At 63.3% G+C, this 44,580-nt stretch carries 48 protein-coding genes, 1 pseudogene and 2 riboswitches; of the genes and pseudogenes, 38 read left to right on the plus strand and 11 right to left on the minus strand.

Annotated features, from left to right (window positions below; all coding sequences use genetic code 11):
• From ACH2AT_RS04515 to ACH2AT_RS04525, 3 genes are all read left to right on the plus strand, one after another.
• The coding region (locus tag ACH2AT_RS04515) for a PhnE/PtxC family ABC transporter permease (protein ID WP_394964009.1) at window positions 1-251 on the plus strand (251 nt) is incomplete at its 5' end.
• Between the two features lie 2 nt (window positions 252-253).
• Window positions 254-1,774, plus strand: coding sequence for a bifunctional metallophosphatase/5'-nucleotidase (locus ACH2AT_RS04520; protein WP_394964010.1), 1,521 nt, complete (start codon window positions 254-256; stop codon window positions 1,772-1,774).
• Between the two features lie 72 nt (window positions 1,775-1,846).
• A complete protein-coding gene (locus ACH2AT_RS04525) occupies window positions 1,847-2,629 on the plus strand; it encodes an inositol monophosphatase family protein (RefSeq protein WP_394964011.1) in 783 nt (260 codons plus the stop codon).
• Between the two features lie 117 nt (window positions 2,630-2,746).
• Here ACH2AT_RS04525 and ACH2AT_RS04530 read toward each other — a convergent pair whose 3' ends face one another.
• Window positions 2,747-3,178, minus strand: a complete 432-nt coding sequence (locus ACH2AT_RS04530) for a sigma-70 family RNA polymerase sigma factor (RefSeq protein WP_177521205.1) — start codon at window positions 3,176-3,178, stop codon at window positions 2,747-2,749.
• A 335-nt stretch (window positions 3,179-3,513) separates the two neighbouring features.
• Here ACH2AT_RS04530 and ACH2AT_RS04535 point away from each other — a divergent pair, with 335 nt between their 5' ends.
• On the plus strand, window positions 3,514-4,239 hold the full coding sequence (locus tag ACH2AT_RS04535) for a Type 1 glutamine amidotransferase-like domain-containing protein (protein WP_394964012.1): 726 nt from the start codon (window positions 3,514-3,516) through the stop codon (window positions 4,237-4,239).
• Window positions 4,240-4,437: 198 nt separating this feature from the next.
• Window positions 4,438-4,881 carry a zinc ribbon domain-containing protein gene (locus ACH2AT_RS04540; protein WP_394964013.1) on the plus strand — a complete coding sequence of 148 codons (444 nt, stop codon included), beginning with the start codon at window positions 4,438-4,440 and terminating at the stop codon, window positions 4,879-4,881.
• A gap of 186 nt (window positions 4,882-5,067) precedes the next feature.
• Here the strand turns inward: ACH2AT_RS04540 and guaA (ACH2AT_RS04545) are convergent, their stop codons facing one another.
• Together guaA (ACH2AT_RS04545) and ACH2AT_RS04550 are read right to left on the minus strand one after the other, a co-directional pair.
• On the minus strand, window positions 5,068-6,021 hold the full coding sequence (guaA, locus tag ACH2AT_RS04545) for a glutamine-hydrolyzing GMP synthase (protein ID WP_394964052.1): 954 nt from the start codon (window positions 6,019-6,021) through the stop codon (window positions 5,068-5,070).
• A 152-nt stretch (window positions 6,022-6,173) separates the two neighbouring features.
• Window positions 6,174-7,259, minus strand: a complete 1,086-nt coding sequence (locus ACH2AT_RS04550) for an MFS transporter (RefSeq protein ID WP_394964014.1) — start codon at window positions 7,257-7,259, stop codon at window positions 6,174-6,176.
• Between the two features lie 524 nt (window positions 7,260-7,783).
• Here ACH2AT_RS04550 and ACH2AT_RS04555 point away from each other — a divergent pair.
• Window positions 7,784-8,266: pseudogene (locus tag ACH2AT_RS04555) on the plus strand (GrpB family protein); the annotation flags it as partial.
• Window positions 8,267-8,680 carry a cytidine deaminase family protein gene (locus ACH2AT_RS04560; protein ID WP_394964053.1) on the plus strand — a complete coding sequence of 138 codons (414 nt, stop codon included), beginning with the start codon at window positions 8,267-8,269 and terminating at the stop codon, window positions 8,678-8,680.
• Window positions 8,681-8,952: 272 nt separating this feature from the next.
• Here the strand turns inward: ACH2AT_RS04560 and ACH2AT_RS04565 are convergent, their stop codons facing one another.
• The 5 genes from ACH2AT_RS04565 to ACH2AT_RS04585 all read right to left on the minus strand — a co-directional run bounded on the left by ACH2AT_RS04565 (window position 8,953) and on the right by ACH2AT_RS04585 (window position 12,937).
• The gene (locus ACH2AT_RS04565) at window positions 8,953-9,249 is read right to left on the minus strand and encodes a DUF6442 family protein (RefSeq protein ID WP_394964015.1); all 297 of its coding nucleotides are present in this window, start codon (window positions 9,247-9,249) and stop codon (window positions 8,953-8,955) included.
• Between the two features lie 14 nt (window positions 9,250-9,263).
• Entirely contained in the window at window positions 9,264-9,683 is a 420-nt protein-coding gene (locus ACH2AT_RS04570) for a hypothetical protein (protein ID WP_394964016.1), read from the minus strand.
• Entirely contained in the window at window positions 9,670-9,900 is a 231-nt protein-coding gene (locus ACH2AT_RS04575) for a helix-turn-helix transcriptional regulator (protein ID WP_394964017.1), read from the minus strand. The genes ACH2AT_RS04570 and ACH2AT_RS04575 overlap by 14 nt, the downstream gene beginning before the upstream one ends.
• A 269-nt stretch (window positions 9,901-10,169) precedes the next feature.
• Window positions 10,170-11,711: a glutamine-hydrolyzing GMP synthase gene (gene guaA, locus ACH2AT_RS04580; RefSeq protein WP_394964018.1), complete on the minus strand. Its 1,542-nt coding sequence runs from the start codon at window positions 11,709-11,711 to the stop codon at window positions 10,170-10,172.
• 149 nt (window positions 11,712-11,860) lie between these two features.
• Entirely contained in the window at window positions 11,861-12,937 is a 1,077-nt protein-coding gene (locus ACH2AT_RS04585) for a mechanosensitive ion channel family protein (protein WP_394964019.1), read from the minus strand.
• Between the two features lie 164 nt (window positions 12,938-13,101).
• A riboswitch (FMN riboswitch) is annotated at window positions 13,102-13,221 on the plus strand.
• Between the two features lie 149 nt (window positions 13,222-13,370).
• On the opposite strand from ACH2AT_RS04585, the gene ACH2AT_RS04590 reads away from it, so the two are divergent.
• Together ACH2AT_RS04590 and metK are read left to right on the plus strand one after the other, a co-directional pair.
• Window positions 13,371-13,982: an ECF transporter S component gene (locus ACH2AT_RS04590; RefSeq protein WP_394964020.1), complete on the plus strand. Its 612-nt coding sequence runs from the start codon at window positions 13,371-13,373 to the stop codon at window positions 13,980-13,982.
• 46 nt (window positions 13,983-14,028) lie between these two features.
• Window positions 14,029-14,123, plus strand: a riboswitch (SAM riboswitch).
• A 91-nt stretch (window positions 14,124-14,214) separates the two neighbouring features.
• On the plus strand, window positions 14,215-15,360 hold the full coding sequence (gene metK / locus ACH2AT_RS04595) for a methionine adenosyltransferase (RefSeq protein WP_394964021.1): 1,146 nt from the start codon (window positions 14,215-14,217) through the stop codon (window positions 15,358-15,360).
• A gap of 95 nt (window positions 15,361-15,455) precedes the next feature.
• On the opposite strand, the gene rpmB is transcribed toward metK, so the two are convergent.
• Window positions 15,456-15,644 (minus strand): 50S ribosomal protein L28, encoded by a 189-nt coding sequence (rpmB, locus tag ACH2AT_RS04600; protein WP_177521756.1) that lies wholly within the window; start codon window positions 15,642-15,644, stop codon window positions 15,456-15,458.
• Window positions 15,645-15,860: 216 nt separating this feature from the next.
• Between rpmB and ACH2AT_RS04605 the strand changes: the two genes are divergently transcribed.
• From ACH2AT_RS04605 to ACH2AT_RS04735, 27 genes are all read left to right on the plus strand, one after another.
• The gene (locus tag ACH2AT_RS04605; RefSeq protein WP_394964022.1) at window positions 15,861-16,535 is read left to right on the plus strand and encodes a site-2 protease family protein; all 675 of its coding nucleotides are present in this window, start codon (window positions 15,861-15,863) and stop codon (window positions 16,533-16,535) included.
• Window positions 16,536-16,556: 21 nt separating this feature from the next.
• Complete coding sequence (locus tag ACH2AT_RS04610) at window positions 16,557-17,273, plus strand: segregation and condensation protein A (protein ID WP_394964023.1); 717 nt, start codon at window positions 16,557-16,559, stop codon at window positions 17,271-17,273.
• A 3-nt stretch (window positions 17,274-17,276) separates the two neighbouring features.
• A complete protein-coding gene (scpB, locus tag ACH2AT_RS04615) occupies window positions 17,277-17,867 on the plus strand; it encodes an SMC-Scp complex subunit ScpB (RefSeq protein ID WP_394964024.1) in 591 nt (196 codons plus the stop codon).
• Window positions 17,868-18,635: a DUF2953 domain-containing protein gene (locus ACH2AT_RS04620; protein ID WP_394964025.1), complete on the plus strand. Its 768-nt coding sequence runs from the start codon at window positions 17,868-17,870 to the stop codon at window positions 18,633-18,635.
• A 45-nt stretch (window positions 18,636-18,680) separates the two neighbouring features.
• Window positions 18,681-19,085: a GerW family sporulation protein gene (gene ytfJ, locus ACH2AT_RS04625; protein ID WP_394964026.1), complete on the plus strand. Its 405-nt coding sequence runs from the start codon at window positions 18,681-18,683 to the stop codon at window positions 19,083-19,085.
• Window positions 19,086-19,186: 101 nt separating this feature from the next.
• Window positions 19,187-20,032 (plus strand): pseudouridine synthase, encoded by an 846-nt coding sequence (locus ACH2AT_RS04630; protein WP_394964027.1) that lies wholly within the window; start codon window positions 19,187-19,189, stop codon window positions 20,030-20,032.
• 111 nt (window positions 20,033-20,143) lie between these two features.
• A complete protein-coding gene (locus ACH2AT_RS04635; protein ID WP_394964028.1) occupies window positions 20,144-20,314 on the plus strand; it encodes a hypothetical protein in 171 nt (56 codons plus the stop codon).
• Window positions 20,315-20,407: 93 nt separating this feature from the next.
• Entirely contained in the window at window positions 20,408-21,736 is a 1,329-nt protein-coding gene (locus ACH2AT_RS04640) for a carboxyl transferase domain-containing protein (protein ID WP_394964029.1), read from the plus strand.
• Window positions 21,737-21,784: 48 nt separating this feature from the next.
• Complete coding sequence (locus tag ACH2AT_RS04645) at window positions 21,785-22,150, plus strand: biotin/lipoyl-containing protein (RefSeq protein ID WP_394964030.1); 366 nt, start codon at window positions 21,785-21,787, stop codon at window positions 22,148-22,150.
• 19 nt (window positions 22,151-22,169) lie between these two features.
• Window positions 22,170-23,570 (plus strand): oxaloacetate decarboxylase subunit alpha, encoded by a 1,401-nt coding sequence (locus tag ACH2AT_RS04650; protein ID WP_394964031.1) that lies wholly within the window; start codon window positions 22,170-22,172, stop codon window positions 23,568-23,570.
• A 239-nt stretch (window positions 23,571-23,809) separates the two neighbouring features.
• On the plus strand, window positions 23,810-24,688 hold the full coding sequence (locus ACH2AT_RS04655; RefSeq protein WP_394964032.1) for a YicC/YloC family endoribonuclease: 879 nt from the start codon (window positions 23,810-23,812) through the stop codon (window positions 24,686-24,688).
• 15 nt (window positions 24,689-24,703) lie between these two features.
• Window positions 24,704-24,973, plus strand: coding sequence for an extracellular matrix/biofilm regulator RemA (remA, locus tag ACH2AT_RS04660; protein ID WP_394964033.1), 270 nt, complete (start codon window positions 24,704-24,706; stop codon window positions 24,971-24,973).
• On the plus strand, window positions 24,966-25,532 hold the full coding sequence (gene gmk / locus ACH2AT_RS04665; RefSeq protein WP_394964034.1) for a guanylate kinase: 567 nt from the start codon (window positions 24,966-24,968) through the stop codon (window positions 25,530-25,532). The genes remA and gmk overlap by 8 nt, the downstream gene beginning before the upstream one ends.
• 18 nt (window positions 25,533-25,550) lie before the next feature.
• On the plus strand, window positions 25,551-27,809 hold the full coding sequence (priA, locus tag ACH2AT_RS04670; RefSeq protein WP_394964035.1) for a primosomal protein N': 2,259 nt from the start codon (window positions 25,551-25,553) through the stop codon (window positions 27,807-27,809).
• Window positions 27,810-27,845: 36 nt separating this feature from the next.
• Complete coding sequence (def, locus tag ACH2AT_RS04675; RefSeq protein WP_394964036.1) at window positions 27,846-28,370, plus strand: peptide deformylase; 525 nt, start codon at window positions 27,846-27,848, stop codon at window positions 28,368-28,370.
• Window positions 28,370-29,299 (plus strand): methionyl-tRNA formyltransferase, encoded by a 930-nt coding sequence (gene fmt / locus ACH2AT_RS04680; RefSeq protein ID WP_394964037.1) that lies wholly within the window; start codon window positions 28,370-28,372, stop codon window positions 29,297-29,299. The genes def and fmt overlap by 1 nt, the downstream gene beginning before the upstream one ends.
• Window positions 29,300-29,301: 2 nt before the next feature.
• Window positions 29,302-30,606 (plus strand): 16S rRNA (cytosine(967)-C(5))-methyltransferase RsmB, encoded by a 1,305-nt coding sequence (gene rsmB / locus ACH2AT_RS04685; RefSeq protein ID WP_394964038.1) that lies wholly within the window; start codon window positions 29,302-29,304, stop codon window positions 30,604-30,606.
• Window positions 30,607-30,644: 38 nt separating this feature from the next.
• Window positions 30,645-31,688 (plus strand): 23S rRNA (adenine(2503)-C(2))-methyltransferase RlmN, encoded by a 1,044-nt coding sequence (rlmN, locus tag ACH2AT_RS04690; RefSeq protein WP_394964039.1) that lies wholly within the window; start codon window positions 30,645-30,647, stop codon window positions 31,686-31,688.
• Entirely contained in the window at window positions 31,685-32,425 is a 741-nt protein-coding gene (locus ACH2AT_RS04695; RefSeq protein ID WP_394964040.1) for a Stp1/IreP family PP2C-type Ser/Thr phosphatase, read from the plus strand. Before rlmN ends, ACH2AT_RS04695 begins: the two co-directional genes overlap by 4 nt.
• Before the next feature lies 1 nt (window position 32,426).
• A complete protein-coding gene (gene pknB, locus ACH2AT_RS04700) occupies window positions 32,427-34,331 on the plus strand; it encodes a Stk1 family PASTA domain-containing Ser/Thr kinase (RefSeq protein ID WP_394964041.1) in 1,905 nt (634 codons plus the stop codon).
• A 26-nt stretch (window positions 34,332-34,357) separates the two neighbouring features.
• Entirely contained in the window at window positions 34,358-35,233 is an 876-nt protein-coding gene (gene rsgA / locus ACH2AT_RS04705) for a ribosome small subunit-dependent GTPase A (protein WP_394964042.1), read from the plus strand.
• A gap of 64 nt (window positions 35,234-35,297) precedes the next feature.
• The gene (locus ACH2AT_RS04710; RefSeq protein WP_394964043.1) at window positions 35,298-35,918 is read left to right on the plus strand and encodes a thiamine diphosphokinase; all 621 of its coding nucleotides are present in this window, start codon (window positions 35,298-35,300) and stop codon (window positions 35,916-35,918) included.
• A gap of 91 nt (window positions 35,919-36,009) precedes the next feature.
• Window positions 36,010-36,090 carry a stage V sporulation protein SpoVM gene (gene spoVM, locus ACH2AT_RS04715; protein ID WP_394964054.1) on the plus strand — a complete coding sequence of 27 codons (81 nt, stop codon included), beginning with the start codon at window positions 36,010-36,012 and terminating at the stop codon, window positions 36,088-36,090.
• Between the two features lie 138 nt (window positions 36,091-36,228).
• Window positions 36,229-37,746: an SPOCS domain-containing protein gene (locus ACH2AT_RS04720; protein ID WP_394964044.1), complete on the plus strand. Its 1,518-nt coding sequence runs from the start codon at window positions 36,229-36,231 to the stop codon at window positions 37,744-37,746.
• Between the two features lie 14 nt (window positions 37,747-37,760).
• Window positions 37,761-39,236, plus strand: coding sequence for a stage IV sporulation protein A (spoIVA, locus tag ACH2AT_RS04725; protein ID WP_394964045.1), 1,476 nt, complete (start codon window positions 37,761-37,763; stop codon window positions 39,234-39,236).
• Between the two features lie 205 nt (window positions 39,237-39,441).
• A complete protein-coding gene (locus ACH2AT_RS04730; protein ID WP_394964046.1) occupies window positions 39,442-41,322 on the plus strand; it encodes a polysaccharide biosynthesis protein in 1,881 nt (626 codons plus the stop codon).
• A gap of 4 nt (window positions 41,323-41,326) precedes the next feature.
• The gene (locus ACH2AT_RS04735) at window positions 41,327-41,920 is read left to right on the plus strand and encodes a sugar transferase (protein WP_394964047.1); all 594 of its coding nucleotides are present in this window, start codon (window positions 41,327-41,329) and stop codon (window positions 41,918-41,920) included.
• Between the two features lie 45 nt (window positions 41,921-41,965).
• Here ACH2AT_RS04735 and ACH2AT_RS04740 read toward each other — a convergent pair whose 3' ends face one another.
• A complete protein-coding gene (locus ACH2AT_RS04740; protein ID WP_394964048.1) occupies window positions 41,966-42,532 on the minus strand; it encodes a DUF4364 family protein in 567 nt (188 codons plus the stop codon).
• Between the two features lie 58 nt (window positions 42,533-42,590).
• Window positions 42,591-43,508 (minus strand): S1 RNA-binding domain-containing protein, encoded by a 918-nt coding sequence (locus tag ACH2AT_RS04745; RefSeq protein ID WP_394964049.1) that lies wholly within the window; start codon window positions 43,506-43,508, stop codon window positions 42,591-42,593.
• A gap of 190 nt (window positions 43,509-43,698) precedes the next feature.
• On the opposite strand from ACH2AT_RS04745, the gene ACH2AT_RS04750 reads away from it, so the two are divergent.
• A complete protein-coding gene (locus tag ACH2AT_RS04750; RefSeq protein WP_394964050.1) occupies window positions 43,699-43,887 on the plus strand; it encodes a DUF951 domain-containing protein in 189 nt (62 codons plus the stop codon).
• A gap of 47 nt (window positions 43,888-43,934) precedes the next feature.
• Window positions 43,935-44,580: PCRF domain-containing protein (locus tag ACH2AT_RS04755; RefSeq protein ID WP_394964051.1), on the plus strand; the 646-nt coding region annotated here is incomplete at its 3' end.

Raw genomic sequence — 44,580 nt, forward strand, 5'->3', positions numbered from 1 at the left:
TCCGCTACGGCATCCTGCCCCAGCTGATGCCCAACTTCGCCTCCACCGCCATCTACCGCTTTGACATCAACCTGCGCGACGCCACCGTGCTGGGCCTGGTGGGCGCGGGCGGCATCGGCGCTCCGCTCATCTTCGCCATGAACGCCTATCGGTGGGAGGAAGCCGGCGCCATTCTGGCCGGCCTCATCGTGCTGGTGCTGATCGTGGAGTGGATCTCCACCAAGATCCGCGTCAAGCTGGCCAGGGGGTAAAAATGGAACAGCGTTTCAAAATTTACTTCACCTCCGACACCCACGGCCACATCTTCCCGGTGAACTACGCCGCGAACCGCCCCGAGGCTTCCGGCCTGCTGAACATGGCTTCGCAGATTGAAAAGGACGGCGACACCCTGGTGCTGGACGGCGGCGACTCGCTGCAGGGCACCCCGCTGGTGCAGTATTATCTGGAGCATCGGGCCCACTGGCCCATCCATCCGGTGGCGGCGGCGTTCAACGCCATGGGGCTGGACTGTTTCACCCTGGGCAACCACGACTTCAACTTCGGCTACGAGGCGCTGGAAGAGTTCCTCGGCGCCATGCACGGCCAGTGCCTGTGCGCCAACGTGCAGGACCTGGGGGGCCGTCTGTCCCTCAAGCCATGGGTTGTGCGCACCCTGGCCAGCGGCCTGCGGGTGGGCGTCACCGGCATCGTCACCGATTTTGTGAACGTGTGGGAGCAGCCCCAAAATCTGGAGCAGCTGCGCGTCACCAACGCCTTTGAGGCGGCCCGCGCCGCCCGGGAGGCGCTGCGCCCTTTGTGCGATGTGTGCGTGTGCATCTACCACGGCGGCTTCGAGGAAGAGCTGGCCACCGGGCGCCTGCTGTCGGACAGCGGCGAGAACGTGGCCTGCCGCATCGCCCGGGAACTTGACTTCGACCTGCTGCTCACCGGCCATCAGCACATGGCGGTGGAAGGGGTGCGGCTGGCGAACGCCTGGGCTGTGCAGCCGCCCGCCAACGCGGGGGTCTGCCTGCGGGTGGAAGGCCGCAGGGAAGGGGGGCGCACCCGATTTGCCTCCCGCTTCCTCCCGGCGGGCGAGACTCATTCCGCCCAGCCCTACGAGGCGCTGCTGGCGCTGGAAAAAGCGGTGCAGAACTGGCTGGACGAGCCCATCGGCACGCTGCAAAGCCCCATCCTGCCGGAAGAAAAGCTGGACGCCGCTTTGCACGGCAGCCGGGTGGCCGCCCTCTTCAACCAGGTGCAGCTGGACGCCACGGGCGCGGACTTCTCCTGCACCAGCCTGGGCAACGACCCGGTGGGCCTCGCCTCGCCGGTGACCATGCGGGGCGTGACCGCCGCTTATCTCTTTGCCAACACGCTGGTGACGCTGGAGGTCACCGAAGAGGTCATCCGCCGGTGTCTTGAACGGTGCGCCGCTTACTTCGAGCTGGAAAACGGCCGGCCCAAGGTGTCCGCCGCGTTTTTGCAGCCCAAGGTGGAACACTATAACTACGATTTCTTTGCCGGGCTGGACTATGCCTTCGACCTGCGCCGCCCGGTGGGCCGGCGGGTGGTGCACCTTGCCCGGCTGGACGGCTCGCCGCTGGGCCCTGGGCCGCTGCGCCTTTGCACCAGCAACTACCGGGCCACCGGCACCGGCGGCTACGAAGTATTGCGGGACTGCCCGGTGCTCTGGCGGGGCAGCGTGGAGCTGCCGGACATGGTGGCCCGCTACATCCGGGACCACAGCCCGGTGGGCCCGCTGGAAAACGCCCGTTTCCAGGTGATGTGGTGAAGCCGGGCTTGACAAACCGCCCGGCTCTGTGGTCTGATGATATAAAAGCAAACTGGAAAAAGGCGGTGAAGTATGGAACGGTTTGAACTGGCCGAAACGCTGGTGCGCCAGGCCGGAGCTGCGCTGCGGCAGGTCCGGCTGGAGGCGGACGCGGTCCGCTGCAAGACCGGCCACCAGGACCTGGTCACCGTCTGGGACCGAAAGACGGAGCGGTTTTTGCGCCGGGGCATCCTGAGCAAGTTCCCCTCCGACGCCATCGTGGGCGAGGAATACCCCGCAGTGAGCACCGCCGCGCCCGGGGCCGTGTGGTACGTCGACCCCATCGATGGCACCACCAATTTCATCAACCAGCACCGCAACTATGCGGTGTCGGTGGGATGCTGGCAGGGGAGCAAACCGCTGTTTGGCCTTGTGCTGGACGTGGAGGCGGACCGGCTCTACCACGCCCGTGCCGGGCAGGGCGCATGGTGCGGCGAAAGGCCGCTGGCGGCTGCGCGGCGGAAAAACGTTTCGGAGCTGCTGCTCTTCACCCCCGACGTGCTGCGCACCTTTTTGCAGCCCGGCCCCGGCAGACAGGACCTGCTGCGGCTGGCGCAGGATGTGCGCGCCGTGCGCAGCATCGGCTCGGTGGCGCTGGAGCTGTGCGCCGTTGCCTGCGGCGAAGCGGACCTGTGCGTTGCCACCCGCTCCTGCCCCTGGGACCACAACGCCGCCCGCATCATCCTGCAGGAGGCGGGGGGAGCCATCGCCTCGCTGAACGGCGCGCCGCTGCCCCTGAACGAGCCCGGCGCCGTGCTGGCGGCGGGCTCGCCCGAAGCGCTGGGCCTGGTGCTGAACGGGTACGGCATGCAATAACACGAAGGAGCCGATGGGAAGACCCCGCCGGCTCCTTTTTGAATGCAAGAAAATACCATCCCGCCGCCGTCGAAGGGCGTTGCGTCCCCGGCGGGGTTATGATAGGGTAGAATTGGCCTAAGGCCGCCGGGCCAGATGGGCCAGCTTTCTGCGCAGGGCGCGCAGGCCGCTTTGCAGGCTGGCGTAGACCCGGCTGGGCTGCACGCCCTCCCGGCGGGCGATCTGCCGGGGCTTTTCCTCCAGAAAATACCGGGCGTAGACCCGCAGCTTCTGCGCGGCGGGCAGGGCATGCAGCGCATCAAAGATCTCCCGCCGCATCATTTTTGCCTCAAAGGCTTCCTCCGGCGTCTCGGGCCAGAAAAGTAGGTCGTTTTCGATGCCGTTCCCATGGTCCAGGGAATACTGGGCCCGATAGCGGTACTTCCGCCGCTGCCAGGCCGCCTCGGCGCGCTCGAAGGCCCGGATGGCCTCGAACACTTCGTCGGATACCTCCACGAATATGTCCGCGGAATAAAGCGTGGGATAAAGCTTGCGCAGATTCACTTCCATAACGACCCTCCCGATGGTCCATCGTGTGTGTACAGGGCGGATCGGGAAGAGGGGGAGAGCGGCAGCGGAAAAGGGGCGCGCCGGCATTATGGATGCAGGTCAGCCGGCACGATGGTGCCGGTGGAAAGGCCGGCGCGGCCCCGCGGGGGCCGGGGCTTTTTTTGGCCGTGCCCCGGCGGCGGGCCCACAGCGGAACGCACCGGCAGCCATGAACGGGCTCCTTTCTCTCAAAAAGCGGCTTTGCATTTTCAGTGTACCGCGCAAAGCCGCGCGGCGCAAGGGATCATCGTGCCGAAAAAAGGAACGATTCAAAACCTTCCGGGAGGTAAAACGGAATGAAATGCTTTCTCACCGGCAACTTCAACAAGGCGAACTCCAACGAGCTGAACCCCGAAAACGGCCTGGTAGAGCGGCTGCGGGCGGCCCTGCCCAACCCCTGCGAGGCGGTCTATGTCTGCTCCGCGCCCAACAGCCCCTCCCTCACCGACCGCTTTGCCAAACAGGCCAAGGCCGGCTTTGAGGCGGCAGGTTTCGCGTTCAGCGTCTTCACCGTGCTGGACCGCCGCAATCAGGACGATACAAAGGCGCTGGTGCAGAAGGCGGACCTGCTGCTTTTTGCCGGCGGCCACGTGCCCACCCAGAACCGATTTTTTCAGCAAATTGCGCTTCGGGATGCGCTGGAAGGCTTCGACGGCGTGATCTTGGGCGTCAGCGCCGGGTCCATGAACTGCTCCGAGGTGGTCTACGCGCCCCCTGAGCTGAAAGGGGAGGCCCTGGACCCCGACTATCCCAGGTATTACAACGGACTGGGCCTGACCAAGGCCATCCTCATCCCTCACTATCAGATTTTAAAGACCGACATCGTGGACGGCCTGCGCCTGATGGAGGACATCGCCTACCCGGACAGCATGGGCAGAAGATTCTACGCCATCATAGACGGCAGCTACATCTATCTGGACACCGCCTCCGGCCGGGAAGAAATCTGCGGCGAATCCTACATCATCGAGAACGGCGTGCTCACGCCGCTCTCCGTTTCGGGCGAGGTCGTGCCCCTGCGCTGAGAACAAAAAACGAGCCATCCCAAAGCCGGGATGGCACGTTTGGCGTCCGGTCAGTTTTTCTGCGCGCGCACCAGCAGCATCATCGGGCGGCGCAGTACGGTCCGCGCGATTTCCCCGGCCTGCCGGTGCCAGCAACAGACAGTTGCTTTATCAGCGGCGTTCGAGATGATATACTGTCTGTAACAGGAGGCGATGAGCATGGAAACAAAAAACGTTATTTATGAGTTAAGGATGAAACGCGGACTATCCCAAAATGAACTGGCGGAAAAAGTGTTTGTTACCAGGCAAGCTGTTTCCCGCTGGGAAAACGGTGAAACCCTTCCCGGCACGGAGACCCTAAAATTGTTGTCAAGCTTGTTTGGAGTGTCGATCAATACCCTGCTGGGTTCTCCGAGAAAACTGATCTGTCAATGCTGCGGAATGCCGCTTGAAGATCCTGTGATGAGCAAAGAGCCAAATGGAGAATGGAACGAGGATTATTGCAAGTGGTGCTATTCAGACGGTCGATTTGCGTATCAGACAAAAGAAGCGCTGCTGGATTATCTTGTTGAACATATGCCAAACCCTGACGGTTTGCAAAATGGGGAAAGGCGCAGACAGTTTGATTTGTACCTTTCTCAGTTGAAACGTTGGAAAAAATAAAAAGAGAGGGGACGCTTGCAGCCGCTTGCTGCTAAAAGCGTCCCCTCTGCACGTTTTATACTTTGATGACCTGTAACTGCTTTTTCATTTACCGCAAGCTATGACAAAATGCTGCCAAAGCGTTGCCAGGTCGGGCCTTGATCCCTCAAAAAGCCAGTCATATCAGGCTTTTCCGGGTTCCTGAAATTATTCCCACTCGATGGTGCCGGTGGGCTTCGGCGTCAGGTCGAAGCAGACGCGGTTCACGCCGGGCACCTCGGCGGTGATGCGCTGGGTGATCTTCTGCAGCAGGGCGAAGGGCACGTCCTCCACGGTGGCGGTCATGGCGTCGCGGGTGTTCACCGCCCGCAGGATCACCGGCCACGCAAACGAGCGCTTGCCGTCCTTCACGCCCACCGACTTGAAATCGGGGATGACGGTGAAGTACTGCCACACCTTGCCCTCCAGGCCTGCCGCGGCAAACTCTTCCCGCAGGATGGCGTCCGACTCCCGCACCGCCTCAAGGCGGTCGCGGGTGATGGCCCCCAGGCACCGCACGCCCAGGCCGGGGCCGGGGAACGGCTGGCGGTAAACCATGCCGTCCGGCAGGCCAAGCGCCTTGCCCACAACGCGCACCTCGTCCTTGAACAGCAGTTTGAGGGGCTCCACCAGCTGGAACTGAAGGTCCTCCGGCAGACCGCCCACGTTGTGGTGGGCCTTCACGCCGTCGCTTTCCAGGATGTCCGGGTAGATCGTGCCCTGCGCCAGGAACTCGATGCCCTCCAGCTTCCTCGCTTCCTCCTCAAACACGCGGATGAACTCAGCGCCGATGATTTTCCGCTTCTGCTCGGGCTCGGCCACACCCTCCAGCTTGTTCAAGAAACGGTCGATGGCGTCCACATACACCAGGTTGGCATCCATCTGGTTGCGGAACACCTCCACCACCTGTTCCGGCTCGCCCTTGCGCAGCAGGCCGTGGTTCACATGGACGCACACCAGCTGCTTGCCGATCGCCTTGATGAGCAGCGCGGCCACCACCGAGGAGTCCACACCGCCCGACAGGGCCAGCAGCACCTTTTTGTCGCCCACCTGCTCCTGGATCTCACGCACCTGCTCCTCAATAAAGGCCGCTGCCAGTTCCGCCGTTGTGATACGGGCCATGTCGTCGGGACGTTTGATGTTCTCCACTGTTGTATCTCCTTTTCTGTAGATTCAATGCTCCGTGCCGTGCCTTGTGCGCCTTTCGGCCCGCAGGCCGCCTTTTCCCTTTCACTATACCACAGGAACCGACTATATTCAACGCCATTCCCGCCTCACAGTGCGGCAAAAAGCGCCCCCATCAGCGGGGCCGCCGCCAGCATCACCAGCGAGAAGGCGAGGGAAGACACCGACACCAGCGTCGCCCGCTGGGCCGAAGGCACCATCCCGTTCAGCGCCACGTCGCTGCGCACGTCCAGCAAGTCGTCCAGCATGCCGGCCAGAAAGCCCCCGGCAAAGGCGGCGGGAAGGGAAGGGGCGGCGGCCAGCATCGCGCCGGCAAACACCCCGCCCGCGCACAAAAGCGCCAGTGAGCGAAAGCCAAGGCCTTCGGCAAACCTTGCGGCCTGGGCGCCCAGCGTGCCGCTCAAAGACAGGACGAACAGGGCGGGCCCCAGCCACCCGGCGGGCAGGCCCAGGGCGGGCAGCCGCGCCTGCAGCAGATACAGCAGCATGGTGGCTACGGCCCCCACAGCGGCGTTGCAGAGCATCAGCCGCAGCGCCTTCGGGCTGTGGAGGATGAACGCGGCGCTTTCCCGCACCGCTGTGCGGATGCGGCTGACAGCGCCGCCGGTGGGAACTTCCCGTTCCGGCTCCCGCAGCGCCAGCGCCGGCAGAAGGCCCGCCAGCGCCAGGGCAAGGTCCACCCCATAGGCCGCCCGGGGGCCCAGCCACAAGGCGAACCCGGCGCACAGGGTGGCCAGCGCTGTGCCCACCCGCCACAGCGTCAGATCGTTGACGGCAAACTGCTGATAAGCCTCCTCCCGGCCGCACATCTTCAGGCTTTCATACGCCAGCGCCTCCCGGGAGCCGGAGGCGAAGTTATAGCCCAGGGCGCTCAGGGCCATGGCGAGGCAGACGCCGGCCATCGAGCGGGACAGCAGCATGGCAGCGCTGGCCGCCGCGAACATGCACTGGCTGGCCACCATGGAACGCTTGCGGCCGAACGCGTCGGCAATGACCCCGGAGGGCACTTCGAACAAGAAGCTGACGAAGTGGAACACGCCCTCCGCAAAGCCGATCTCGGCCAGGGAGAACCCCCGCGCCGCCAGCAGCGCCACCCAGGACGCGCCGGCGATCTGCAGGCTGCTGATGGCCGTGACGGCATACAGCCTGCGAAGCTGCTGTTTGATTTTGAACATAAAAAATCTCCTTTCCTCACAGTGGTCTGCAAGCAAAAGGAGACAGAGCGCAAATTTTAAAAAGCCGGGCAAAACCCGCGTCAAAAAACGGTCTCGGCCTTCAAAAAGGGCGCACTATCCCCTTTGAAGGCAAAAACAGTGCCTTTTCTCAGCTGGACGTTGGGGAATTTCCAGAACATCCGTGCGCCCTCCTTTCCTGTTTTCTGCCCCGAATTATAGCACGCCCCGCCGCCCCGGGTCAAGGGGGCAGGCGGGCGCGCCGCCGGCATAAATGACCGACCGCCCCGTGTATCCGCGAGGCAGGGGAGCGGCTGAAAACAGGCTGTTTCCATGCTCTCGGAAGTATGGTAGAATAGACGCAACGGAGCGATAATTTACGGAGGGGATATTGTATATTGGATAGTAAAAGGATAAAGGAAATGCTGTTTGCGCCAGGTGCGGATTTGTGCGGTATCGCAAGTAAGGCGGGAAAGCCCTAAAACGGCTTCCCGCCCATTTCGATTTTGAGAGAGGAGCGATTTATTATGCCGCAGCATGTAACCGTTGTAAATTATGACCCGGAATGGCCGTCAAACTATGCGCGGGAGCGGGGCTGCATTGCCGAAATACTGAAAGACAACTGCATTTCCATCTACCATATTGGAAGTACATCTGTTCCGGGCCTGCCCGCCAAACCGGTTATCGATATTATGGCAGTCGTTAGAAGCCTTGAGGAAGTAGACAGGGCTGCGGAAAAGTTTTCCGCCATCGGTTATGAATCTCTCGGTGAATTTGGAATAGCAGGCAGGCGTTATCTTCGCAAAGGCGGGGATGAACGAACCCATCAAATTCATGTTTTTCAGGCGGACGATTGGAACAATATCGGGCGGCACCTCGCATTCCGGGACTATATGCGTGCCCATGAAAAAGAGCGGGACGAATACGCAAAAATCAAAAAAGACCTTGCACAAGAGTTTCCCTATGATATAGATGGATATTGTGATGGAAAAGAGAGTTTTGTTCGTGAGATGGAAGAACGTGCGCTTGCTCAATACGATGGGGCGTGGGATAAATTGTATATTGCCGCGCGGAAGGTACAGTATGAAAGAAAACTCTCTCCAGCGATGGAGGCTGGGAGTGTTTCTGCCGCGATTCTTTCAGCAAAAGGGAACATCTATACCGGCGTTTGCATTGATACGGCTTGTTCATTGGGAATGTGTGCGGAAAGAAATGCGATTGCAAATATGATAACAAACGGGGAAAGCCAAATCATAAAAATAGCCGCTGTCATGCCGGATGGAAAAGCAGGCATGCCGTGTGGAGCCTGCCGGGAATTTATGATGCAGCTGGATAAAGCGGCGGGAGAAATAGAAGTCCTGCGCGACTATGAAACAAAACAGGTGGCGAAGCTGAAAAACCTGATTCCTGATTGGTGGAAGTAAGCCCGCAAGCCGGAGCGCAGGGCGAGGGACGGGTGTTTTCACATACGCCCTGCCCGCGGCAACGGCGGCAGGGCGTATAACACACTGCGCGTTGCGCCGCAAAGCGTGTGGCAAAAGGGGGCCGTCGCCGCAGGCAGCGCAGGATAACATGGGCCGAGGCCTCATCAAAAAAAGGCCCCGGCGGCTTCCGGGGCCTGGGCTTTCTAAAGCATTTACAGGGCAGATATCAGCGCATAAATATTGTTTGCCTATTTTCCATATTGCGCACCCCTCTATCCAGTAATTCCAAACCATATAAATAGCGCCACACCTACCAGCCCTAACACAATGCCCACCTGAATATATGGCTTTTCCTCATATTTATCGTATTTATAAAATAACCGGGCAGCTCCACCAATAAACAGAAGTGCAAGACTTCCCTTCCATGCCGGATTTCCTTTAATGAGACACATAATTGTCAAAACTTGTGTAGCAGCTATCATAAAATCCAATGCTTCACTTTTTGAATGAGTATCTATCTGCTCATCACGTTCATCCTTTATTGGTCTTTGTCTCGGCGGCTGTTTCATATCACAATTCCCTCCTAATTTTTAGATTCGTAATACATAAAAGTGAAAATTTCAGCAAACAATGAAATGGCAAAGGCAAATGCCAATCCTACGCCCATCGCAATAAACCCTTCGTAACCAGAAACCTTCCCCATTATCAGCAAAGCAAGCATAAGCGCGAACGATATGATCTGCGTAAGCCGGAAAGACTTGCTTTTGGATTTCAGCGCAATCAGGCGGTTCCTTTCGTCCAGTTCTTCCAGCTTATCCTCTTTGGCCATCCGCTGCGATATGCTTCGCATGATTGAACCAAATCCCAGAACAAATAACGCCGCTATCAGGATGATGGAATTTATATCAAAGTCCTGCCGCATCATGCTTGTTATCAGATTCAGCAAGCCCAATGCCACCATGAAAACACCTGAAGCAAATACCTTTTTGTTATAAATCTTCATATTGCTTATCCTCCCATTCTTTGTTTTCTTTTAAGCAACATAAATCCTCAACCGTCACACCAAATACCTGCGCCAACCTGTAAGCAAGCATAAGAGACGGGCTGTATTGTTCCTTTTCGATCGAGATAATTGTTCTTGACGAAACATGAACCAGATCAGCCAACTGCTGCTGTGTCATTTTCGCCGCGGTTCTTAATTCCTTTACCCTGGTTTTCATGCACTCTCTCCCATAAACATGAAGCTCGCTTCTTATGAAGGTAACTTCATGTTATCATACAAATATAGCATTGTCAACTAAAATATGAAGTTAACTTCACATCGTTTTGCATAGCAAAACCCCGCCGAACAGTCAATGGTAAAATGAACGGCTGTGCGCCGCCCTTGACTGCCTGACAGGGCTTTGCTTTCTTCTCTCGATACGACTTTGCAAAAGGCGCTTGCGGCCTCAAAAAAGGCTTGAAATCAAGGCTTTTTGAGGTTCCTGCATCACTCGAACTCCACCGTTGCGGGGGGCTTGCCGGTGCAGTCGTAGAGCACGCGGTTCACGTGGGGCACCTCGTTCACGATGCGGCTGGTGGCCCTGGCCAGCACCTCCCAGGGCAGGGGGGCCGCCTCGGCGGTCATGAAGTCGGCGGTGGCAACGGCCCGCAGGGCGACGGCGTAGTCGTAGGTGCGCTCGTCGCCCATCACACCCACGCTGCGCATGTTGGTCAGCGCCGCGAAATACTGGCCCAGGCCCTTGTGGGCGCCCGCGGCCTCCACTTCCTCGCGGTAGATGGCGTCCGCCTGCTGCACGATCTTCACCTTTTCGGGGGTCACCGCGCCGATGATGCGCACGGCAAGGCCCGGGCCGGGGAAGGGCTGGCGGCTCACCAGATACTCAGGGATGCCCAGCTCGCGGCCGGCCTGACGCACCTCGTCCTTGAACAGGTCGCGCAGGGGCTCCACGATTTCCTTGAAGTCCACATAGTCGGGCAAGCCGCCCACGTTGTGGTGGCTCTTAATGACCGCGCTCTCGCCGCCAAGGCCGCTCTCCACCACGTCGGGGTAGATGGTGCCCTGCACCAGGAAGTCCACGGTGCCGATCTTCTTGGCCTCTTCCTCAAAGACGCGGATGAACTCCTCGCCGATGATCTTGCGCTTTTTCTCCGGCTCTTCTACCCCGGCCAGCTTGTCGTAGAAACGCTGCTGGGCGTTCACGCGGATGAAGTTCAGATCATAGGGGCCTTCGGGGCCGAACACGGACTCCACCTGGTCGCCTTCGTCCTGGCGCAGCAGGCCGTGGTCCACGAACACGCAGGTGAGCTGCTTGCCCACCGCCTTGGCCAGCATGACGGCGGCAACGGAAGAATCCACGCCGCCGGAGAGAGCGCACAGCACCTTGCCGCTGCCGATCTTGGCCCGCAGAGCGGCCACGGTGTCTTCCACGAAGGAGTCCATCTTCCAGTCGTTGCCGCAGCCGCAGACGTTGTGCACGAAGTTGGAGATCATCTGCGCGCCCTGCTGGGTGTGCAGCACTTCCGGGTGGAACTGCACCAGATACAGCCCCCGGGCCGCATCCTCGGCGGCGGCCACAGGGCAGCCGGCGGTGTGGGCGGTGACGGCAAAGCCCGGCGCGGGGGCTTCGATGTAGTCGTTGTGGCTCATCCAGCAGACGGTGCTCTCGCTCACGCCCTGGAACAGCTTGGAGGAGGTGTTCACGAACACCTCGGTCTTGCCGTATTCCCGCTCGGCGGCGCGGCTCACCTTGCCGCCCAGCACATGGCTCATCAGCTGCGCGCCGTAGCAGATGCCCAGCACGGGGACGCCCATCTCGAACAGTTCCCTGCCGATGGTGGGGGAGTCCGGCAGGTACGCGCTGTTGGGCCCGCCGGTGAGGATGATGCCCGCGGGCTTTTTCTCCCGCACGGCCTCAAAGGCCTTTTTATAGGATACGATCTCGGAATACACGCAGCTTTCGCGCACGCGGCGGGCGATCAGCTGGTTATACTGCCCGCCGAAGTCCACCACTAAAATGGTCTGCGCCATGGATTGCCCCTCCTTATCACGTTTGTGGATGTGCACAAGAAATTCAGCTTATTATAGCACATGTTGACGAAGGAGAAAAGCGCCGCGCCGCATTTTTCGCTGCCAAACGCAAAAAAATCCCCGGCCGGGCGGCCGGGGAAGGGAAGCGGTCACTTTTCGCGGTAGACGCTCACGCTGGGGAAGGCGAACTCGCAGCCCGCCTGCTCCATCAGGCCCATCAGGTCCAGGTCCACTTCTTCCTGGATCTTCAAAAAGTCCGCCAGCGCGCCGGTCTTGGCGTAGTACTGCACCAGGACGTTCAGGCTGGAATCGCCGAAGCCGGTGAACTGCACCCGCACGCTGTCTGCCCAGACGTCCTCCCGGGCGGCGAGCATGGCGCGGATGGACTCCATCAGCGCTTCCAGCTGGGCGCGGGTGGCGCTGTAGGTCACGCCCAGGGTGAACTTTGCCAGCCGCTTGTTGATGCGGCTGTAGTTGGTCAGCGCCTCGTTCACCAGCACGCTGTTGGGGATCACCAGCTGGGCGTTCTCCAGCGTGCGGATGCGGGTGGATCGGAAGGCGATGTCCTCCACTTCACCCTCGCCCACGGTGGTCTTGATCCAATCGCCGATGGCGAAGGGCTTTTCAAACAGGATCATCACGCCGCCCATGAAGTTGGTGGCGTAGTCCTTTGCGGCGAGGCCCAGGGTCAGGCTGACCACGCCGAGGCTGGCGATGAGGCTGGCCACAGGCACGCCCACCTCTTCCAGCACCATCAACACCGCAAAGGTGATGACCACGCCTTTCAGCAGGCGGTTGATGAAGCTGGTCACAGTGGGGTCCATCTCAAGGGCAAGCCCGCCCTGCACCCGCTGCACCATCAGCGGACCGATGTCGCTGGCGCCCACAAACCCCCAGGCCAGCATGGCGATGAGGTTGATGTTCAGCAGTTTGTCGAACCAGGGGTCCAGCATGGCACTGTACTGCGGGGGCAGCGGCAGTGCCAGCAGCGCGAAATACAGGCCGATGGACCACACCAGCACCGGCAGGGGCTTGGCAAAGCCGCGCACAAAAATGAACAGCACCTTTTTGGCGCGCTTTTCGGATTTTTTTATCAGCCACGGAGCGATCTTGTAGCGCACCACGCGGCTGACCAGATAGCACGCGGCAAACAGCCCGACACAGATGGCCAGCTGCACCAGCGAGCCGGGATTTTCGGCATAATAAGTCGTAAAGACGTCCAGCATTTGCAACATCCTTTTCAGTTGGAATGGGGAAAGCCCGAGCATATTATACCACGCCCCCTGCCTGTTTGGCAAAGATATGCCGCAGCAAAAAATATGCAGCGGATGCGGGAAATTTGCCCGCACCGCTTGCAAAACGGCAAAGGCGCGCTATAATGATAGCAGAAAGTCTGTTTCAGGGCGGGGTGAAATTCCCCACCGGCGGTAAAGCCCGCGACCACCCTTTCGGGTGCTGATCCGGTGAGATTCCGGAGCCGACGGTAAAGTCCGGATGAAAGAAACGGAAGCTGCTCCAATGCTTTTGATTCGCCCTGCTGTATATCGGCAGGGCGTTTTTGTTTGCACGGGGCACATCTCCCGGTTCCAACTGTTGCCGGCTTTCGAAAAATATCTTTTTGAAAGGCCGGCTTTGTCTGCCGGCCGGGAGGGAATCATTATGGAAACCAAAGCAAAAGCTCGTCCTATCCGCCTGCGCGCCCTTGTGGTCACCGCGATGCTGTCCGCTGTGGGCTGTGTGCTCATGATGCTGGACTTCCCACTGCCCATGCTCATCCCCAGCTTCGTCAAGATGGACGTCTCCGAGCTGCCGGCGCTGCTGGCGGCCTTCAGCCTGGGGCCGGTCTCCGGCGTGGTGGTGTGCCTGATGAAGAACATCCTGGCCGCCATCTTCCACGGCTCCACCCTGGGCATCGGCGAGGTATGCAACTTCTTGATGGGCGCGGTGTTCACCGGTGTGGCCGGTCTCATCTATAAGCACAGCAAGACCCGCAAGATGGCGGTCATCGCCGCTCTGGTGGGCGCTGTGGCCATGGCCGTGGCCAGTGTGCCGGTCAACTTCTTCTTCAGCTACCCGGTCTACGCCGCGGCTTTCGGCGGTATGGAAGCCATCATCGGCGCCTACCAGGCCATCAACCCGAACATGACCAGCCTGCTGGGCTGCCTCATCGTGTTCAATATGCCCTTCACCCTGGCCAAGGGCCTGCTGGTGTCGCTGCTCACCTTCCTGGTCTACAAGCCTCTCAGCCCCATTCTTCACGGCCGCCATTGACAAGGGCGGAAGGGTGTGTTATACTCACCCTTGCAAATTGAATAGCAACTTATCAAGAGTGGCGGAGGGAACAGGCCCTGTGAAGCCCGGCAACCTGCATTTGTAAGGTGCCAAATCCTGCGGGAAACCGAAAGATAAGCGTTCAGACGCTCAGGAGCTTTTCGGCCCCTGAGCGTTTTTTGTTTCCGACGGGTTGCTTTCCAATTTAAATAAAAAAGGAGAGCAACCCAAAATGGCAAAACGTTTCTTCACTTCCGAATCCGTCACCGAAGGGCATCCGGACAAAATCTGCGACCAGATCAGCGACGCGGTGCTGGACGCCATCCTCGCCGAGGACCCCGGTGCGCGGGTGGCCTGCGAGACCACCTGCTCCACCGGCCTTGTGCATGTGATGGGGGAGATCACCACCAGCTGCTATGTGGACATCCAGTCCATCGCCCGGGAGGTCATCCGGGACATCGGCTACACCCGCGCCAAATACGGCTTTGACGCCGACACCTGCGCCGTGCTCACCAACATCGACGAGCAAAGCCCGGACATCGCCCTGGGCACCAACGACGAAGTGGGCGGCGCGGGCGACCAGGGCATGATGTTCGGCTACGCCTGCGACGAGACCGCGGAGCTGATGCCCCTGCCCATCAGCCTGGCCCACAAGCTGGCCCTGCGCCTCACCGAGGTGCGCAAGAGCGGCCTTTTGCCCTATCTGCGGCCGGACGGCAAGAGCCAGGTCACCGTGGAGTACGACGGCGACACCCCCGTGCGGGTGGACGCGGTGGTCATCTCCAGCCAGCACAGCCCCGAGGTGGATATGGACACCCTGCGCAAGGACGTGATGGAGCAGGTCATCGCCCCGGTCATTCCGGCGCAGCTGCTGGACGAAAACACCAAGTATTTCATCAACCCCACCGGCCGTTTTGTGGTGGGCGGGCCTCAGGGCGACTCCGGCCTCACCGGCCGCAAGATCATCGTGGACACCTACGGCGGTTACGCCCGCCACGGCGGCGGTGCCTTCAGCGGCAAGGACCCCAGCAAGGTGGACCGCAGCGCCGCTTACGCCGCCCGCTGGGTGGCAAAGAACATCGTGGCGGCCGGCCTTGCCCGCCGCTGCGAGGTGGAGCTGGCCTACGCCATCGGCGTGGCCGAGCCGGTGAGCATCCTGGTGGACACCCAGGGCACCGGCAAGGCGGCGGACGAGGCGCTGGAGGCGGCGGTGCGCAAGGTGTTCGACCTGCGCCCGGCGGCCATCATCCGGGAACTGGGCCTACGCCGGCCCATCTACCGCCAGACCGCGGCCTACGGCCATATGGGCAGGGAAGACCTGGACCTGCCCTGGGAGAAGTGCAACAAGGCCGAGGCGCTGAAAGCGGCCCTTGCCTGAAAATAAAAGAACTGCCCGGAGCGCATCGCTTCGGGCAGTTTTCTCATGGCAAAGAAAAAGCCGGTCTCAAACGAGACCGGCGGGTTGCAGGTTTATCAGATAGCGCGGGTGACCTTGCCCGAGCGCAGGCAACGGGTGCAGGCGTAGATGTACTTGGGGGAACCGTCTACGATAGCCTTAACACGCTTCACGTTGGGCTTCCAGGTCCGGTTGGAACGACGATGGGAATGGGACACCTGGATGCCGAAGGAAACGCCCTTGCCACAACAATCACACTTTGCCATTTGCTGCACCTCCTCGTATTTAAGTCGCCAGAATATAATAGCAGACCCGAAGGCAAAATGCAAGCGTTTTTTAAAAATATCTGGCCGAAGGGCCGGAAAATGCGCGTTCTGCCTTGTGCCGCGCCGCCAAACAAAGTATAATAAATCCAAATGCGCCGTGTTTTGCCGCCTGCCGGGCGGCGCGGCGGACCAGAATGGAAAGGCGGATTTTTTTCTATGGGCCTGATCGATAAACGAATGCTTTTGGTGTGGCTGATGCGGGCGCTGGTCATGCTGGTGGCCATCCCCGTGCACGAGGCGGCCCACGCCCTGGTCAGCGCAAAGCTGGGCGACACCACCGCCAGGGACCGGGGCCGGCTCACCCTCAACCCCATAGCCCACTTCGATCTGCTGGGCGCTTTGTGCATGATCTTCACCGGCATCGGCTGGGCCAAGCCCGTGCCCACCTATGCCTCCCGCTTCAAAAACCCCAAGGCGGGCATGGCGCTCACCGCGGCGGCGGGCCCGGCGGCCAATCTGCTGGTGGCCTTCGTGGCGGTGCTGCTTTATAAAATATTGTATTATTTTCTGCCCGCAAGCGTGGCTGTGAATTTTGTGCTGCTGTTTTTGGAATACATGGCCAGCATCAACACCATGCTGGCGGTGTTCAACCTGCTGCCGGTGCCGCCCTTCGACGGCAGCCGCATCGTCACGGTGTTCCTGCCCCAGCGCACCTATTTCAAGCTGATGCAATATGAGCGCTATATCTTCATCGCCGTGTTCCTGCTGTTGTTCCTGGGCTTTTTGGACGGGCCGCTCTATCTGCTGAACAACGCCGCGTGGGACTTCCTGATGTGGGCCACCTCCTTTGTGGACAAAGCGGTGTTCGCCCTGGCGGGCGTCAGCGTGTGAGCGGCAAAAGAAAGGAACGCAATGGAAAGTCTTACCTTTAAACTGGAGGAGTTCGAGGGCCCGCTGGACCTTCTGCTCTATCTGGTGGGCAAAAACAAGATGGATCTGCACGAGATCGCCATCCTGGACCTGATCGACCAGTACACCGCCGTCATCAACACCCTGACGGACCACCGGCTGGACGTGGCCAGCGAGTTCATCGAGATGGCGGCGCGCCTGGTGCAGATGAAGAGCTTCCTGCTGCTGCCCCGCAGCGAGGAGGCCGAGCGCTTCAAGCAGGAGCTCACCGGCCAGCTCATCGAATACAGCGCCTGCAAAGAGATCGCCGCCCGCATGGGCGCGATGGCCGCCGCCACCTTCACGGCGGTGCGAACGCCCATGGAGGTGGAGCTGGACAACACCTATGCCCTGCGCCACGACGCATCCCTTTTGCGGCAGGCGTGGTTCGGCCTGATGGGGCGCAGCCGCCGCAAGGCCGCCCCCAGCGCCGAGCGGTTCGAGCCGCTGGTCACCGCGCCCTTCGTGTCGGTGGCAAGCCGGGTGGTGCATGTTTTGCGCAGCCTGGTCACCGGCAGGGCGCGCAGGCTGCGCAGCCTGTTCTCGCCCTCGGGCAGCCGCAGCGAGACGGTGGCCACCTTTCTGGCCGTGCTGGAACTGGTGCGCGCCGGGCGCATCACCATCGCCGACGACGAGACCCTTGCCGTGCGGCGGGGCAAAACCACCCACCGGGAGGAATGACGGATGGAATTGAAAGAATGCATGGGCGCGGTGGAGGCAATGCTTTTTGCCCACGCCGAGCCGGTGAGCGCCGGGCGCCTGGCCCAGGCGCTGGATATGGACGAGGGCACGGTGGAGCGGGTGCTCTGGGCCTTGCAGGACGAGTATGACCGCCCTGCCCGCGGCCTGCAGCTGCTGCATCTGGAGGATAAATGGCAGCTGGCCACCAAAAACGCCTGGGCCGGGCCGGTGAAGAACATTCTGGACACCCGCCGCAACACCCCTTTGAGCCAGGCGGCGCTGGAGGTGCTGGCCATCATCGCCTACAACCAGCCGGTCTCCCGGGGCTTTGTGGAGCAGGTGCGCGGCGTGGATTCTTCCTCCACCGTGGCAAAGCTTCTGGAAAAGGGCCTCATCGAGGAAGCGGGCCGTCTGGACCTGCCGGGCCATCCCGTCAGCTTTGCCACCACCGACACCTTCCTGCGCACCTTCGGGCTGGAAAGCCTGGCCCAGCTGCCGCCGCTGCACGACGACGAACTGCCGCTGGAGCAGCTGGCTGCCGCCGGCGAACTGCCCGGGAACACCCAGCCGCCCGCGGAGGGGGCCGAAGTTTAAATGGCCGCCCTGTGGATGATCGTCCGCATCCTTTTGTGGGTGCTGGCGGTGCTGCTGGGGCTGGCGGCGCTGGCGCTGTTCGTGCCCCTCACCGCCGAGCTGCGGGCGGACGAAACAGGCTTCGCGGCATGGCTGCGGGTGCTGTTCGTGCGGATAAAGCTCTATCCCCGCCCGCAAAAAGAGGAAAAGCCCCGGCCCGAAAAGCGCAAGCGCAAAAAAGAGAAAACGCCCGCGCCGAAGACAAAGCCTTTCCCGGAGGCGGCGCCCGACCGGAGCGCGCCGCAGGCGGCCCCCGAAAGCGAGCCGCCCGAAAAAGAAAAGCCTGCCTCAAAGGCGGCTCCGGCGCCCGGCCCCGCCCCGGAAAAGAAGGCGAAGGCCGCGGCGGCCCAAAGCCCCTCCCTGGCGGATAAGCTGCCCAAAGACCTGGACCGCACCCTGGCCCTCGTCTCCACGGCGGGAGGCGCTGTGCGCCGGCTGCTGGCGGGGCTCACGGTCCATGACGTCAACGCCTTTCTGCCGGTTCACAAGGACTCGGCGGCGGACACCGCCCTGGCGGTGGGCCGCATCTGGGCCGCGGTGGGCGCGGGCCTTGGCGCTTTGCAGAACTTCATCCGCATCCGCCCCGGCCAGATCACCGTCCAGCCGGACTACACCGGCGGCGAGGAGAGAAACGCAAGTTTCTCTTGCAAGATCACCGGCTGTTTGTTTATAATGGTATCAGTGGGAATTTGGGCGTTTCGCCGCCTGAAGGAACAAAAGTTCCTCTGACCCAGAACGAAAGAAAGGGGCCCTGCGCCCCGGAAGGAGAACCACATGGCAGAACGGCAGTTGGAAGGCTTGATGAGCGTCACGCTGGAAAAGATCAAGGAGATGACAGGCTCCAACACCATCATCGGCGAGCCCATCCGGGTGGACGGCGCCACCATCCTGCCGGTGTCCAAGGTGACCTTCGGCTTCGCGGGCGGCGGCTCCGATTTCGGCGCCAAGACCACCAAGGAACTGTTTGGCGGCGGCACCGGCGCGGGCGTGTCGGTCACGCCGGTGGCCTTCCTCATCATCAAAGACGGCAACGTGCGCACCGTGCAGCTGGCCGACCCCTCCAGCACGGTGGACCGGGCGCTGAACATGCTGCCCGAACTGGTGGATAAGCTCGGCGGCATGCTGGGCAAAAAAGAGAACGCCGAGCCCGGTGGCGAGGCGTCCCAGGAGCAGGAGTAAAAAAAGCCGGGGGTGGCTGAAACGCGGCGCACAAATGCGCGCCGGGTCCGGCCGCTCCCTTTGTGCATCACGAGCAAAACAGGAAAGGGAATTCGATACGCATGGCATTGGAACGCATTCAGAAAGTCATGGCCGAACAGGGCCTTTGCAGCCGGCGCGCCGCCGAGCAGATCATTCTGGAAGGCCGGGTCAAGATCAACGGCCACCCGGCCCGCCTGGGCGACAAGATGGACGTGAACCGCGACACGATGATGATCGACGGCGAGCGCATCCGCCTGGTCAAAAAGCAGGAGTATCACTACCTGATGCTCCACAAGCCCCGGGGCTTCGTCACCACCACCAGCGACGAGCGGGGCCGCAAAACGGTGATGGACCTGCTGGCAGACTACCCCGTGCGGGTGTTCCCGGTGGGGCGCCTGGATAAAGACAGCGAGGGCCTTCTGCTGCTCACCAACGACGGCGGCTTTGCCAACCTGATGATGCACCCCTCCCACGGGGTGAGCAAGCTCTACCGGGTCACGGTGCACCCCCGCGCGGACGAGGGCCAGGTGGTGGCCCTGAGCAAGGGCGTCACCCTGGACGACGGCACCACCACCCAGCCCGCCGTGGTGAACGTGGTGGTGGACGAGCCGGGCCGCACCGTGCTGGAAATGACCATCAAGGAGGGCAAGAACCGCCAGATCCGCCGCATGTGCGAGGCGGTGGGCCTGGAAGTGGTGCGCCTGCGCCGCAGCGCCATGGGCGCGGTGAAGCTGGGCATGCTCCAGCCGGGGCAGTATCGGGAGCTTACCAAGAGCGAGGTGGCCGCCCTGCGGGCCGCCGCCCAGAAGGGCAGGGCCCGGGCCCGCACCCAGGCCAGCCAGGAGGCCGCCGCGCGCCGCGCGGCCCGCGCCGAAGGCCCCCGCAAGGCTGGCGCGGGACGGCGCCGTCTGGCAAAAAGCGAGTGAGTTTGTCTCATTTGCCGATTTTGTTGTACTATGCTGGCGGCAGGCGAAAAGATGTTGTTATCCTTTTGTCAAAGTAGTATAATAAACCTGAATTTGTAGAGAAGATTGTATATGAAAAAAGCAGAAGGAATCTGTTCTGTGATAGGGAGCCTTGTAGGTGCAATAGGAACCGGAGTAGCTATTTACTTTACTGGAAGCGTTTGGTGTTCAATTATAGGATTTTTAGGTTTTATGCTTGGTGACCGAATTGGAAAAGTAATCGACAATTCTAAAGAGGAATAAGTTCCAGTTAGTTAAACAAATAAATCCTAATTTGTGAATAAAAAGCGAAGGCGGCAACCGCGTTTTCGTTGCAATGAAACAGGAGGGTCAATTATGGCGAAAGAAAAGCTGGGCACAGGCGAGATCTTATCGGCGTTCTTCGACGACGGCGTTTACACCCCGCTGCTGGCATCCGGCACGGTGGAGGTGGCCCACGGCTGCGCCGGCGGGCAGCCGGTATACGCGGTGTGCCAGAACGGCGGCGCGCTCACCGTGAAGGATGTGGAAAAGCAGATCAAGGCCCTTGAGATGGCCTGCCTCACCGGCAACCCGGTGGTCACCTTCTACGACGCTGCGGGCGCGAAGCTGGACGAAGGCCTGGACGTGCTCACCGCCGCCTCCCGGCTGAACGCCGCCATCGCCAGGGCCTCCGGCGTGGTGCCGCAGGTGGCCGTTGTGGCGGGCGTCTGCGGCGCCACCGCCGCCCTGGCCGCCGCCAGCGCCGACGTGTGCATCATGGCCGAAGGGGCCGAGCTGTTCTTTACCGCCCCCTTCACCAGCGCGGCCCACGGCGACAAGCTGCCCGGCGCGGGCAGCGCGGCCTTCGCCGCCAGGGCGGGCGTTGCGGCCCTCACCGCGAAGACGGCCGCCGAGGCTGCCGCCCTGGCCGCCCGGGTGGTCACCCTGCTGCCCGGCAACAACCTGGCGGGCCCCTCCGTGTTCGAGTTCGAGGCGCCTTCCGCCGCGCCCGACTTCGCCAAATACGATGCCGAAAAGGCCGTGGCCGCCCTGGTGGACGAGGGCAGCGCCATCGAGCTGTTCAGCGCCTTCGGCAAAAACGTCTACACCGCCCTCGCCACCGTGAACGGCAACGCCGTGGGCGTGGTGGCCACCAGGCCCGAGGGCCTGTGCCGCGTCTGCGTGGACAAGGCTGCCCGTCTGGTGCGCCTGTGCGACGCCTTCAGCATCCCCGTGGTGACCGTGGTCAACAGCGAGGGCTTCGTGCCCAGCGCCAGCGAGGACGAAGCGGGCGGCATCCGCGCCGCCGCCCGCCTGGCCGGTACTTATGCCGACGCCACCACCGCCAAGGTGGCCCTGCTGGCGGGCAAGGCCGTGGGCCCTGTCTACACCGCCCTGGCGAGCGCCGACCTGCGGCTGGCCGTCGCCGGCTGCACCGTGTCCGCCCTGGACCCGATGGCTGCCGCCCGCGTGCTGTATAAAGAGGAACTGGAGGCCAGCGACAACCTGGCCGCCGCCACTGCCGCCAGGGCCGCCCAGTACGCCGCCAGCGAGTGCAGCGCCCAGGCCGCCGTGGCCGCCGGCGCCGCGGACCTCGTGGTGGACGCCGCCGGCGCCCGCGCCGCGCTGGTGAACGCGCTGGACATCCTGGCCAGCAAGCGGGCCCAGCGCCTGCCCAAGAAGCACGGCAACATGGCCCTGTGATGCAAAGAACGACGCGTCATATCCATTGATATAGGAGGAACACGGACTATGAAACACTACACCATCACCGTCAACGGCACTCCGTACAATGTGACCGTGGAGGAGACCGCCGCCGGCGCCGCTCCCGCCCCTGTGGCCGCCCCCGCGCCCAAGGCTGCTCCCGCTCCCGCGCCCAAGGCCGCCGCTCCGGCTGCCGCTGGCTCCGTGGCTGTGAACGCCCCCATGCCCGGCACCATCCTGGACGTGAAAGTGGCTCCCGGCGCCGCTGTGAAGGCGGGCGACGTGCTGGTCATCCTGGAAGCCATGAAGATGGAGAACGAGATCGTGGCCCCGCAGGACGGCACCGTGGCCGCCGTGAACGTGAAGAAGGGCGACAGCGTGAACTCCGGCGACGTGCTGGCTTCGCTGAACTGAGAAACGGGAGGGGAACGAGATGGCAAAACCCGTAAAGATCACAGAAGTGGTGCTGCGCGACGCCCACCAGTCGCTGCTGGCCACCCGCATGACCATGGATGAGATGCGTCCCATCCTGCCCGCCATGGACGAGGTGGGCTACTACTCGGTGGAATGCTGGGGTGGCGCCACCTTCGACGCCTGCATCCGTTTCCTGGACGAGGACCCCTGGGACCGCCTGCGCATCCTGCGCAGGGAGATGCCCCACACCAAGCTGCAAATGCTCTTCCGCGGCCAGAACATGCTGGGCTACCGCCACTACGCCGACGACGCGGTGGAGTACTTCGTGCAGAAGTCCGTTGCCAACGGCATCGACATCCTGCGTATCTTCGACGCGCTGAACGACCCCCGCAACCTGGAAACCGCCATCAAAGCCGCCATCAAGGAAAAGGCCCATGTGCAGGGCTGCATCAGCTACACCCTCAGCCCCGTGCACAACAACGAGTACTTCGCCAATTACGCCAAGACCCTGGAAGAGATGGGCGCCCACAGCATCTGCATCAAGGACATGGCGGGCCTGCTGACGCCCTATGCCACCTACGAACTGGTGAAGGCCCTCAAGGAGACCGTCTCCATCCCGGTGGACATCCACAGCCACTACACCTCCGGCCTCGCCTCCATGTCCATCCTGAAGGGCATCGAGGCCGGCGCGGACATCGTGGACACCGCCATGAGCCCCCTGGCCCTGGGCACCAGCCACATGCCCACCGAGAGCCTGGTGGCCGCTTTGAAGGGCACCGAGTACGACACCGGCCTGGACCTGAAGAAGCTGAACGTGGTGCGCGCCCACTTTGCAACACTCCGCGAAAAGTACATCGCGAGCGGCCAGATCAGCCCCAAGATGCTGGGCGTGGACGCCAACACCCTGCTGTATCAGGTGCCGGGCGGCATGCTCTCGAACCTGCTCAAGCAGCTGAAGGACGCCGGCAAGGAGGACCAGCTGGACGCCGTCCTGCAGGAGATCCCCCGTGTGCGCGAGGACTCCGGCTATCCGCCGCTGGTCACCCCCACCAGCCAGATCGTGGGCACCCAGGCGGTGTTCAACGTCATCATGGGCGAGCGCTACAAAATGGTCACCAAGGAGTTCAAGGGCCTGGTGCACGGCGACTATGGCCGCACTCCCGCACCCATCAGCCCCGAGTTTACCAAGAAGATCCTGGGCGACGAAGCGCCCATCACCTGCCGCCCGGCCGACCTGCTGGAGCCGGAGGTGGAGAAGATGAAGGCCGAGGCCGCCAGGTATGCCATCCAGGAGGAGGACGTGCTCACCTACGCCATGTTCCCCCAGGTGGCCCCGGGGTTCTTCGAGAAGCGCGCCGAGAAGGCCGCCGGCGTGGACGGCGACCATGTGGACTACGCCGCCAAGAGCCATCCCGTGTGATTTTTTGATGCGCATATCCCCCTGTTCCGCCGGAACGGGGGGATATTTTTGCGCCGCCCTGCCCATGCTGAAGAGAAGGGGAGAAGGCCGCGCGCGGGCCAGAAAATGGAAGCAAAACCTTGAAAAAGCGAGCCAAAGAGAGTAAGATATCAATATGTATATTTTAAAATCGGGGCACTGGGCCCTTGCGAAAAATATACACCGAAGCGCAAGACGAAAGGTGAAAGAGGTTGGTTTGAATGGCCCTGAGCATGACCGGCTACGGCCGGGCCGAGGCGCTGGTGAACGGCCGTGACATCACGGTGGAGATCAAAAGCGTCAATTCCCGCTATTTCGAGTATTCCTCCCGCATCCCCCGCAGCTGCGCCTATATGGACGACAAGCTGAAAAAGCTGCTCAGCGCGGCGGTCAGCCGGGGCAAGGTGGAGCTGAGCCTGCAGATGCAGGCGGTCAGCGCCCCGGACGTGACGGTGCAGGTGAATATGCCCCTGGCCAAAAGCTACGCCGCGGCGCTGGAAGCCATCCGCGCCGGGACGGGCGCGGCGGGGGACGTGACCGCCGGCCTGCTGGCCCGCTTCCCCGACGTGCTGGCCGTGCGCCACGCCGACGTGGACGAGGACGCCCTCTGGCAGGACGTGGCCGGCGTGTGCCAGGCCGCTTTGCAGAACTTCATCGCCATGCGGGCGGTGGAGGGCGAAAAGCTGAAGGCCGACGTGATGGACCGCCTTGCCACCATCGAGCAGACGGTGGGCAAAATCGAGGAGGGCAGCGCCCAGCGGGTGGAAAACTACACCCAGAAGCTCTACGCCCGCCTGGAGACCATTTTGCAGGACCAGAACATCGACCAGGCGCGCATCCTCACCGAGGCCGCCGTCTTTGCGGACAAGACCGCCGTGGACGAGGAGACCGTGCGCCTGCGCAGCCACATCGCCCAGTACCGGGAGATTTTGAACACCGACGGCCCCGTGGGCCGCAAGCTGGACTTCTTGACCCAGGAGCTGAACCGGGAGACCAACACCATCGGCTCCAAGTGCCAGGACCTGGCCATCACCCGCATGGTGGTGGACACCAAGGCTGAAATTGAAAAGATCCGCGAGCAGATCCAGAACATCGAGTAAGGGGGAGAGGAAGGTATGAAACTCATCAACATCGGCTTCGGCAACATGGTCAGCGCCAGCCGGCTCATCGCCATCGTCAGTCCCGAAAGCGCCCCCATCAAGCGCATCGTGCAGGAGGCGCGGGACAAGGGGGCCCTCATCGACGCAACCTACGGCCGCCGCACCCGCGCGGTCATTATCATGGATTCCGACCACGTCATCCTCAGCGCCGTGCAGCCTGAGACGGTGGCCAACCGCCTGGCGGTGGACGATATGGAAGACGACGAGGAGATGGACAATGAATAACGAACGGTATCTTGTGGTGGTCTCCGGGCCCTCCGGTTCCGGCAAGGACACGGTGGTTTCCCGCCTGATGGCGCGGCACCCGGAAATTGAAATTTCCGTTTCCGCCACCACCCGCGGCAAGCGCCCCGGCGAAACCGAGGGCGTCAACTACTACTACCTCACCGTGCCCGCCTTCGAGCAGAAAATTGCCGGCGGCGAAATTTTGGAGTACACCCGGTACTGCGGAAATTACTACGGCACCCCCAAGTCCGAGGTGGACAGACGCATCGCCGCCCACACCACCGTCATCCTGGTCATCGAGGTGGTGGGCGCCGCCAACATCAAGCGCCTGTACCCCGGAGCCACCACCATCTTCATCCAGCCCCCCAGCTACGCCGAACTGGAAGAGCGGCTGCGGGGCCGCGGCACCGAGAGCGAGCAGGCCATCCAGAGCCGCCTTGCCCGGGCGGCGGAGGAGATGAGCTACGCCACCGACTACGACGAGGTGGTGGTCAACGACGACGCGGACCGCTGCGCCGACGAGATTTACCGCCTCATCCAGAAGCATCAGCATACATAGATAAGGAAAAGGGGGAACGTGGCTTTGTTGCAGACCGTTCAAGTGGCAGTCAGCGGGGCCACCTTCCACTTTGACAAGCTTTATACCTACCTGCTGCCGCCCCGGCTGGAAGGGGCGGTGTTTGTGGGCAGCATGGTGCTGGCACCCTTCGGGAAAGGCAACAAGCCCCGCACCGGCGTGGTGCTGGCCCTGGGCCAGCAGGAGGAAGCGGGCCGCTGCAAGGAGCTGTTCGACGCCGCCCCCGAAGAAGCCCGCCTCACAAGCGAACTGCTGGGCCTTGTGCACTTTTTGAAGGAGCGCACCTTCTGCACCTGGTACGAAGCGGTGCGGGCCATCATCCCCTACGGGGCCCAGTACCGCCCGGCGAGCACCGAAAACGGCCCCCGGCTGCAAAAGCAGCTGCAGCGCCACACAGAGCCCCTGTATGAGCTGGCCGGCCCGCTGCCCGAAAAGCCCAAACCCACCGAAAAGCAGAAAGCCGCCGCCGCCGCGCTGGCAAACGGCCCGCTGCCCGCCTCCACGCTGGCGGAGATGGGCCTTTCCCGCGCCGTGCTGGATAACCTTTGTGAAAAGGGCGTTCTGCGCAAAGGCCAGGTGGACAGGGCCGTGGATCTCTACGCGGGCATCCCCCGCACGGAGGAACCGGTGGTTTTAAGCGACGACCAGCAGCGGGTGTTCGAGGGCCTTGCCGCTCAGCTGGCCCAGCACAAGCCCGCGGCGGCGCTGCTCCACGGCGTCACCGCCAGCGGCAAGACGCTGGTGTTCTTAAAGCTCATCCAGCGCTGCCTGGAGCTGGGGCGCACCGCCCTGGTGCTGGTTCCGGAGATCAGCCTCACCCCCCAGATGATACGCCGCCTCAAAGCCAGCTTTGGCGAGCGGGTGGCGGTGCAGCACTCCGCCCTCAGCCACACCGAGCGCCTTTTGCAGTGGCGGATGATACAGACCGGCGGGGCCGACATCGTGGTGGGCACCCGCAGCGCGGTGTTTGCGCCATTGGCGAACATCGGCCTCATCGTGGTGGACGAGGAACAGGAGCACACCTATCAGTCGGAGAACGCACCCCGCTTTGACGCGCGGCAGGTGGCCAAGCGCCGCGCCGCCGACCATAACGCGCTGGTGCTCTTCGCCAGCGCCACCCCCAGCGTGGAGAGCTATCAGGCCGCGCTGGACGGGCGCTATACCCTTTACAAACTTACCAAGCGCTATGCCAGCCAGCCCCTGCCCACCGTGGAACTGGTGGACATGCGGGCCGAGCTGGCGGCGGGCAACCCCGCCAGCATCAGCGCCCCGCTGGCCGGGCACATCCGCCAGACACTGGCGGCGAAGCGGCAGACCATCCTGCTGCTCAACCGCCGGGGCTACCGCACCGTGGGCATGTGCACCGAGTGCGGCAAGGCGGTGAAATGCGGCAGCTGCAGCGTGCCCATGGTCTACCACAAGGCCGAGCAGAAGCTGCTGTGCCACTACTGCGGCCGTGCCATCTCGCCGGTGCCTGCAAAATGCCCCGCGTGCGGCGGCAAGCTGCGCTACACCGGTTTCGGCACCCAGCGGGTGGAGGAGGAACTGGCCGGGCTGTTCCCGGACGCCCGCGTCCTGCGCATGGACCAGGACTCCACCGGCAAAAAAAACGCCCACGACCGCATGCTGGCGCGCTTTGCCGCCGGGGATTACGACATCATGCTGGGCACCCAGATGGTGGCCAAGGGCCTTGACTTTGAAAAGGTCACGCTGGTGGGGGTGCTTGGGGTGGACAGCCTGCTCTTTTCCCAGGGCTTCCGGGCCTACGAAAACGTGTTCAGCCTGGTCACCCAGGTGATCGGCCGGGGCGGCCGGGCCGGCGAGCCGGGCCACGCGGTCATCCAGACGGTGGACCCCCAAAACCCGGTGCTGAATCTGGCGGCATCCCAAAACTATGAGGCTTTCTTTGCCCAGGAAATTGCATTCCGCAAATTGTGCCTCTACCCGCCCTTCTGCTCGGTGTGCATCGCCGCCTTCAGCGGCGAAAAGGACGGCGAGACCCTTGCCGCCGCGGCCCGCTTCGGCGCGCTGCTCACCGCCCGGGCAAAGCAGCAGCCGGACATGCCGCTGCGCCTTTTGGGCCCCGCGCCCATGAACGTGGTCCTCATCAAGGGCCGCTACCGCTACAAACTCACCATCAAATGCCGCAACGACAAAGTCTTCCGGGCGATGCTTGCCCAGGTGATGCAGGACTATTCCGCCGAAGGGCTGCCCGCCAAGGCCGCCGTGACGCTGGATCTCAATTCCGACGGGGACTGAAACGCCCCGCCACTACAGACAAAGGAGCAACGAACTATGGCACTTCGCACCATCGTGCAGGACGGCGACCCCATCCTGAAAAAGGTCTGCCGCCCGGTCACCAATTTTGACGGACGTCTGGCCACCCTGCTGGACGACATGAAAGAGACCCTGCTGGACGCCGGCGGCCTCGGCCTCGCCGGGCCCCAGGTGGGCGTGATGCGCCGCCTGTTCATCGCCCTGGACGAGCGGGACCTGCCGGAGGACGGCGCCGTGCCCGAGGGCTACGAGCCCAAGTTCATCGAGTGCGTCAACCCCGAAATTCTGGAAGAATCCGAGGACACCGTCACCCTCTACGAAGGGTGCCTGTCCTTCCCGGGCCACAACGGGGCCATCGAGCGCCCCCGCAAGGTGAAGCTTCGCGCCCAGGACCGCTTCGGCAACACCTTCGAGATGGAGGCCGAGGAGATGCTGGCCCGGTGCTTCTGCCACGAGACCAACCATCTGGACGGCATCACCATCATGGACCTGGCCGACCATTTCTATGAGGACGATTACCCCGACGAGGCGGAGGAAGACTGATGCGCATTCTTTTCATGGGCACGCCGGACATCGCGGCGGCCAGCCTTGCGGCCATCCTGGAAGCAGGGCACGAGGTCTGCGGCGTGTTCACAAGGCAGGATAAGCCGGTGGGCCGCAAGCAGGTGCTCACCGCGCCCCCGGTGAAGGTGCTGGCCGAAAGCCGCGGCATCCCCGTCTACCAGCCCCGCACTTTGCGGGACGAGGCGGTGCAGGCGGACATCCGCGCTTTGGCCCCCGAGCTGATCGTGGTGGTGGCCTATGGGCGCATCCTGCCCCCCGAGGTGCTGGAAGTGCCGCCCCTGGGCTGCATCAACCTGCACGTGTCGCTGCTGCCCAAATACCGGGGCGCGGCGCCGGTGCAGTGGGCGGTCATCAACGGCGACAAAAAGACCGGCGTCTCCATCATGTATCTGGACGAGGGCCTGGACACCGGCGACATCCTGAAGGTGGCCCCGGTGGACATCGGCCCCGAGGAGACCAGCGGCGAGGTGTTCCAGCGCATCACCGGCCAGGGGGCCAAGACCCTGGTGGAGGCCATCGCCGCCATCGGCAGGGGCGAAGCCGCCCGCACGCCCCAGGACCACACAAAAGCCACCCTCGCGCCGCCCCTCACCAAGGAGATGGCCCGCTTTGATTTCACCCGCCCGGCGGCGCAGCTGCATGACCTTGTGCGGGGCATGAACCCCTGGCCGGTGGCCTATTTCGAAGAAGGGGGCAAGAAAATAAAAGTCCTCAAAAGCCGCGTGGCCGCCGGCAGCGGCGCGCCGGGGCAGGTGCTGGCCCTCTCGCCTTTGACCATCGCCTGCGGCGAGGGCGCGCTGGAACTGACCGAAGTGGTGCCGGAGGGCAAAAAGCCCATGGCGGGCGCCGCCTGGGCGGCGGGCCGCCGCCTCAAAGCCGGCGACGCGCTGCAAGAAAAGGAGCATTGACCATGACGAACGCCCGCCGCACGGCGGCCCTGGCTCTTGTGAAGCAGGAGCAGAACGGCTATTCCAACCTGGTGCTGGCTGCCGCGCTGGAAAAAGAGGCTCTTTCGCCCAGGGACAAAGCCTTCGCGAGCGCTTTGTTCTACGGCATCACCGAGCGGCTGCTCACTTTGGATTGGGCGCTGGGCCGGTGCCTTGCAAAGCCCTTGCAAAAGCTGGACGCCCCGGTGCGGGCGGCGCTGCGCTGCGGCCTCTACGAGGCAAACTATATGAACACCCCCGTGCCCGTGGCGGTCAGCGAGGCGGTGGGACTGTGCCGGGCGCTTAAAAAAAGCAGCGCGGCGGGCCTTGTGAACGCGGTGCTGCGCAAAGCCGTGGGGCTGGATGTTTCCTCCGCCCGCTTTTCCAGCCGCGCGGAAGAACTGTCGGTGCGCTATTCGGTGGGCCTGCCCGTCGTGGAGCTGCTTTTGAAGCAGTATCCCGGCAAGGCCGAGCGGATGCTGGCCTCCTTTTTTGAAAAGCCGCCGGTCACTTTGCGCTGCAACACACTGCGCTGTGCGCCCCAGCAGCTTTGCGAAAAGCTGGCGGAAGAGGGCGTAAAAGCCCGCCCGCTGGGCGTGCCCGGCGCGGTGGAAGCGGAATTTTCCGGCAGCCCCGCCGCCACAAAAGCCTTCCGGCAGGGGCTTTACCATGTGCAGGGCCTCGCCAGCCAGGCGGCGGCCCTCTGCCTGGAAGCGAAGCCCGGCGAAACCGTGCTGGACCTCTGCGCCGCCCCCGGCGGCAAGACCCTGCTGCTGGCCCAGCAGATGGGGGACAAGGGCCGCCTTTTGAGCTTTGACGCGGCCCAAAACCGCCTGCCCCTCATCGAAAGGGCGGCGCGGCGGTGCGGCCTTTCCTGCGTCACGGTGGCAAAGGGGGACGCGGCGGCCTATGACCCGGCGCTGGCCGGGGCCGACCGGGTGCTGTGCGATGTGCCCTGTTCCGGCCTTGGCGTCATCGCCAAAAAGCCGGACATCCGCTATAAGTCCCTGGAGGGCGGCGAAGAACTTCGTGCCCTCCAGTTGAAAATTCTCACCAACGCCGCCCGTTATGTAAAGGAAGGCGGCCGCCTTGTCTACTCCACCTGCACGATGGACGAGCGGGAGAACGGGCAGGTGGTCCGCGCCTTTTTGGAAAAAACGCCGGGCTTTCGCCTCCTGCCGCCGCCGGTGATGCTGGAGGGCGCGCTCATCGAGGACAATATGCAGACCATGCTGCCCGGTTTTGCCGGGCCGGACGGATTTTTCGCGGCAGTGCTGGAACGGGCATGAGCGCCCGGGTATGGAAACGAACGAGGGTTTGTGATACAATGAGCAAGAACTGTATATCCTCCTATACGCTGGAAGGGCTGACCGCTCTGATGAAGGAGCTGGGCCAGCCCGCCTTCCGGGCCAAGCAGATTTTCCACTGGCTGCACCAGAAGATGGTCACGGAGTTTTCCGTCATGACCGACCAGCCCAAGGCCCTGCTGGCAAAGCTGGAAGAGGGATATACCATTGCCGCCCCCGTCATCGTGCGGCGGCAGCAGTCCAAGGACGGCACGGTGAAATACCTCTTTGCCCTTGCCGACGGCAACTGCATCGAGACGGTCGTCATGCGCTACCGCTACGGCGTCACCGCATGCGTGTCCAGCCAGGTGGGCTGCCGCATGGGCTGCCGCTTCTGCGCCTCCACCCAGGCGGGCCGGGTGCGCAACCTGGAAGCGGGGGAGATCGCAGGCCAGATCTACGCCGCCCAGAAAGACATCGGCGAGCGCATCAGCCACATCGTGCTCATGGGCATCGGCGAACCGCTGGACAACTTCGACAACGTGATGGATTTCCTCTCCATCATTTCGGGGCCCGACGGGGTGAACATCGGCATGCGCAACATCAGCCTGTCCACCTGCGGCATCGTGCCCATGATCGACAAGCTGGCGGAGAAAAAGCTGCAGCTCACCCTCTCCATCTCGCTCCATGCGCCGAGCGACGCGATGCGCAGCGGGATGATGCCGGTGAACGACGCCTACCCGGTGGCCCAGCTCATCGCGGCCTGCCGCCGCTACCAGCAGACCACCGGCCGCCGCGTGAGCTTTGAGTACTCCATGGTGCGGGGCGTCAACGACAGCCCCGCCACCGCAAAGGAACTGGCGGCGCTCATCCGGGGCATGGGAGCCCATGTGAACCTCATCCCCATCAACCCGGTGGACGGCAGCCCCTATTCCGCCACCGACGCCGAAAACGTCAAGCGCTTTCAAACGCTGCTCACAGACTTAGGGGTGAACGCCACCGTGCGCCGCCGCCTGGGCAGCGACATCAGCGCCGCCTGCGGCCAGCTGCGCCGTGAAGAGGCGGCAAGGGAGGGAAGGAAATGAAACTGGCGGGCAAGACCGACAAGGGCGGTTACCGCTCCGAAAACCAGGATAACTACCGCGCCGCGCGCCTTCCCGACGACACGGTCTGGGCCGTCGTGTGCGACGGCATGGGCGGCGCCGCCGCCGGGCGGCTTGCCAGCCAGGTGGCCACCGACGCCCTGGAAGACTGCTTTGCCGAGGGGCTGAAAAACCTGCCCGAGGGGGGCGAGCCGGCCCTGCTGGCCCGGTGCATCGCCCAGGCGAACCGGGCGGTCTGGGCCGAGGCGCTGAAGGACCCCGCCCACCGGGGCATGGGCACCACCGCGGTGTGCGTGCTGGTGCGCCGCGGCGTCGCCCATGTGGCCCATGTGGGCGACTCCCGGGCGTACCTTTGCCGCCCGGGCGAGCTTGTGCAGCTCACGGTGGACCACACCATGGTGCAGCAGATGGTCGAAAGCGGGCAGATCACCCGCCAGCAGGCCGCCTGCCACCCCCACAAGAATCTCATCACCAAGGCCCTGGGCGTGGAGCCCGAGGTGGAAGGGGACTACACCAGCGCCCCGGTCAAAACGGGCGACGTGCTGCTGCTCTGCTCCGACGGCCTTTCCGGCGCGGTGCCCGCAGAGCAATTGCAGGACATTCTGGAGCACACCCCCTTCTTCATCACTCCCCGCAAGCTGGTGGAGCGGGCCCTGGCTGCCGGCAGCCAGGACAATGTGACCGCTGTGCTGGTAGGGGTGGAACCCACGGAGGATTGAAATGGACGAACTGATCGGCAAAAAACTGGAAGGCCGCTACCTGCTGGAAAGCCTGGTGGGCGTGGGCGGTATGGCCAACGTCTACAAAGGGCGCGACCTGAAAACCGGCGCTGTGGTGGCGGTGAAGATCCTGCGGGAGGAGTTCAGCCAGAACACCGAACTGGTGCGGCGCTTCAAGAACGAATCCAAGGCCATCTCCATCCTGGACCACCCGGGCATCGTCAAGGTCTACGACGTCTCGGTCACCGACCGGCTTCAGTTCATCGTGATGGAGTACATCGACGGCATCACCCTGAAGGAATACATGAACCGCCGGGGCGGGCCCCTCACCTGGAAAGAGGTGGTCCACTTCTGCCAGCAGGTGCTGGACGCGCTGGACCACGCCCACCAGAAGGGCGTCGTCCACCGGGACATCAAGCCCCAGAACATCATGCTTCTGGCGGACGGCCGGGTCAAGATCATGGACTTCGGCATCGCCCGCTTCTCCCGGGCGGAGTATCAGGACACCAGCGAAAAGGCCATCGGCTCGGTCCACTACATCAGCCCCGAGCAGGCCAAGGGCGACGTCACCGACGCCAAGGCGGACATCTACTCCATGGGCGTGATGATGTACGAGATGCTCTCGGGCAAGCTGCCCTTCGAGTCGGACAGCGCCGTGTCCGTTGCCATCAAGCAGATCGCCGACACCGCCGCGCCCCTTGGCGAGGTGGCGCCGGACGTGCCCAAAGCATTGCAGGACATCACCGCCCGGGCCATGGCGAAGGACCCGGCGCGGCGCTATCCCAGCGCGCGGGCCATGCTCAACGACCTGGAGGAGTTCAAAAAGAACCCCAGCATCCGCTTCGAGTACGAATATATGACCGACGATTCGCCAGAAAGGTATATCGACAAGGTGGTTAAACAGTCAAACGGCGGCCCCTCGGGCCGCAAGGGCCCCGCTTCCCAAAGCGGCCGCAAGGCGCAGGGGTCTTCTTCCGCCAGCAGGAACAGCCAGCACCAGCGCAAGCCCCGCCGCAAGGTGGGCGTGCTGCCCATCCTGGCGGGCATGGCCGCGGCCTTCGCGCTGGGCAGCGCGATTCTGTGCTATCTCATCTTTGCCAACTCCACCAACCCCCTGTTCAGCAACAAGGCGGATGTGGAACTGCCCGACTTCACCGGCATGCAGTGGGAGACGGTGAAAGAAGAGTATTCCGGCCAGCTGACCCTCGTGGCCGAGCAGGAGTACAACGCCCAGTATGAAGAGGGCGTCATCTACTACCAGTCGCCCCGCGGGCCCCGCACCGTAAAGGAGGGCCAGAAGGTCACCGTCAAGGTGAGCCTGGGCACTTTGTATGTGAACGTGCCCGACGTGACCCAGTGGAAAATTGCCGACGCCGAAGAGGAACTGAAAGACCTGGGCCTGCAGGTGCGCCGCATGATCGTGGAGGACGACTCCCTCGCTGAGGGCACCGTCATCCGCACCGAGCCGGCGGCAGGCGAGAGCATCGCCAGCGGCGAGACCATCTCGGTCTATGTCAGCCAGCAGAAGATCGAGACCGAGACCACCGTGCCCCCGGTGAAGGGCGTCTCCCTGGAGGACGCCCAGAAAGCCCTGACCAACAACAACCTGGTCACCGGCGTCGTCACCGAGGCCTACAGCAGCGAGTACGCGGCGGGCGTGGTCATTGATTCCACCCCCACCGAAGGCTCCACCGTCAAAATTTACTCCCAGGTGGGCCTGGTGGTCTCCATCGGGCCGGAGCCCACGCCCGAACCCACCCCGGAACCCACCCCCGAACCCACGCCCAGCCCCAGCCCCAGCCCTGCGCCCACCGGCACCCCGGCGCCTACCCCGGCCCCCACGCCGGTGACGCCGACCCAGGAGCCTGACACGGGCGATGACGCGGGCGGCCAGGGCGCCGCCTGAGGAAAGCGCGCAGCAAGAGGAACTTTATGCCAGAGGGATATATCACAAAGGGCATCGGCGGCTTTTATTACGTAAAAGCCGATGGCCGCATGCTGGAATGCAAAGCCAAGGGCATCTTCCGCAAACGGAACCTCTCCCCCGTGGCGGGGGACAAGGTGACGGTGGAAGAGGAGGCGGGCAGCTGGGTCATCGCCGAGATACTGCCCCGCAAAAACGTCTTTGTGCGCCCGCCCATCGCCAACCTGGACGTGCTGTTCATCGTGGCCAGCACCACCCAGCCCACCCCCAGCACCCTGGTGCTGGACAAACTCTCCGCCATCGCGGCGGACAAGGGCGTCCAGCCGGTGCTCATCATCACCAAATCCGACCTGGCGGGGGCGGAAAAGCTGCAAAAGGCCTACGCCCTGTCGCCCTTGCCGGTCGTCGTGGCGGACCACGTTTCAGGCGAGGGCCTGGCCGAGATCCGCGGCTGGATCGAGGGCCGGCTGTGCGCCTTCTGCGGCAACTCCGGCGTGGGCAAGAGCACCCTGCTCAACGCCCTGCTGCCCGACCTTTCCCGCGAGACCGGCTCCATCAGCCGGAAGCTGGGCCGGGGCCGGCACACCACCCGGGAGGTGGAGATCTTCGAGGCTTTCGGGGGCCTTGTGGCAGACACGCCCGGCTTTGCCAGCCTGGACACCGGCCGCGCCTGCTACATCCCGAAGGAGAACCTGCAGTACGCCTTCCCGGAGTTCGAGGGCTACATCCCCCGGTGCCGCTTCACCGGCTGCTCCCACCGCAGCGAGGCGGGCTGCGCCGTGCGCGCGGCGGTGGAGGCGGGCGGGATAAGCCCCACCCGCTACGAAAGCTACCTTGCCATGTACGACGAGGTGAAGGACATCAAGGACTGGGAAGTGCGCTGAACGCCGCACCCAAAAGGCCGGGGCTCGAACCCCGGCCTTTTTAAAGAAAAAGGAGGAAGCGCCCATGCCGCGCTGTGTCATCATTGGAGCCGGGCCGGTGGACCCGGAGCAGAAGGAACTGCTTTTGCCCGGCGACTACGTCATCGCCTGCGACGCAGGCTACCGCAACGCCACGGCGCTGGGGCTGGCCCCGGACCTCATCGTGGGCGACTTTGACTCTGCGCCCCGGCCCGAGGCAGGGAACCTTGTGGTGCTGCCCGCCGAAAAAGACGACACCGACACCCACTACGCCGCCCGCCTCGCCGCAAAGAAGGGCTTTGACGAGGCGCTCATCCTGGGCGTGCTGGGCGGAGCGCGGCTGGACCACAGCCTTGCCGCCATCGCCGCCGGGCTCTGGCTGGCAAAACAGGGGCCGAAGGTCACCATTGCGGGCCGGGGCGCGGTGCTGCGCTATGTGCTGCCCGGCCGCCCGGCGCGGGTGCCCCACGACCCGGAGGCCTATTTCTCCCTCTTCCCGCTGGAAGGCGCGGCGGAGGGCGTCTGCATCACGGGGGCCAAGTACCCGCTGCAAAACGCCCGCCTTGCGCCGGACGCCACGCTGGGGGCCAGCAACGAGACGGCGCCCGGCGGGGCCGAAGTGCGGCTGGCCGACGGCAGCCTCCTGCTGGTCTGCGCCCCGAAATGAGCCCTTCGAGGGCCAAAGCCTGCACACTTTCCTTGCCCCAGGGATATAATGGCGTATCCGCACAAAGAACCAGTGAAAAGGGGGATGCGCCATGCAGGTGGTCGTGGTCAAAAGTCCGAAATGTCTCGCAGGGTTCCTGCGCGCCTTGTTCAAGATCAAAAAAGAGGGATAACGCCCCGCAAGCAAAACAGCGCCCGCGGGCCGGCCTTTGCACCGGCCCGCGGGCGCTGCCTTGTTTGTCCTCTTTTGCGGCATATGCCCCCGGCGGCGTGAATATACATGTGTCAGAACACGCGAAAGGGGCGAAACAATGGAACTCAAGGTGTTTAGAGATACCTTATCCACCATGGGCAGCCTGTGGGAGACCAAAGCCGAGCTGCCCATCGAGACCGAACTTCTCATCCCGGACTATCTGCCGCAGGTCTTCAAGATCGTCAAGTGCTTTGTCTATCCCGTCACCCTGCAAAAGCAGGTGACGCCCGGCCGCCTTACGGTGGAGGGCTATCTGCGGTGTGTCGTCTACTATCAGGCGGAGGACGACCAGAGCCTTTGCCAGATCGAGCAGAAGATCCCCTTCACCCGCGCCATGGACCTGCCGGAGGGCCAGCATCAGGGCTATTCCGTCACGGTGAGCGGCGAGGTGGAGTACCTCAACTGCCGGGCGGTGAACCAGCGCCGGGTGGACGTGCGGGGGGCCTACGCCCTGTCGGCCCAGGTGTGCGCCCAGAGCGAGCAGGAGGTCATCACCGCCCTGGCGGACTGCGGCGCCGAGCAGAAGCTCATCCCGGTGAGCGGCCTTCGCACGGTGGCAAACCTGGATAAGCTGCTCACCGCCGAGGAAGAGGTGACCCTGCCCGGCCAGGTGCAGGCGGTCATCGACATTTCCGGCGTGGGCCAGGTGGACGAGGTCAAGATCATCACCGGCAAGGCGGTGGTCAAGGGCCGCATCCAGGTGGCGCTGACCTACCGCAGCCAGCCGGGCTATCAGCTGGAGACGGTGGAGCAGGCGGTGCCCTTCAACCAGATCATCGACTTGGACAACGCCCCCGAGGACGCCGTCGCCTTCGCCGAGGCCGAGATGATCGGCTGCACCCTCACCGCCGCGGCGGGGCAGGAGGGAGCCGCCACCCTCACCGTCACCGCCATGCTCCATCTGCGCATGGTGCGCCAGGTGGAGTGCTATGTGGTGGCCGACGCCTTCTCCACCCAGTACAGCGCCGACGTTACCTACAAGACGGTCGCCGCCGAGCAGCTGGCCGAAACGCTGAACCGCACCGCGGAGGCCGCCGCCTCCGGCACGCTGCCGGACGAGAACGCCCAGATCATCGGCTGCCTGGTCACGCTGCACCCCCTGGAATGGGCGGCGGCGGAAGGCGGGGTCAGCCTGGGGGGCCGGGCGTGCGCCCATGTGCTGTGCATGAACTCTCTGGGCGAGATCGAATGCTACGACCGATCCTTCGATTACCAGCTGCCCGACGTCTGGCCCGGCGCCGCCGACCAGTACCGCGCCGAGTGCTGGCCGGTGGTCACCTCGGCCCAGCCGGCGGCGGCGGGGGGCGAGGTCACCGTGCGCGTTTCCATCCGGGTGCGGGGCCTTGTGTTCCGCCGCACCAAAGAGACGGTGGTGGATTCCATCGCCTGCGAGACCGCGCTGGAAAACACCGAGCCGGACGTGGCCCTGCGCATCTGCTACGCCCAGGGGGGCGAGAACATCTTCGACATCGCAAAGCATTACCATGTGCCCCCGGCGGCCATGATGAAGCTGAACCACCTGGAGGACCTGCAGCTGACCGCGCCCGCCCGGCTGCTGGTGCCCATGACCGTTTGAAAGGAGGCCGGCGTATGGAAAGCAGCAGCGTATACAAGGACATTGCCGCCCGCACCGGCGGCGACATCTACATCGGCGTGGTGGGCCCGGTGCGCACCGGCAAGAGCACCTTTGTCAAAAAGTTCATGGAGGAGCTCATCCTGCCCCGGCTCACCGTGCCGTCGGTCAAGACCCGCGCCCGGGACGAACTGCCCCAGTCGGCGGCGGGGCGCACCATCATGACCACCGAGCCCAAGTTCATCCCCGAAACGGCGGTGACGGTGGAACTGGAGGGCGGCGGCAGTTTCAACGCCCGCCTCATCGACTGCGTGGGCTACATGGTGGAAGGGGCCATGGGCCACGAGGAGAACGAGAAGCCCCGCATGGTCAAGAGCCCCTGGTTCGAGGAGGAGGTCCCCTTCGACGTGGCCGCCGAGACAGGCACCCGCAAGGTCATCCGGGACCATTCCACCATCGGCCTCGTCATCACCACCGACGGCTCCATCAGCGACATCCCGCGGGAAAAATACAAGGAGGCCGAGGAGCGGGTCATCGCGGAACTCTGCCAGATCCACAAGCCCTTCGTCATCCTGCTCAACTGCGTGGACCCGGCGGGGGAGCCTGCCCGCCGGCTGGCGCGGCAGATGGAGGAGGAATACGGCCACACCGTGCTGCCGGTGAGCTGCGTGGACCTGGACGCGGCGGCCATCGACCGCATCCTGCAAAGCGTCCTCTATGAGTTTGACGTCAAGGAGATCGCCTTCGCCATGCCCCGGTGGATCACCATGCTGGAGCCGGACCACTGGCTGCAAAGCGCCGTGTACGCCGCCGCCCAGGACTATGCCGCCTCCATCACCCAGATGAAGGACGTGGCCGAGGGCGCCGCCACCCTGGAGTGCGAGTATCTCAAGAGCGCCCGGGTGCGCAGCATGCAGCTGGCCACCGGCAAGGTCATCCTGGAGCTGGAGCTGGAGCCGGACATCTTCTACAAAGTCCTGGGGGAGACCACCGGCCTGGAGATCTGCGACGAGGCCAGCCTGATGCCCTGCATCATCGGCCTTGCCAAGGCAAAGCGGGAGTACGAGAAGATACGCAGCGCCATCGAGCAGGTGGAGGCCACCGGCTACGGCATCGTGATGCCCACGTTGAACGAGCTGCATCTGGAAGAGCCGGAGATCGTGCGCCAGGGCGGGCGCTACGGGGTGCGCCTGCGGGCCAGCGCCCCCTCCATCCATCTGCTCAAGGCCACCATCAACACCGAAATTTCGCCCATCGTGGGTTCCGAGCGCCAGAGCGAGGAGCTGGTGATGAGCCTTCTGCAGGACTTCGAGCAGGACCCCATCAAGATATGGGAGTCCAACATCTTCGGCAAGAGCCTGCACGAGCTGGTGAACGAGGGGCTGCAGAACAAGCTGCTCCATATGCCCCAGGAGGCCCGCGCCCGCCTGCAGGAAACGCTGGAACGGGTCATCAACGAGGGCTGCTCCGGCCTCATCTGCATCATCCTGTAACGCCTCCTTTGCAAAAACCGCCGTGGCCCTCCACGGCGGTTTTTGCGCACGGCGGCGGGCAAACTATAAAATGTGGATTGATTAAATGGCCTGGATGTTGTAAAATATAACAAAACAGTAAAGAAAAAGCGTGTTCCGCCGGTTCACTCCGGCGCTTTTGGCCTGCCTTGCGGCGGCGGACCGACGCAAAGATTTGGTGATGGTTTTGAGCAAAACCTTTTCCCGGCTGCTCAGCCGGTTCCGAAAACAAATACTGATCGCCTTCGACATTCTGGTGATCTCCCTGGCCTACATCGCGCCCTGGGTCATCATCAACGGACGGGCCGATTACCAGCGATATTCCAGCCTGCTTGTAGCCAGCTGGTTTTTGTTTGTCAGCTGCTTTGAGATCGTCTATGCCCTCATGGGCGTCTACGACAGCCTCTGGCGCTACGCCGAAATAGTGGAGTTTTTCCGCCTGTGCGTGGCCTCCATCATCGCGGTGGCTTTGTTCGGCGTGACCTCCTTTTTCATCTTCAGCGAGACCCGCGTGCCCATTTCGGTCTATTTCCTCAGCGCGCTGTTCGCGGTGGCCCTCACCCTCTACTCACGTTTGACATACCGAATGTACCGGAACGTCAAGCTGGGCAGGCAGGGCAAGCGGCTGGCGCGGCGCACCCTGCTCATCGGCGCGGGCGACGCCGCCAGCACCCTGCTCCACGAGCAGTACAAGGCGGCCAACCCCGAGATGAACATCATCTGCTGCGTGGACGACGCGCCGGAAAAGCAGGGCCGCTATATCATGGGCGTGCAGATCATGGGCACCACCGAGGACATCCCCGAGCTGGTGGAGCGCTGTGAGATCGAGACCATCCTGCTGGCCATCCCCACCATGGACGAGGAGAACCGCCGCCGGGTGCTGTCCATCTGCAACCGCACCAAGTGCAACGTGAAGATATTGCCGGACATCGTCAAGATGATCACCGACGGCAAGGACCTGGCCAGCCGCATCCGCGACGTGAAGGTGGAAGACCTTCTGGGCCGGGACGAGGTGCAGCTTTCAAGCATCATCACCCGGTTCGTGGGGGGCAAACGCATCATGGTCACCGGCGGCGGCGGGTCCATCGGCTCCGAGCTGTGCCGCCAGATCGCCAGCTGCAAGCCCGCGATGCTCATCATCGTGGACATCTACGAGAACAACGCCTACGCCATCCAGCAGGAACTGCGCCGCAAATACGGCGACGGGCTGAACCTGGAGGTGCTCATCGCCTCGGTGCGCGACTCCAAAAAGATGGACGCTTTGTTCAGCCGCCTGCGTCCGCAGGTGGTGTTCCACGCGGCGGCCCACAAGCATGTGCCCCTGATGGAAGACAGCCCCGAGGAAGCGGTGAAAAACAACGTCTTCGGCACCTACAACGTGGCCGTCAGCGCCGACAAATACGGCGCCGAGCGGTTCGTGCTCATCTCCACCGACAAGGCGGTGAACCCCACCAACGTGATGGGCGCCACCAAGCGCCTTTGCGAGATGGTGGTGCAGGCCATGGCCCAACGCAGCCAGACCCGCTTCGCCGCCGTGCGCTTTGGCAACGTGCTGGGCTCCAACGGGTCGGTCATCCCCCTGTTCAAGGACCAGATCGCCGCGGGCGGCCCGGTCACCGTCACCCACCCGGACATCGTGCGCTATTTCATGACCATCTCCGAGGCGGTGAGCCTGGTGCTGGAGGCTGGCGCCATGGCCAACGGCGGAGAGATCTTCGTGCTGGACATGGGCAAGCCCATGCGCATTTTGGACCTGGCCGAGAACCTCATCAAACTCTCCGGCTTCATCCCCTACAAGGACATCCAGATCGTGTTCACCGGCCTGCGCCCCGGCGAAAAGCTCTATGAAGAGATGCTGATGGACGAGGAGGGCCTGCGCAAGACCGACAACCGCAAGATCTATATCGGCGCGCCGCTGCGGCTGAACAACCAGACCTTCTTCGACCACCTGATGGCCTTAAAGCAGATCGCCTACAGCAACAACAGCGGGAACCTGGTGCAGGCGCTCACCGACATGGTGCCCACCTTCCACCACCATCGGGACGAAAATGGCATGGAGGAGGGCTGAAGGAATGTACAAACTTTTTTTCAAGCGCGCGCTGGACTTTGTGTGCAGCGGCCTGGCCATCCTGTGCCTGTCTCCGGTGCTGGCGGTCATCGCGGCGTGGGTCAAGGCCTCCTCGCCGGGGCCGGTGTTCTTCACCCAGAAGCGGGTGGGCAGGGGCAAGACCTTCTTCAAGATCTATAAATTCCGCACCATGCGCACCGACACCCCCCACGACATGCCTACCCACATGCTGGAAAACCCCGACGCGTTCATCACCAGCGCCGGGCGCTTCCTGCGCCGCACCAGCCTGGACGAATTGCCCCAGATCTTCAACATCTTCCTGGGCCAGATGAGCGTCGTGGGGCCCCGGCCCGCCCTCTGGAATCAGGACGACCTGGTGGCCGAGCGGGACAAATACGGCGCCAACGACTGCGTGCCCGGCCTCACCGGCTACGCCCAGGTCCACGGGCGGGACGAACTGCCCATCCCCGTGAAGGCGGAACTGGACGGCTATTATGCCAAAAACCTATCCTTTGCCCTGGACGTGAAAATTTTCTTTCGCACCATCGGCAGCGTCCTGCACCACGAGGGCGTGGTGGAAGGCAAACAGGACCCCTGAGAACAGAAAAAGAGCCGTGCACGCCGCACGGCTCTTTTTGTTTGGTCAGCCCTTTTCATCCGGCGTGGCCAGCGCGCCCAGCACCAGGGCGTAGATGTCGCTGCCATGCTCGATGAAGGCGTTCTTTGCCATTTCGGCGGTCATGGCGTCGGGCAGAAGCACCTCCAGCCCGAACAGCTTGCTGCCCATCTCGGAGATGGAGCAGCGCACCGCGTAGCCGTCGCCGGTCTTTTCCAACTCGGCCTTGTGCTGCGAAGCCTTGCGCGCCCACTGCTGGGCCCGCACCGCGGCCCGCACCGCGGCCTCCCGCACCGTGCGGGGCAAAAGGTCGATGCTCAGTTCATCCGCCACCGCAAGGCCCTTGGGGGTGATGGACCAGCCGCCCGCCTCGTCCACGGTGGCAAGGCCGTTTTCCTCCAGGTCCGCAAGGCCGGCGCTCAGTTCGAAATAATTCACCAGCTGCTCGCCCAGCAGCGCCTGCTCGATCTCCGCGCGGGTGAGGGGCGCCATGGGGGCCACCGTCTTGATGAGATAGCACAGCAGGATGCGGACCTCGGTGTTCTCGGTCAGCCCGCCCGGCTTCACGCCAAAGGTAAAAGCGCTTCCGGCCATCTTCTCACTTCCTCCTCGGGGTGTTTTCAGAAATAATTATAGTGAAAATCTCCCGCTTTTACAAGGCCGCCGGGCCAAAATCCGTCTCGATGCGTTTTTTGCTGCCCGGTGTGGAGTAGACCCAGCGCTCCAGCCGCCCCTCGGTGATGAAGTAGCGGGGGGCGAAGAACAGCGGCCCCGCCAGCTCCCGGTTCACGATGACCAGTTTTATCTTCATCTTTTCGGGCAGAATACTCTTGATGAAAACGCTCACCGGCTGGCCCGGGCGCAGGCCTTCGCACCGCTCCGCAAGGCCGGCCAGGTTCGGGGCCAGTTCGATGAACACACCGTAGCTCTCCACGCTGCGCACCAGCCCCACCACCGTCTCGCCGGCATGAAAGCGGTCGGCGTTTTCCCGCCAGGTGCCCAGCAGCTCTCGCAACGTCAGCACCAGGCGGCCCTTGTCGTCCCGGCTCTTCACCGCGCAGGTGAGCGTCTGGCCCACTCCCACCCGGTCTGCCGGGCTCTGGATGCGGGAAACGGACATGCAGTCGATGGGCAGAAGGGCGCTGATGCCGCAGCCCACGTCGCAAAAAGCGCCGAAATTCTCCAGATGGGTCACCACGCACTTCACCAGCTCGCCGGGCAAAAGGGCGTCCAGGTATTCCCTCTGGCAAGCCTCCTGGGCCAGCCGGCGGGAGAGCAGATACGCGCCGCCGGCCTCCTCGGGCAGGGCGGTGATGCAAAAGCAGGTGGGCCGGCCCACCCGCGTCAGCAGCGCCACGTCCCGCACCGCGCCCTCCGCCGCGCCGGCGGCGCACTCGCCGTGGGGCATGCGGGCGGGGCGGCCCGCCAGCTCGAACACCAGCTGACGCTCCCGGTCGTAAGCCAGCGCCGTGCTCTCCAGGATGCTGCCGCCCGCAAACGCTTCGGCCAGCTGGCTTTCGGTCATCCGCCGTGCGTCCCGGCCCTTGCCTTCGGGGGTATATTCCACCATCGTTTCCATCCTCACTTTAACTGATTTTGTCCGCGCCGCGCCGCGGGCGGACCCGCCGGCGCGCGTTTTTAAAAAATATATGCGGGCGGGGCGGGGGATATTTGCAAAACCGGCGCAAAGGTATATAATATTAAATTGCCCCCGCCCCTCTGGGCGGCGGGGCAGACAAAACGCAAGGGAGGGCCGGCCTGTGGATGTGCGCGTGGGCGACCAGATACTGACGAAAAAGCCGCACCCCTGCGGCGCGGCCTGTTTTGACGTGCTGCGGGTGGGCATGGATTTCAAGATCCGCTGCACAGGCTGCGGGCGGGAGATCATGCTCCCCCGGGCCAAGATCGAAAAAAACATCAAAAAGATACTCCGCCCCGGCGAGGAGTAGCGCGCCGCTTTGCTTTTTAAAACGCAAAACGGAAAGGAGCAGGCCCCATGCTGGAACAGTTGCGCCAGGTGCGCCGCCGCTACGACGAGGTGAACCTCTCGCTGCAGGACCCGGCCGTCCTGGCCGACGGCGGGCGTTACGCCGCGCTGATGAAGGAATATAAGCGCCTCACCCCGCTGATGGAGGCGCTGGACGAATATGAGCAGGTCTGCGCCGGGTGCGCCGAGGCCCGCGCCCTGCTGGATGAAGGGGGCCTGGAGCCGGATTTCCGTGAGATGGTCCAGTCCGAGTACAGCGAAGGCCGCCAGAAGCAGGAAGAGCTGGAACAGACCCTGCGCCTTCTGCTGCTGCCCCGGGACGAGAACGACGAGCGCAACGTCATCCTCGAGATCCGCAGCGGCGCGGGCGGCGAGGAAGCCGCGCTTTTTGCCGCCAGCCTCTGGCGGATGTACGGCATGTACGCCGCCACCAAAGGCTGGAAGTGCGAGGCGCTGAACCTGAACGAGACCGAACTGGGCGGCGTGAAGGAGATAAGCGTGTCGGTGCAGGGCGAAGGCGCCTACAGCCGCCTCAAATACGAGAGCGGCGTCCACCGGGTGCAGCGGGTGCCGGAAACCGAAACGCAGGGGCGCATCCACACCTCCACCGTCACGGTGGCGGTGATGCCGGAGGCCGAAGAGGTGGACGTACAGC

Origin of the sequence: Candidatus Allofournierella excrementigallinarum, from assembly GCF_944388085.1 — a bacterium.
GTDB classification, from domain to species: domain Bacteria; phylum Bacillota; class Clostridia; order Oscillospirales; family Ruminococcaceae; genus Allofournierella_A; species Allofournierella_A excrementigallinarum.

What these genes read in the sequence shown, in the direction of transcription:
- ACH2AT_RS04575 (WP_394964017.1), bottom strand. Translation starts at nt 9,900, where the DNA reads ATGAAAACCAGGGTAAAGGAATTAAGAACCGCGGCGAAAATGACACAG.
- pknB (WP_394964041.1), top strand. Translation starts at nt 32,427, where the DNA reads ATGGACGAACTGATCGGCAAAAAACTGGAAGGCCGCTACCTGCTGGAA.
- ytfJ (WP_394964026.1), top strand. Translation starts at nt 18,681, where the DNA reads ATGGCAGAACGGCAGTTGGAAGGCTTGATGAGCGTCACGCTGGAAAAG.
- rpmB (WP_177521756.1), bottom strand. Translation starts at nt 15,644, where the DNA reads ATGGCAAAGTGTGATTGTTGTGGCAAGGGCGTTTCCTTCGGCATCCAG.
- ACH2AT_RS04710 (WP_394964043.1), top strand. Translation starts at nt 35,298, where the DNA reads ATGCCGCGCTGTGTCATCATTGGAGCCGGGCCGGTGGACCCGGAGCAG.
- guaA (WP_394964052.1), bottom strand. Translation starts at nt 6,021, where the DNA reads ATGGCCCGTATCACAACGGCGGAACTGGCAGCGGCCTTTATTGAGGAG.
- ACH2AT_RS04735 (WP_394964047.1), top strand. Translation starts at nt 41,327, where the DNA reads ATGTACAAACTTTTTTTCAAGCGCGCGCTGGACTTTGTGTGCAGCGGC.
- ACH2AT_RS04520 (WP_394964010.1), top strand. Translation starts at nt 254, where the DNA reads ATGGAACAGCGTTTCAAAATTTACTTCACCTCCGACACCCACGGCCAC.
- rsmB (WP_394964038.1), top strand. Translation starts at nt 29,302, where the DNA reads ATGACGAACGCCCGCCGCACGGCGGCCCTGGCTCTTGTGAAGCAGGAG.
- ACH2AT_RS04585 (WP_394964019.1), bottom strand. Translation starts at nt 12,937, where the DNA reads ATGCTGGACGTCTTTACGACTTATTATGCCGAAAATCCCGGCTCGCTG.
- def (WP_394964036.1), top strand. Translation starts at nt 27,846, where the DNA reads ATGGCACTTCGCACCATCGTGCAGGACGGCGACCCCATCCTGAAAAAG.
- ACH2AT_RS04525 (WP_394964011.1), top strand. Translation starts at nt 1,847, where the DNA reads ATGGAACGGTTTGAACTGGCCGAAACGCTGGTGCGCCAGGCCGGAGCT.
- guaA (WP_394964018.1), bottom strand. Translation starts at nt 11,711, where the DNA reads ATGGCGCAGACCATTTTAGTGGTGGACTTCGGCGGGCAGTATAACCAG.
- ACH2AT_RS04535 (WP_394964012.1), top strand. Translation starts at nt 3,514, where the DNA reads ATGAAATGCTTTCTCACCGGCAACTTCAACAAGGCGAACTCCAACGAG.
- ACH2AT_RS04560 (WP_394964053.1), top strand. Translation starts at nt 8,267, where the DNA reads ATGGAAGAACGTGCGCTTGCTCAATACGATGGGGCGTGGGATAAATTG.
- spoIVA (WP_394964045.1), top strand. Translation starts at nt 37,761, where the DNA reads ATGGAAAGCAGCAGCGTATACAAGGACATTGCCGCCCGCACCGGCGGC.
- ACH2AT_RS04645 (WP_394964030.1), top strand. Translation starts at nt 21,785, where the DNA reads ATGAAACACTACACCATCACCGTCAACGGCACTCCGTACAATGTGACC.
- rsgA (WP_394964042.1), top strand. Translation starts at nt 34,358, where the DNA reads ATGCCAGAGGGATATATCACAAAGGGCATCGGCGGCTTTTATTACGTA.
- ACH2AT_RS04540 (WP_394964013.1), top strand. Translation starts at nt 4,438, where the DNA reads ATGGAAACAAAAAACGTTATTTATGAGTTAAGGATGAAACGCGGACTA.
- ACH2AT_RS04635 (WP_394964028.1), top strand. Translation starts at nt 20,144, where the DNA reads ATGAAAAAAGCAGAAGGAATCTGTTCTGTGATAGGGAGCCTTGTAGGT.
- ACH2AT_RS04740 (WP_394964048.1), bottom strand. Translation starts at nt 42,532, where the DNA reads ATGGCCGGAAGCGCTTTTACCTTTGGCGTGAAGCCGGGCGGGCTGACC.
- ACH2AT_RS04620 (WP_394964025.1), top strand. Translation starts at nt 17,868, where the DNA reads ATGGCCGCCCTGTGGATGATCGTCCGCATCCTTTTGTGGGTGCTGGCG.
- ACH2AT_RS04650 (WP_394964031.1), top strand. Translation starts at nt 22,170, where the DNA reads ATGGCAAAACCCGTAAAGATCACAGAAGTGGTGCTGCGCGACGCCCAC.
- ACH2AT_RS04630 (WP_394964027.1), top strand. Translation starts at nt 19,187, where the DNA reads ATGGCATTGGAACGCATTCAGAAAGTCATGGCCGAACAGGGCCTTTGC.
- ACH2AT_RS04720 (WP_394964044.1), top strand. Translation starts at nt 36,229, where the DNA reads ATGGAACTCAAGGTGTTTAGAGATACCTTATCCACCATGGGCAGCCTG.
- ACH2AT_RS04640 (WP_394964029.1), top strand. Translation starts at nt 20,408, where the DNA reads ATGGCGAAAGAAAAGCTGGGCACAGGCGAGATCTTATCGGCGTTCTTC.
- metK (WP_394964021.1), top strand. Translation starts at nt 14,215, where the DNA reads ATGGCAAAACGTTTCTTCACTTCCGAATCCGTCACCGAAGGGCATCCG.
- ACH2AT_RS04610 (WP_394964023.1), top strand. Translation starts at nt 16,557, where the DNA reads ATGGAAAGTCTTACCTTTAAACTGGAGGAGTTCGAGGGCCCGCTGGAC.
- ACH2AT_RS04695 (WP_394964040.1), top strand. Translation starts at nt 31,685, where the DNA reads ATGAAACTGGCGGGCAAGACCGACAAGGGCGGTTACCGCTCCGAAAAC.
- ACH2AT_RS04565 (WP_394964015.1), bottom strand. Translation starts at nt 9,249, where the DNA reads ATGAAACAGCCGCCGAGACAAAGACCAATAAAGGATGAACGTGATGAG.
- rlmN (WP_394964039.1), top strand. Translation starts at nt 30,645, where the DNA reads ATGAGCAAGAACTGTATATCCTCCTATACGCTGGAAGGGCTGACCGCT.
- spoVM (WP_394964054.1), top strand. Translation starts at nt 36,010, where the DNA reads ATGCAGGTGGTCGTGGTCAAAAGTCCGAAATGTCTCGCAGGGTTCCTG.
- ACH2AT_RS04605 (WP_394964022.1), top strand. Translation starts at nt 15,861, where the DNA reads ATGGGCCTGATCGATAAACGAATGCTTTTGGTGTGGCTGATGCGGGCG.
- ACH2AT_RS04530 (WP_177521205.1), bottom strand. Translation starts at nt 3,178, where the DNA reads ATGGAAGTGAATCTGCGCAAGCTTTATCCCACGCTTTATTCCGCGGAC.
- ACH2AT_RS04550 (WP_394964014.1), bottom strand. Translation starts at nt 7,259, where the DNA reads ATGTTCAAAATCAAACAGCAGCTTCGCAGGCTGTATGCCGTCACGGCC.
- gmk (WP_394964034.1), top strand. Translation starts at nt 24,966, where the DNA reads ATGAATAACGAACGGTATCTTGTGGTGGTCTCCGGGCCCTCCGGTTCC.
- fmt (WP_394964037.1), top strand. Translation starts at nt 28,370, where the DNA reads ATGCGCATTCTTTTCATGGGCACGCCGGACATCGCGGCGGCCAGCCTT.
- ACH2AT_RS04570 (WP_394964016.1), bottom strand. Translation starts at nt 9,683, where the DNA reads ATGAAGATTTATAACAAAAAGGTATTTGCTTCAGGTGTTTTCATGGTG.
- ACH2AT_RS04745 (WP_394964049.1), bottom strand. Translation starts at nt 43,508, where the DNA reads ATGGTGGAATATACCCCCGAAGGCAAGGGCCGGGACGCACGGCGGATG.
- ACH2AT_RS04590 (WP_394964020.1), top strand. Translation starts at nt 13,371, where the DNA reads ATGGAAACCAAAGCAAAAGCTCGTCCTATCCGCCTGCGCGCCCTTGTG.
- remA (WP_394964033.1), top strand. Translation starts at nt 24,704, where the DNA reads ATGAAACTCATCAACATCGGCTTCGGCAACATGGTCAGCGCCAGCCGG.
- scpB (WP_394964024.1), top strand. Translation starts at nt 17,277, where the DNA reads ATGGAATTGAAAGAATGCATGGGCGCGGTGGAGGCAATGCTTTTTGCC.
- ACH2AT_RS04655 (WP_394964032.1), top strand. Translation starts at nt 23,810, where the DNA reads ATGGCCCTGAGCATGACCGGCTACGGCCGGGCCGAGGCGCTGGTGAAC.